We start from the raw sequence: 57,671 nt of genomic DNA, 5'->3' as shown, positions 1-57,671 counted from the left end.
ACCCAGGCGATCGGCGGCGGGCAGGGCCCCGACGTCGGCCTGTCCTACTCCACCGACATCGTCGGGCAGTTCTGCTCCAGCGGCGCGTGGCTGGACCTCGGCCAGTACCTGACCCGCGACAAGGTGTCCCTGGACGGCTTCCCGGCGACCGTCAAGGAGTACACGCAGTACCGGAACAAGCGCTGCGCGATGCCGGTGCTCGCCGACGCGTACGGGCTGTACTACAACAAGAAGCTCTTCACCGAGGCCGGGATCGCCGGGCCGCCGAAGACCCTCGAGGAGTTCGCCGACGCGGCGAAGAAGCTCACCAAGCGCTCCGCCGACGGCACCATCCAGGTCGCCGGGTTCCTGCCGCTGTGGGGCTTCTACGAGAACGCGCCGTCGCACCTCGGGCCGATGGTCGGCGGGCAGTGGCTCACCGGCGACGGGAAGTCCGCGATCGGCGGCGACCCCGCCTGGCAGACCCTGCTGAAGTGGCAGAAGGACCTCGTCGACTGGTACGGCTACGACAAGCTCGAGGCCTTCCGCGCCTCCCTCGGCGACGAGTACTCCGACGCGAACGCCTTCCAGAAGGGCCAGGTCGCGATGAACTTCGACGGCGAGTACCGCATCGCGTTCGCCAAGGACCAGGCCCCGGACCTGCGGTTCGGGGTCGCCCCGATGCCGACGTCCAGCCCTGAGCGCTACGGATCCGGCTACGTCACCGGCAACGTCATCGGCATCTCCCGCACCGCGAAGAACCCCGAGGCGGCGTGGGAGCTCATCAAGTACCTGACGACCGACACGAAGGCGATCGTCAAGCTCGCCAACAGCCTCAAGAACATCCCGTCCACGAAGGAGGCCCTGGCGTCGCCGGACCTGCACCTGGACGCGGAGTTCAAGACGTTCGTGGACATCTTCAACCACCCGAAGACCACCACCACGCCGCCGTCGTCGGCCGGACCCGCGTACCAGGAGACGTTCCAGACGTTCTGCGACTCCTGGCAGAGCGGCGCCGCCACCGACCTGGGCAAGGGACTGTCCGATGTGGACAAGCAGGTCAACTCGCTGCTGCAGCTGGGCGGGTAGCGTGCACCACAAGCTCCGCCACACGCTGACCGTCGCCTCGTTCATGGCGCCGGCGACGGTCGGCATCGTGGTCTTCTTCCTGTATCCGCTGAGCTCCGCGGTCTACTTCTCGTTCACGAAGTTCGACCTGCTCAGCACCCCGCAATGGGTCGGGCTGCGCAACTACCGGCACCTGTTCGACGACCCGTTCCTGACCCGCGCCGCGGTCAACACGCTGTGGCTGTGCGCGATCATGGTCCCGGCCCGGATGCTCGGCGGCCTCGCCACCGCGTGGCTGCTCACCACCGTCAAACGGGGCGGCGGGCTGGTCCGCACGATCTTCTACCTGCCGGCGCTCGCCCCGCCGGTCGCCGCCACCCTCGCGTTCGTGTACCTGCTCAAACCCGGCGTCGGCCCGGTCAACACGGCCCTGGCGCAGGTCGGCGTCGACGGGCCGCTGTGGTTCAACTCCCCCGACTGGTCCAAGCCGTCGCTGGTCCTGCTCGGCCTGTGGGGCGTCGGCGACGTCATGGTGCTGTACCTGGCGGCGCTGCTCGACGTGCCGCAGGCGCAGCTCGAGGCGGCCCAGATCGACGGGGCGAACGCCTGGCAGCGCTTCCGGAACGTGACGCTGCCGCACATCTCGCCGGTCGTGGTGTTCACCGCCGTCGTCGGGGTCATCGGCACCCTGCAGTACTTCACCCAGGCGGCGGTCGCGGCGTCGGCGGCCAGCGGGCAGGCGACGACCGGCGCCGGGATCTCCTCCACCTTCGGCTACCCGGAAGGGTCCACGTTCACCTATCCGCTGTGGCTGTACGTCGTCGGCTTCCGCTACGGCGCCCTCGGCTACGCCAACGCGATGGCGGTCGTGCTGTTCCTCGTCGCGTTCGCGATCTCGCTGCTGCTCCTGCGCCGATCCTTGAAGGTGACATGAACCGCTGGTTGTTGTGGACGGCCCGGCACAGCATCACCATCGCGCTGTGCGTCATGTTCGTCGCACCCGTGCTCTTCCTGCTGCTGACCTCGCTGATGACCGACTCGCAGGCGCTGACGTCGTCCTACTGGCCGCGGGAGTGGCGCTTCGCCAACTACGCCGACGTGTTCAGCAAGACGCCGCTGCCGCGGTACCTGCTCAACACGGTGATCTATGCGGTGGCGGCGACCGCGTTCATGCTCCTGGCCAGCGTGCCCGCCGCCTACGCGCTGGCGAAGCTGCGCTGGCGGGGACAGGGGATCTACCTCGTCGTCATCGTCTGCATGATGATGATCCCGCCGCAGGTCACGACGGTGCCGCTGTACCTCATGTGGGCGAACTACGGGCTCACCGGCACGCTGTGGCCGCTGGTGCTGCCGATGCTGCTGGGCGACGCGTTCTCCATCTTCCTGCTGCGGCAGTTCCTGCTCACCATCCCCACCGAATACCTCGACGCGGCGCGGGTCGACGGGTGCGGCGAGTGGCGGACCCTGCTGAAGATCGTGCTGCCGATGGCCCGGCCCGGGATCGCCGCGGCGGCACTGTTCCAGTTCTTCTGCGCCTGGAACGACTACTACGGGCCACTGCTGTACACCAGCGAGAACGAACGCAACTGGACCCTCTCTTTGGGCCTCGCGTCCTTCAGGACCCTGCATCATGTGCAGTGGAACCTCGTCAGCGCCGCCACCATCCTCACGATGGTGCCCGTCGTGGTGCTGTTCTTCTTCGCCCAGCGCGCCTTCGTGCAAGGTGTCACGTTGACAGGAGTCAAAGGTTGAAAATCGCCGTCGTCGGGGGTGGCTCCACCTACACCCCGGAGCTCATCGACGGGTTCGCGCGGCTCGCACCGTTCGCCTCGGAGATCGTCCTGCTCGACCCGCACCGGGAGCGCCTCGACGTCGTCGGGGCGTTCGCCCGGCGCCTGATGGCCGCCCACGGGCACCCGGGGACGCTGCGGTGGACGTCCGACGTCGACGACGCCCTCGCCGGCGCGTCGACGGTGGTCATCCAGCTGCGGGTCGGCGGGCAGGCGGCCCGGATCAGCGACGAGACGTTCCCCCTGGCCTGCGACTGCGTCGGGCAGGAGACGACCGGCGCCGGCGGCCTCGCCAAGGCGCTGCGCACGGTGCCGGTGGTCCTGGACATCGCCCGGCGGGCGGACCCCGGCGCGTGGATCGTCAACTTCACCAACCCGGTCGGGATCGTGACGCGGGCCCTGCTCGACCACGGGCACAAGGCGGCGGGCCTGTGCAACGTGGCGATCGGCTTCCAGCGGCGGTTCGCCGCGACACTCGGCGTTTCGCCGTCCGCGGTGGTACTGGACCACGTCGGGCTCAACCACCTGACGTGGGAGCGCGCGGCATACGTCGACGGCGTGGACCGGCTGCCCTCGCTCCTCACCGATCACCTCGACGACATCTCGGCCGAGGTGCAGATCCCGGCTCCGGTGCTGGCCTCGCTGGGCAACGTGCCGTCGTACTACCTGCGGTACTTCTACTGCCACGACGAGGTCGTGTCGGAGGAGCGGGGGAAGCCGACGCGGGGCGCGAAGGTGGCCGAGATCGAGTCCGAGCTGCTGCGCATGTACGCCGACCCCGCCCTGACCGAGAAGCCCGCGTTGCTCGGGCAGCGCGGCGGTGCGTTCTACTCCGAGGCGGCGGTCGGGCTGATCGCCTCACTGCAGCACGACGACGGCGGCATCCACGCCGTCAACGTGCGCAACGGCGGCACCATGCCGTTCCTGCCCGACGACGCCGTCATCGAGGTCACCTGCCGCGTCGGCGCGACCGGCGCGACCCCGCTGCCGGCCCCTCCCCTGGCCGCGCACCTGCGCGGTCTCGTCGGCGCGGTCAGCGCCTACGAGGAGCTCGCCGTCGACGCCGCCGTGCGGGGCGGACGGGACCGGGTGTATCAGGCGCTGCTCGCGCACCCGCTCGTCGGCCAGCACGAGCAGGCGACCCGTCTCACCGACGACCTGCTCGCCGCGAACCGCGACCACCTCGCGTGGCTGTCGTGACCGCACGGCTCTACGCCGCGGTCGACGGCGGCAACTCCAAGACCGACGTCGTGCTCGGCGACTCCGACGGCCGGATCCTCGCCCGCATCCACGGACCCACCGTGTCCCCGCACGTCATCGGGCTGCCCGGCTGCCTCGACACGCTCGGCGACCTGGTCCGGCAGGCCCGGGCCGCCGCCGCCCTGCCGGAAGGGCTGCCGTTGAGCCGGCTTTCGGCGTACCTCGCCGGCGCCGACCTGCCCGTCGAGGTCGACCGGCTCAACGAGGGCGTGGCGGCGCTCGGCCTGGCCGACACGGTCACCGTCGACAACGACCTGTTCGCACTGCTCCGCGCCGGCACCGCGGACCCCGACGCGGTCGGCGTCGTCTGCGGCGCCGGGATCAACGCCGCCGGGCGCCGCCGCGACGGGCGGACGTCGCGCTTCCCCGCGCTGGGCCAGCTGTCCGGCGACTGGGGCGGCGGGCAGGCGCTCGCCGCGCTCGCCCTCTACTACGCGGTCCGCGGTGAGGACGGCCGCGGCCGGCCCACCGCCCTGACCGGCGCTGTCACCGACCTGTTCGGGCTGCCCAGCGCCGAGGCGGTCAGCGTCGCCCTGCACCTGGGCGACCTGCCGCCGGGCCGCCTCGACGAGCTGTGCGAGGTCCTGTTCACCGTCGCCGCGGCCGGCGACACCGTCGCGTCGCGGGTCGTCGCCCGGCTCGCCGACGAGATCGAGGCCCTGGTCCGGGTCGCCGCGGACCGGCTGGAGCTGCTGGACGCCGCGTACACGGTCGTGCTCGGCGGGGGCGTGCTCACCGCCCGGCACCCGCAGCTGCACGGCGACATCCTGGCGCGGCTCGCGGCGCTGTCACCGCGGGCGTCGGTGACGGTGCTGTCGTCGCCGCCGGTCGCGGGTGCGGCGCTGCTCGCCCTCGACGCCCTGCACGGCGGCCCCGTCCCCGGCACCGTGGAGGCCGCCGTCCGGGCGGGCCTGGCGGGCCTGTAGGCATCCGGATCCACCGCTATCGTCGATGTCCGACGGACGGGGGATCCGGATGGCTCGGCGGAGCATGGTGTGGCTGGGTGTGGTGGCGTGCGCGGTCGCGGCCGCCATCGCGGTGGTGTGGGTGACGCGCCCGGATCTGACCCGCGTGCCGATCGACTACGTCGAGGTGGCACGGGACACCGACGGGCGCACGCTCCACGTGCACCTGACGTTCTCGAGCTGTCAGGAGTTCGACCGGATAGGCAGCGTCGAAGGCGTCCGGAGCGTGGCGCTCGCCGCCTACGTGCACGACCTGCCCTCGTGCGGCACCGCGCCGACGACGTCGCGGGTCGTGCCGTGGCGGCTGGAGCTGCCGCTGCTGGGCAGGCCGATCGTGGACACCGCGGGCAGTCCGCTCACCGTCGCGAGCTGACACCGGACTGCTCAAACCCGGCGGTCGCCCGCCGATGGAGTTGTGAGGTCGGGCACAGAACTGGCCGATCGGTCAGGTTCTGACCGATCGGTCAGGCATGCTGACCGTCGGAGGTGACCCGCCATGGCCCGCAGCAGGACCCGCGACGAGATCCTCGCCGCCGCCAGCCGCCAGTTCGCCGAGTCCGGCTACAAGGGCACGTCGCTGCAGGACATCGCGGCCGAGGTCGGCTGCTCCAAGGCCACCCTGCTGTATCACTTCGACGGCAAGGACGCGATCCTCCGCGAGCTGTGCGCGCCCGCCATCGCCGAGCTCAAGGACCTCCTCGACGAGGTCGGCGCCGCCCCCGGCCCCGCCGCCGCGCGCAAGATCGCCGTCGAGGGGTTCGTCGAGCTGGCGATGCGCCACCGCCGCGAGATCCAGGTCATCTACGGGGACCTGCCCGCCCTCCTCCTGCAGCCGGCCCTCCGGCCGGTACACCAGCTGACGGAACAGCTGCATGCGACCCTCGCCGGCACGTCCGGCACCGCACAGTCGCGGCTGTCCGCGAAGTTCGTCCTCGCCGGGCTGCCCGCGGTGATCTTCGCCTGCACCGAGTTCGACGACGCGACCCTGCGGGCGGCGCTCATCGCCACCGCCGGCCGGGCCCTGGAGTCCCTCTGAATCCCTCTGAGTCCCTCTCCGACGACCCCAAGGACGACCGACATGGCAACCGTGCTCTACCGGCTCGGGCGAGCATCCTTCCGGCACCGCTGGCTCGTGCTGATCATCTGGGTGGTGATCCTCGGCGGGCTCGGCGGCTCGGCGCTCGCGTTCCGCGGCGCGACCTCCAGCGACTTCACGATGCCCGGCACCGAGTCGCAGCGGGCGATCGACGCGCTGAAGTCGCAGTTCCCGGAGGCCAGCGGCGCGACCGGCACGATCGTCGTCGCCGCCCCGGAAGGCCAGCAGCTGCAGGCGTCGAAGAGCACCGTGGACGGCCTCGTCGCCGAGGCGTCGAAGCTGCCCGGTGTCCTCGGCGCGCTCAGCCCGTTCCAGACCGGCGCCGTGTCGCAGGACGGGCGGTACGCGCTGATCACCGTGCAGTTCGCCGACCGGTCCGACAAGGTCACCGACGAGCAGCGCACCGCCTATGAGGCCAGCGGCGCCGCCGCCGAACAGGCCGGCCTGCGGGTCGAGCACGGCGGCGAGGTCATGAACAGCGAACCCGAGGTCGGCGGCACCGAAGGCATCGGCGTGCTCATCGCCCTCGTCGTGCTCGTCGTGACGTTCGGCGCGCTGGTCGCGGCCGGGATGACGATGCTCAACGCGCTCATCGGCGTCGGCGCCGGCATGGCGGGGCTGTTCGCGCTCAGCGGTGCCGTCCAGCTCACCAGCACCGCACCGGTCCTCGCGCTCATGCTGGGCCTCGCCGTCGGCATCGACTACTCGCTGTTCATCACGTCCCGGCACCGGCAGAACCTCGTCGACGGGATCGAGCCCGAGGAGGCCGCCGGGCGCGCCGTCGGCACCGCCGGCTCCGCGGTCGTCTTCGCCGGCGCCACCGTCGTCATCGCCCTCGCCGGGCTGGCCGTCGTCAACATCCCGTTCCTGACCGTGATGGGTCTCGCCGCCGCCGGAACCGTCGCGGTCGCCGTCCTCGTCGCGATCACCCTGCAGCCCGCGCTGCTCGGCTTCGCCGGCCTGCGCATCCTCCCGCGGCGCCTGCGCAAGACCGTCGACACCGTCCCCACCCACGCCGAAGGGTTCGGCTTCCGCTGGGCGCGGGCGATCACCCGCTTCCGCATCCCCGTGCTGCTCATCGGGGTCATCGGCCTCGGCGCCCTCGCGATCCCCGCCGCGGACATGCGCATCGCGCTGCCCGGCGCCAGCGCCGGGCCCACCGACTCCCCCGCCCGCAAGGCCGCCGACCTCATCGAGCAGGGCTTCGGCCCCGGGTTCAACGGCCGGCTCGCGCTCGTCGTGTCCACCGGCTCGCCGGACACGACGAAGGCGAAGGCGCAGGAGGCGCTCGGCGTCCTGCAGGGCACCACGAACCTGCTCGCCGCGACCCCGCCGAACTTCAGCCGCGACGGCCGGACCGCCCTGCTCGCCATCATCCCGACGACCGGGCCGACCGACGAGGCGACCGAGACCCTCGTCCACGACGTCCGCGCCAAGGTCAGGCAGATCCAGGGCGCCGACATCGCGCTCACCGGCCAGACCGCCGTCGGCATCGACGTGTCGGAGAAGCTGTCCGACGCGATGCCGCGATACCTGCTGCTCGTCGTCGGCCTGTCGGTGCTGCTGCTGATGCTGGTGTTCCGCTCGATCCTGGTGCCGCTCAAGGCCGCCGCCGGCTTCCTGCTCACCGTCGGCGCCACCTTCGGCATCACCGTCCTGGTGTTCCAGAAGGGGCACCTGGCATCGCTCGTCGGGCTCGACACGCCCGGCCCGCTGGTCAGCTTCCTGCCGATCCTGCTCATCGGCATCCTGTTCGGCCTCGCCATGGACTACGAGGTGTTCCTCGTGTCCCGGATGCGGGAGGACTACGTGCACGGCGCAGGCCCGCAGGAGGCCACGATCAGCGGCATGGGCCACGGCGCCCGGGTCGTCACCGCGGCGGCGCTCATCATGACGTCGGTGTTCGCCGGCTTCATCCTGCTCGACGACCCCGTCATCAAGTCGATGGGCTTCGCCCTCGCGATCGGCGTCGCCATCGACGCGTTCGTGGTCCGCATGACGATCGTCCCGGCGGTCGTGTCGCTGCTCGGCCGGTCCGCGTGGTGGCTGCCGGGCTGGCTGTCGAAGATCCTGCCGAACGTCGACATCGAGGGCGAGAAGCTCCGCGAGCACCTCGCCGCCGAGCCCGCGCCGGAGCCCGTCCGGGTCTGACGGTCCCGCTGGGGCCGGGCGGCGGGCCGAATCCCGCTCGCCGCCCGGCCCCGGCATCGGCACACTGACGCGATGACGCGGATCCTGGTGACCGACGACGACGCGTTGCTGGACGGCGCGGCCGCCGTCTGGGCCTCGGCGACCGCCACCCGCGACGGCGGGCCTGTCGCACCGCTGCACCTGGCACGGCCGCTGCTGTCAGGGCTGACGGTCGTCGTGGCCCTCGACCCGGCCGGCGCCGTGGCGGGGTTCGCCGCGGTCGAGGGCGCCGTCATCCGCTACGTCGGGGTGCGGCCCACCGACTGGGGCACCGGCGTCGGCCGGCAGCTGATGCTGTTCCTGCCGGGCCTGCTCGCGGCGGCCGGACACACGCACGGAACGCTCGCCGTCTACGCGGACAACCTGCCTGCCGTGCGGCTGTACACCGGGCTCGGCTGGGTCCCGGACGGCCCGCCCACCCCGCATCCGCGCAGCGGGCGGCAAGAGCAGCGCTACCGGCTCGTGCTGCCGGCCACGTGACCACCCGAAGCCTACCGGCGGCCTCCGGATCGGGCGAACGGGTCCGGGGCGGCGAGGCCGTCGCCGGCGGTTCTGGCGAGGGGTAGCGGTCACGCCACTCGACACGCCCTTTACAAGAACAGTAAGGAAACTTAATAATGGCGAGCACCGTCGATGGAGGTCCACCCCCATGAAGCGCATCGCGCTCATCCTCGGCGCCGCGATCCTGCTGGTGACCGGTCTGCTCGTCACTACGAACGCCTATGCCGCCAACCTGTTGACCAACCCCGGCTTCGAGAGCGGGAACCTGTCCGGCTGGTCGTGCACCGGCACCGGGTCCGGGGCGGTGACCAGCCCCGTGCACGGCGGGTCGTACGCCCTCAACGGCAACGCCACCGCTTCCGACACCGCGCAGTGCACGCAGACGGTGACGGTCCAGCCGAGCACCGCCTACACGCTCACCGGCTGGGTCCGCGGCTCCTACGTGTACCTCGGGATCACCGGCGGCGCGTCCACCTGGACCAGCGGGACCGCCTACAGCAAGCTGACCGTGCCGTTCACCACCGCCGCCGGCCAGACGTCGGTGCAGGTGTTCATCCACGGCTGGTACGGCACCGGCGCGTACCAGGCCGACGACATCTCCCTCGACGGCCCCGGTGGACAGCCGACCACGTCGCCGACCACCAGCAAGAGCCCGAGCAGCAGCCCGAGCCCGAGCAAGAGCCCCAGCGCGAGCCCCAGCAAGAGCCCGAGCACCAGCCCCAGCACCAGCCAGCCGCCGGTCACCGGGCTGCCGAAGCACGCGCTCATCGGCTACCTGCACGCCAGCTTCGCCAACGGCTCCGGCTACGTCCGGGTCGCCGACATCCCCGCCGCGTGGGACATCATCAACCTGTCGTTCGGTGAGCCGACGTCGGTGACATCCGGTGACATCCGGTTCAACCGCTGCCCGGTCGCCGAGTGTCCGAACGTCGAGTCCGACGCCGAGTTCCTCGCCGCGATCAAGGCCAAGCAGGCGCAGGGCAAGAAGATCCTGATCTCCATCGGCGGGCAGAACGGGCAGGTGCAGCTCACCACCACCGCCGCGCGGGACGCGTTCGTCAACTCGGTCAGCGCGATCATCGACCGGTGGGGCCTCGACGGGCTCGACATCGACTTCGAGGGTCACTCGCTCTACCTCAACGCCGGGGACGCCGACTTCCGCAACCCGACAACGCCGGTGGTCGTGAACCTGATCGCCGCGCTCAAGACGCTGAAGGCCAAGTACGGCACCAAGTTCGTGCTGACCATGGCGCCGGAGACGTTCTTCGTGCAGCTCGGCTACCAGTTCTACGGCGGCACCTCGCAGGGCGACAACCGGGCCGGCTCCTACCTGCCGGTCATCCACGCGGTCCGGGACTTCCTCACCGTGCTGCACGTCCAGGACTACAACTCGGGTCCGATCACCGGGCTGGACAACCAGTACCACACGATGGGCGGCGCGGACTTCCACATCGCGATGACCGACATGATGAAGGCCGGCTTCCCGGTCGCGAACACCGGTCAGACGTTCCCGGGCCTGCGCGCGGACCAGATCGCGTTCGGCGTCCCGGCGGCGGTCAGCGCGGGCAACGGCTATGTCGCTCCGTCGGTCGTCCAGGCCGCCGTCAACTGCCTCGTCAAGGGGACGGGCTGCGGCTCGTACACCTTGCGCGGCGGCACCTCGCCCAGCTTCCGGGGCCTGATGACCTGGTCCATCAACTGGGACCGGTACTACTCCTGGGAGTTCATGAACACCCAGGAACCGTTCCTCAACGCCCTGCCGTAGTCCCGGGGGCGGGCTGCCGTAGGTTCGAGAGCGCTCTGCCGTAGGTTCGAGAGCGTGAGCGCTCTTGATCTCGTCAGCACCTGGCCAGTCACCACCGCATCGGTCGCGGTCGTGGGTCCCGAAGGGATCCGCGACCGCACCGGTCCGGACGACCCCCTGCCGTGGGCGTCCGTGACGAAACTGCTGACGGCCCTGACGGTGCTCGTCGCCGTCGACAAGGGCGACGTGACGCTCGACGAACCCGCCGGCGCAGAGGCCCCCGAGGGCGCCACGGTCCGGCACCTGCTCGCGCACACCTCCGGGGTCGCGTTCGACGACGACACGCAGGTCGCGCAGCCCGGCCGGAAGCGGATCTACTCCAACCGCGGGTTCGAGCTGCTCGCCGACTTCGTGCTGACCCGCACCGGCGGCACGTTCGCGGAGCTGCTGACCGACTCGGTGCTGCGCCCGCTCGGCATGGGCGGCACCACGCTGCAGGGCTCCCCCGCCGCCGGCGCCATCGGCCCGCTGTCGGACCTGGCCCTGCTCGGCCAGGAGCTGCTCGACCCGTCGCTGGTCCCGGACCTGATGCCGGAAGCGACGACCGTCCAGTTTCCGGGGGTTTCCGGTGTACTGCCGGGGTTCGGCCGTCAGGATCCGAACGACTGGGGGCTGGGCCTCGAGATCCGTGACGGGAAGTCCCCGCACTGGACGGGCTCGCGCAACTCACCCGCCACGTTCGGCCACTTCGGCCGCTCGGGCACCTTCCTGTGGGTCGACCCGGTCGCCGGCCTGGCCTGCGCGTGCCTGACCGACCGCGACTTCGGCGAGTGGTCGGCGGAGGTCTGGCCCGTCCTGTCCGACGCTGTCCTCGGCTCCGGCTGAGCATCGCTGTCAGTCGTCGTCGGCGATGTGGACCCGGGGGTCGGCGCCGGCGGGTGCGGCGGCCTGGTCGTGCAGGGTGGGCTGGAGCGTGAGCTTCACGGTGTGCACCTGGGACCTGGTGTGGTCGACGCCGCCGCCCGCGGTGACCACACTCCAGATCGCCAGCCTGCCCTCGGCCTTGCGGACCGTGGAGACGGTCATCTGCAGCTGCACCTCGACCGCGTCGACGGCGAACGTGAGCCGCTCGCCGTCGGCGTCTTCGATCGCTGCCAGCAGCTGGCTGCGCAGGCTCTCCATGGCCTCGGGGATGCTCAACGGTTCGTTCGCGGAGATGGGTTGCACGGCTGGTCCTTCCGGTTGCGGTCGGTCAGAAGTCGCGGATGCCCGCGTCCTCGGCGATGAGCAGGTCGTCGTGCACGTACCGGCGGACCTCGTCATGGGTGATGTCGTTGACCCGCATGATCGTCCGGGCGGCACCGGACGCCGGGTGCCGCACGAGCGCGAGGGCCAGGGCGGCGGGCGGGATCGGGCGGAGCCCGAACTCACGGCTGAGCCGGCCGAGCCAGACGAGGGCCCGCTCGAGCGTGGCGGTCATCGGCACGCCGGCCCACTCCTGCCACCCGAGGTCGTCGCCGTCGAGGTCGGCGGCCTCGACGAGCCTGGAGGACTCCGGGTCGAAGGGCCAGACGCGCTCCCAGTTGCCGTAGGCGTCGGCCTGGATCAGGGCGCCGAGCACCCGGCCGGTGCCGAGCAGTCCGCCGTCGGGCACGTCGCGGGCGGCCGCGTCGAGGGCCGTCCGGGCCTTCTCGGAGTACCGGGCGGGCGCCGGGACGAGCCCGTCGTCCGCGGCCGGCGCCGCGGTGGCGACCTCCGCCGGTGCCGGTCGTAGCCGCCGCAGCAGCGCCGTCCGCAGGAACGTGACCGGGCGGGCGGCCGGCCGCGCCGGCCAGTCGTCGTAGAAGCCCTCGGCCTCCTGCCGCACGGCGGCCCCGGTACCGGCGGCCTCGGCGCCAGTCGCCTCGGTACCGGCGGCCTCGGTGCCCGCGGTCTCCCAGGCGCGGATGGCGGCCCGCAGCGTCCGCACCGTGCGCAGCGGCGACGACGCGGCCATGGCCTGCTGCGACAGCAACCGCGCGGCCGCCACCGCGGCGGTGGCGTCGCCCAGGGCGGCCGCCGCCCGCCAGCGGGTCAGTGCCGCCGCGTGCTCCCCCTCGCCGGCCAGGCGGTCACCCTCGGCCCTCAGCCATCCGCCGCCCTCCCCGGCCGGGGCCCGCAGCCGCTCGGGCCAGAGCCGCTGCACCAGGCCCGGGTCCCGGAACGCGTAGCCACCACGCTCCGCCACGAGTATCCCGGCGGCCACGGCGTCGTCGAGGAACCGGTGGATCCGCCACGGCGCCCGCCGCGTCAGCGCCAGCACGGCCCGCAGGACCTGGAAACGCAGCCACGGCATGCCGGCCGGCCGCCGCACGCCGGCGAACAGGAGATAGGCGGCGAGCCCGGCGCCGCCCACCCACAGGTATCCGGGCGTCGCGGCGGTCACCGTCGTGCCGGCCCCCGCCGCCAGCCGCCGGTACGTGGGCAGCAGCACGTCGACGAACAGCCACACCACCGCGCCGATGCCGAGCGCCTGCCCGGCCAGGACGGCGGCGCGGTGCCCTGCCGCCCGGCGGTGCTGGGCCAGGGTCCCGCGGGACGTGGCCGCCGGCGGGACCGCCTGCCAGCCGAACAGCTCCTCCACCGTGACACCGACCGCCGGCACGAGGGACACCACGGCGATCGCGGCCGCGGTACCGCCGACGAGGTCCGTGAACCTGCCGACCTGCTCGCCGAGCCAGCCCTGGATCGCCTCGTAGTACCGCAGCTGCGAGCCGTCGACCAACGTACGGTTCGCCCACCGCGTGAAGGGCGGCGCGCCGAACCACAGCCCGGTCACCAGCGCGGCCAGCAGGATCCACATGACCGGGAACATGCCGGCCGCCTCACCCGGCCCCACCGGGGTGCGCCGGAGCCAGACCGCCGCCGGGGCCTGCCCGGGACCGCCGCCCTCCGACGGCAGACCCGGCCTGCTGCCCACCGCCTCCCACCAGCGCCAGCGGTGCCGGCCGTGCCGTGCCAGGCCGGTCGCGATGTGCCGCAGCCACCGCTCGGCGCGGGCCGCGGGCCACCGGGACGGCAGGGCCGCGACCGCGTCGGCGACGTCGTCGGGTGCGCGCATGCCGCCCATCGTGCCGGTCCCGGCGGCGCCTTGGCAGTAGCACGAAGGCCGTGGATTCGACGACGGTCAGGACATCGATACACCGCGAGTGGGTTGCCGTCGGTGAGTAACGGCTGGCACAGTGTGTGCGTTCGGTGGACTCGCCGGTCTACACCGCGGCCCGCCGTCCTGCCTACGATCGCCGCGTGTCCGATCGGGAGGTTCTGCTCGCCGCCGCGGCGGTGGCCCTCGCCCTGCTGATATGGGCGTGTGTGTCGCTGTCCCGGCTGGCCAGGTCTGCCGGGCAGACCAACCGGGAGCTGCAGCACGCCGCGCGTCAGCTCGCGCTCATGAGCCGCGCGGTCAGCAGCTCGGCGCTGACCGCGCAGGAGGACCGGCTGGCCCGGCAGGCGCGGCGGCTGGCGCTGACGGTGGTCCAGCAGTACAGCGGCGAACCCGCGGCGAACCTGCCCGGTGCCGTCGTCGTGCGCGTCCACAACGCCAGCGACGACTTCGCCTACGACCTGCTGGTCATGTATTCGCCGCCGGAGGGCGAGCCCCAGTTCGACGCCAGGGCGCTGCTCCCGCCGCATCACACGTACGACGCGACATTCGCGTTGCACGGCCCGCCGGTGAAGGTCGAACAGCTGCTGCTGCGGTACGTCGACAGCCGCGGCGCGCCCTGGGCGCAACGGGCCGGTTCGCCGGTCGCCGTGCGCCTCGATCCCGATCCGTCCTCCGACCAGAACGCCGCACGGGAGGTCGCGTGATCCCACGCCCGGAGCAGCTCGTCGAGATCCTCCGCGAGCCGGGCCGGCACGGATCGGGGGTCATCGTCGCCCCCGGTCTCGTGCTCACCGCCCGGCACGTCGTGGACGGCTGGGACGGCGACCCGGCCAAGGTCCGCGTCCGCCGGGCCACCGCCACAGGTGCCGCGCCCGCCTGGACCGTGGCGACGGAGATCCATGTGGCCACCGACCCGGCGATCGACGTCGCCCTCATTGTGCTCGCGGTCTCGGACCGGACCGATCAGACGCTGACGATCGGCGTCATCGACGTCACCGACGGGCTGCCGTTCGCCGCGACGGGCTTTCCCGCCGCGCAGGCGTACGGCCCGGGACGCAACCCGGAGACGGTCCGCGGGGTGACCAGCGAACTGTCCGGCCCACCGGACGTGCTGTCACTGGACGTCGAGTCGGCCGTGGCCGTCCGGGCCGCCGACGGCAACCGGCCCGACCGGCCGGGCTGGTCCGGACTGTCCGGCGCGGCGGTGTTCACCGTCGGCGGCCACCTGCTCGGTGTCGTGACCGACGACCAGCGGGCATTCGGCGGGCGCCGGCTCGAAGCGGTGACCGCGCAGCGGCTGGCCGACGATCCCGGGCTGCGCCCGTGGCTGCCGCCGCAGTGGGAGGTGACCGGCCGGCATCAGCTCAGCCACCTGCTGGCATTCGACGTCGGTGGGGAGCTGCGGGTCAGGGTCGCCTCGCCGCGACCACCGGCGAACGACGACGTCCGGCGGCTGCTGCGGCGGTCGTGGCTGGCGCCCCTGAAGGCCAAGTACCAGGTGGTGCCGTTCACCGGGCGGACGGCTGTGCTGAGCTCGCTCACGGACTGGCTCGAGCAGCCGGAGCCGGCGATCAGCTACGCGGTGGTGTCCGGGCCGGGCGGCAGCGGCAAGAGCCGGCTCGCCGGCGAGCTCTGCCAGCTCGCCCTCGATCGCGGCTGGATCGCCGGGCTCGCCTCGATCGAGCCGGGCACCGGCCGCCCGACGCTCGGCACGGTCCGCCGGCCGATCCTGCTCGTGCTCGACTACATGGACAACAACGCCGCCGTGGCCGCCGACCTGATCAGCGGGCTGCGAGGGGTGGACCGGTCCGAGCCGGTGCGGATCGTGTTCCTCGCCCGCTCGGCGGCGGTGTTCCTGCGGCGGCTGCGGACCGCGTTCGACATGGACTACGAGTCCCCGGCGGTCCAGGTCGACCTGCAGGACGAGGAGGACCCGGCGGACGAGCGGGTCACGCAGTACCTCGCCGCCCGGGAGGCGTACGCGGCGCTGCACTCCATCGCCCCCGGAGAGGCACCGGCGAGAGCCGCGATCGAGGAACGTCTCGTGGTGTTCACCACGCCGTTGCTGGTGCACGCCCGCGCCCTGCTGGACGTCCTGGACGGCAACACCACCACCGACGTTCCGGCCACCGCGGAGGACGCCGCCGGCGAACTGCTCGACCTGCTCCTCGACCGCGAGGACAACAAGTTCTGGGCACCGGTCATCGGTGAGCTGGCCTCGAGCCCGTCCGTGCGCAGACAGGTGATGGCCGTGGCGAGCTTCGTGGACGCGGTCGACGCCGACGACGCGGGCGAGCTGCTCACCGTCGTGGAGACGCTCCGGCACGAGGCCGGGCGCGCGGCGACGATCGCGGCGCAGCTGCACGATCTGTACAGCGACGGCGCGTACCTGCCCGCGGTCCAACCGGACCTGCTCGGCGAGCGGCTCATCGTGCGGCACCTGTTCGACCGGGACCGGGCCAGGCGGCTCTTCGCCGTCGCCGGCACCGCCGCGCAGCGGTCCCGGATGCTGGAGGTGCTGCTGCGCATGTGCGGGTCGCCGTACACGTCGACGGCCGGCGCGGCGCTCACCGTGCTGACCGGCGCGCTCGCCCAGCACCTGCCGGAGCTCGTCGCGCAGGCGATCGGCACCGCCACGCACACCGACCCGCACTCGGACGCGATCGTCCTGCCGGACCGGGTCGCGTCGGCGCTGGCGCTGGTCACGCTCCCGGAGGCGGCGGCCGACGCCGCGGAGCAGACCTTCCCGGCGGACTCGCGGCTGCAGCACCTGTCCGCGGTCGTCTACGAGCAGGCGGTCCAGCACTGGCAGGCGCTCGGTGACGTGGAGCGGGCGGTGGACCTGCTGCAGAAGACCACCCAGGCGTATCTGAACGCCGGCCGGCTCGAGTCGGCGCTGCCGTCCTCGACCGAGGCCATGACCTACGTGTCGCGGTTCCCCGCGATGAGCCGCAACCCGCGGCTGGGCAAGGTCCTCGCGTCGCACGCCATGGTCCGGGCCACCACCGGCAACACCGCCGCCGCCGTCGGCAACGCCGAGCGGGCCGTGCGGATCGCCGTGGACGCCGCCGCGGGTGATCCCAGCCGCTACGCCGCGCAGCTCGCGGAGGCGCGTTCGAGCCTGTGGACCGCGTACGTCGCCGACTACGACATGCCGGCGGCGCGGCGGGTGGCCAAGGAGGCCGCCAACGTCGCGGACACGCTCCCCGCGCTGCTGGCGGCGCAGGCCCTGGCGCAGCACGGCTTCACGCTGATGGTCGCCGGTGAGGTGGCGGAGGCGATGCTGGAGATCGAGCGCGCCCGCGGTCACCTGACCACGTCGTCACCGCAGAGCTGCATGTACACCGGGTACCTGGCGACGCTGCGGGAGGCCAACGGCGAGCTGGAGGAGGCGCTGTGGCTGGCCTCGCAGAGCGTCGCGGAGGCCGACGGGCTGCCCGATCCGCACAGCGAGACCTCCCGCGCGGCCCGCGCACAGACCCGGATGAGCGCGGCCGTCGTCTACACCGACCATCACGACGAGGAGGCGCTGCGCCTCGTCGAGGAGGCTCGCGGCATCTACCGCGGGCTCTACGAGGACGCGCCGGCGCTGTTCGGCATGCAGTACGCCACGGCGTGGCTGTACCTCGCGGAGCTGCTGTCCGTCCTGGGCCAGCAGGACCGCGGCGTGCGGGAGGCCGCGCTGGCGTACGCGCTCGTCGAGGAGCTCTACCAGCAGCGGCCGAGGCTGAACTACGGCCTGCTGGTCCCGGCCGCGCTGGCGCGGGTGACGACGCTCGCCGCGGCCGAACGGTACCCGCAGGCGCTGGAGGCGTTCGACGCGACGATCGCGACGCTCCGCCGGCTCGATGCGCCCGCGAGCGCGGCGCTGACGGAGACCCTGCTGGTCATGCGGGCACTGCTGCTGCTGGACCACATCGAAGACCCGGCCGGGGCGCTCGCCTCGGCGCGGGAGGCGACCAGCACGGCACGGATACTGGCCGAGCGGGCGCCGGAGACCGGCCTGGCCGAACTCGTCGGCTGCCTCATCCTGACGATGCGGGCCGCGATCGACGCCGAGCTTCCCGACGACGCGCTCGCCGCGGGCGACGAGGCGGTGCGTCAGGCCCAGCGGCGGGTCGAGGTCGTGCCGAGCGACACCAGCCGCCGCCAGCACGCGCTGGTCCTCGCGCTGCGCGGCGAGCTGTACCAGCTGCTGGACCGGCCCTCGGACGCCATCCGTGACTTCCGGCTCGCCCGCAACCTCCTGAACGTCGTCACGGTGATGCCGGGCGACCACGACGACATCGTCTTCCTGGAGGCCCGCACGGCGGAGTGCGCCGCGGAGCTGACCGGTGCCGACACCGGCGGTGCTCAGCGGCGCGCGGCCGTCCTGCCCTCCGCCGGCGGCGACGCGGACACCCTGACGGCCCTCGTGGTCGGCGAGCCCACCGAGCACGACCCGGCACCGTTCCTGCACCGGGTCGTGCTCGGCACCTACCGGCAGGAGCGCATCGCCGCGGAGCAGTTCCGCCCGGTGCTGGTCCTCGGCCCGCAGCGCAGCCGCAAGACGACCAGCCTCGTCACGCCGACCCTGCTGGAGTGGCACGGCCCGGCGCTGGTCACGTCGGTGCGGACCGACGTGCTCAGCGCCACCGTCCGCAAGCGGCGCGGTGTCGGTGAGGTGTCGGTGTTCGAACCGGCGGCGAGAATGGTGCACGGCAGTGCGGTGAAACCGTGGAACCCCCTCGACGACTGCCACACGTGGGAAGGCGCGATCGTCACGGCCCGGTCGCTGACCGAGTCGAGCCGGGTGGCCGGCATGAGCGGCGTGACGGACTCGCAGTACTGGTACACGGCCGCGACGCAGTTGCTGCAGTCGCTGCTGTTCGCCGCGGCCCGCACCGGTCAGAGCATGGTCGAGGTCGTCCGGTGGGTGCACTCGATGGAGAACGCGGAGGTCCGGGCCCGGCTGAACGTGACCCGCGAGCTCGACGCGATCGCCGGCTTCAACGGGATTCAGGCCCTCGCCGACAACACCCGCTCCAGTGTCTACGGTGTCGCGGCGACGCTGCTGTCGGCGTACGACTCCAGTGCCGTGCAACGCAACTCGGTGTCCGGTTTCGACGTGGCGGGGTTCTTCGACGGGGAGCCGAACACCCTGTACCTGTGCGCGCCGCCGGAGGACCAGGAGCTGCTGGCACCGATCTTCACCGCCCTCATCCGGCGGGTGATCGCGGAGGCGTACCGGCGGCAGGCGCTGGGCGAGACGCTGCTGCCGCTGCTGTTGCTGCTCGACGAGGCCGGCAACATCGCCACGATCGAGAGCCTCGACACGCTCGCCACCACCTCCGCCGGCACCAACATCCAGCTGGTCACGGTGTTCCACGACATCGCGCAGATCAAGGGCCTGTACAAGGAGTCACGCGCGTACAGCATCGCCAACAACCATTCCGCGTTGCTGCTGCTGCCCAACAACCGGGACCCGGAGACCAGCCGGTTCCTGCGGGAGATCCTGATCGACGATCGGACGGGGACCGCGCCCCGGTCGTTGCGGCGGATGCCGGCCGGCACCGCGATGTGCATCTACGACAACCTGGCGGCGGACACGATCGTGCTGCGGTCCTCCACGCACGACGAGGATCTGATCCGCGACGCCGGACCGCCGATCGAGGGCGACCCGGAGTTCGACGGTTTCCTCGAGTTCGGGCGGCAGCCGCTCTGACACCCGCGCCGCAACGCAGGCGGGGCGCCCTCGCGAACCGAGGGCGCCCCGTGGTGCGATGAATCTACGACCAGCTGGACGTCGCCCAGGCGTCGGCGGACCAGTAGTGGCCGCTCCAGTAGTGGCCGGACCAGTAGTGGCCGGTCCAGTACTGCTCCGACCACTCCGGGTCGCTCCACGAGCCGGTGCCGGTCCACGGCGAGCCCTGCCACGAGGCGGCGGCCCAGGTCCGCGACGCCGACGGCGGGACCCAGCGCTGGTTGTCCTGGTCCTGGCAGTCCCAGATCTGCAGCTGGGCGCCGTTGGCGGAGTTCCACTCGCTCACGTCGAGGCACTTGCTCGACCCGGCGTTCACCAGCTGGCGGGCGGTGTTGACCCGCCACTGCTGGGCCTGCGTGCCGTTGCAGTCCCAGAGCTGGACCTTGGTGCCGTTGGCGGTGCCCGCGGCGGTGACGTCCATGCACTTGCCGAGGGCCTGCGCGGTGCCGTCCGCGGCGAGCACCCAGTACTGCGCCGGGGTGTTGTTGCAGTCGTACAGCTGGATCTGGGTGCCGTTGATGTTCTGCCGGTTCTGCACGTCGACGCACTTGCCCGCGTAACCGGTGACCTGTCCCGTGCCGCCGGTGCCGCCGGCGCCGGTCCAGGTGTCGCCGGCCATGCGGTACCCCATCCACATGCCGCCGTTCCAGCTGGTCTTCTGCGCGGCGAGGCTGGCCCACGCGGTGCCGTTGAACGGGCCGAAGATGGACTGCTCGCCCTTGAGGTCGACGTTGTTGAACGACAGGTGGTTGCCGCCGCGGGTGGTCTCCAGCGAGCCGGTGCCGTTGCCCTTGGTGAGGGTCTGCGTCGCGGCCGGGGTGGCCGCGGCGACGGCGGCGGAGACGTTGAGCTCCTTGAGGCCCTGCGCCTTCGCCGCGCCCGTAGTGAGCGCCGTCGCGCTGCTGGTCAGCAGCTTCTTGACCTGGTCGGGGGTGAGCGACGGACGCTGCTGCAGCAGCAGCGCCACCGCGGAGGCGGTGACGGCCGCGGCCTGCGACGTGCCGCTGCCCTTGAAGCCGGTGTCGCCGACGCGGGCGCTCGGGTACTGCTGGTCGACGTTGGAACCCGGGTCGCGCAGCGAAACGATCGACGTGCCGGGCGCCAGGATGTCGACCTTGCGGGCCTGGTTGGAGTTGTTGGTGTAGGAGGCGAGGTCGTCGTCGGTCGTGGCGATGGTGTTGTTCGTCGTCGACGCGCCGACCGCCAGGACGAACGGGTCCATCGCGGGGTTGGTGAGCGCGGTGGTCGCGCTGCCGTCGTTCCCGGCGGCGACGACGACCACGATCCCGGCCAGCCACGCCTGCTCGACGGCGTACATCAGCGGGTCGACGGTCGAGGCGGACATACCGCTGGTGCCGTAGGACAGGTTGAGCACCCGGATCGGGCTCGACGGGTCGTGGTTGCGGTTCTGCACCACCCAGTCGATCGCCGCGATCATCTGCGACACGTCGTTGGCGCCGGTGGCGGTGCCGACCTTGACGGACGTCACCTTCGCCTTCGGCGCCAGGCCGATCGTGCCGGACGCCGGGTCCTGCCCGACCATGATGCCGGCCATGTGCGTGCCGTGGCCGAAGGTGTCCAGGTACCGCAGCTGCCCGGACTGCGACTCGAACGAGAGGTCCGGGCCGTTGACGACCTGCGCGGCGGGCAGCCCGGCCACGGGGGCGACCCCCGTGTCGATCAGCGCGATGCCGACCCCCTGACCGGTCAGCGACGCCGCGGCGCCGCTGTCGGCCTTCACGATCGAGCGCACGCTCTTGAGCGTGGTGCCGGCGCCGGCCGGCCACTCGTCGGCGGACCAGCCGCCACCCAGGCGGCTGCCACCGCCCGGCTCCGGGCTGGTCGCGGCGGCGGCGGGACCGCCGAGCCCGAGCAGCCCCAACGACGTCGCGACGGCAACCAGACCCGACGCGCCTGCGCGCAGTCGACGGCGGCCCGTCATCGGCTTCCTCATCCGCATCCCCCATCCATGGAGCACGAGCGCACTCACTCAGTGCGTTCGAATCACCACGATGCGGTGCCGTGCACCGAAAGTCACGAGCCGGTGACCACAATGCGCCGAACGCCCGACAGGCTTTCTGACCTGCTGTCATACCCCCGGTGCCCGGCCACCTCGAACGCCTGACGCCGCCCGCTGGCATACTGCCCCCGTGGTGCTGTCCCGGCGGTGGTCGTTGCTGTTGATCGTGGTCGCGTTGTGGAGCTGGCTGATCTGGCCGCGGTTCCTCCTCGCGATCTGGGACGACGAGCGGTCGTGGACGTCCGCGCACGGCTCGGCGTTCTTCTGGATCCACGTCCTGCTCATCACCGTGTCGCTCCTGTTCGGCACCGCCGTCGGCGTGCTGGGCGTCCGTGGCATCCGCGGCATCCGTTCCCGCTCTGTGAGCGCATCGGACGACGACGCGCCCTAGGGTTGGCACCATGGCGGAAACCGTGGACGTTGTGGTGGTCGGTCTGGGTGTCGGCGGCGAGGAGGTCGCCGGGCGGCTCGCCGAGGCGGGTCTGCGCGTGGTCGGCGTCGAGGGACGGCTGGTCGGCGGGGAGTGCCCCTACTGGGGCTGCGTGCCGAGCAAGATGATGATCCGCGCCGGCAACGCGCTCGCCGAGGCGCGCCGGGTGCCTGAGCTCGCCGGCACGGCCGACGTCACGGCCGACTGGGCGCCGGTCGCGCGACGCGTCCGCGACGAGGCCACCGACTCGTGGGACGACAAGGTCGCCGTCGACCGCCTGGTCGGCAAGGGCGTCACGTTCGTCCGCGGCTGGGCCCGCGTCACCGGCCGGTCCGAGGTCACGGTCGGCGACCGGGTGTTCCACGCGACCCGCGGGATCGTGATCGGCACCGGCACCGAGCCGGCGGTCCCGCCGATCGACGGCCTCGCCGACACCCCGCTGTGGACCAACCGCGAGGCGATCGAGGTCGCCACGCTGCCCGGCGCGCTGATCGTGCTGGGCGGCGGCGCGATCGGCGTCGAGCTCGCACAGGTCTTCGCCCGCTTCGGCGTGGCCGTCACCGTCGTGGAGGCCGCCGACCGGCTCGTCGCCCTCGAGGAGCCGGAGTCCTCCGACGTCGCCCAGGCCGCGCTCGTCCGGGACGGCGTCACCGTGCACGCCGGTGTTTCCGCGACGTCGGTGCGCCATGACGCCGGCCGGTTCACGGTGGCCCTCGCCGACGGGCGGTCGGTCACCGCGGAGCAGCTGCTGGTCGCCACCGGCCGGAAGGTCGACCTGTCGAAGCTCGGGGTCGAGCACCTCGGTCTCGACGCCTCGGCGCGCAGCATCGCCGTCGACGACCGGATGCGCGCCGCCGACCGCGTCTGGGCCGTCGGCGACGTCACCGGGCACGGCGCGTTCACGCACATGGCGATGTACCAGGCGGGCATCGCGATCCGGGACATCCTCGGACAGGACGGCCCGCCCGCCGACTACCGGGCGACGCCGCGGGTCACGTTCACCGACCCGGAGATCGGCGCGGTCGGCCTCACCGAGGCCCAGGCCCGCGAGGCGGGCATGTCCGTCAGGGTCGGCACCGCCCAGGTCTCGTCGTCGTCGCGTGGCTGGATCCACAAGGCCGGCAACGAGGGCTTCATCAAACTCGTCGAGGACACCTCCCGCGGTGTCCTGGTCGGCGCCACGTCCGCCGGCCCGGCCGGCGGCGAGGTCCTGTCCGCCCTGACCGTCGCGGTGCACGCGGCCGTCCCGGTGGAGACGCTCAGGCACATGATCTACGCATACCCCACCTTCCACCGCGGCATCGAGGACGCCCTGCGCGACCTGCGCGCTTGAGATCTGTCGACGGGTGTCCGTGAAGATGGGCGGCGGCAAGGAGCACGCGAGCGGCCTGCGGCTCATCGCCTCGGACGCGCCCGTCGACAGCGGCACCGGTCCGCAGGTCCGCGGATCCGCCGTCGCCCTCCTGCTCGCGGTCTCCGGCCGCCCGCTGGAGACCGGCGAGATCACCGGCCCGGGGACCCCGACGCTGACACAGCGCACCACCGCCGGGTGAGCGTCACCGCCAGCGGACCGACGCGACGCTGCTAACGTCGCGGCAGGCGGCGGCATCTTCTCAAGGGAGCACGGCGGCGGCCGATAAGAGGCTCACGACGAGGATGCTGGAGGGGGCAGGTGGGCTTGCGCCGCGACCGGCTCTGGCCGGCGTTCCTGGCACTCGGCGTCGTCTGCTCGGCCCTGTACGCGGCGAACGTGGCCGCCGGCCTCGCCTCCGGGGTCATCGGCGGGGCGTGCGTCATCGCGTGGGCCTTCGGGCCCAGGCTGCACAACGTGCGTCCCCGGCGGCCGTGGCGGCTCATGACGGCCGCCGGGGTGTTCTTCCTGACCGGGATGATCATCAGGCCGATGCTCGTCGAGCAGCCGGCGCCGGTCGCGCAGCTCGGCGACATGTGCACCGTGTGCGGGTTCGGATTCTTCATCGCGGGGCTCGTCACGTTCCTGAACCGGTGGGGCATGGACCGCAGAGCCCTGCTCGACGGGCTCATCGTGTGCATCGGCGCGGCGCTGACCTCGACGCTGCTGTTCGTGCTGCCCGCCGCGGCCATCCCCGGGCGGCCGCTGATCGTGACGCTGATCGCCGGGCTGTACCCGCTGCTGGACACCGTCACCGTGCTGCTGGTGGCGAACCTGGCGTTCACCACCGCGGTCCGGCAGCCGGCGTTCATGCTGCTCGGCGCGATGATGGTGCTGCTGCTCCTCGGCGACCTCGGGTACGCGATCATCGGGCGCGAGGGCGACGTGACCGGACCACCGATCATGGCGCTGCCGTTCCTGCTGGCGTTCACGGTCGGCGGGGCCGCGGCGCTGCACCCGACCGCGAGCGCCCTCGCGCGGGCGACGCCGCTGCCGATCCAGGCGTGGTCGCTGCCGCGGATGCTGGTGATCGGGCCGGCGGTCGCCGCGCCGTTCGTGCTCACCGTCACCCTCGGCGCGGAGACCACCGCGAAACGTCTCGCGCTCGGGCTCGGCGGCGCGGCGATCGTCGTGCTGCTGCTGGTGCGGGCGTCCGACGCGGTGCAGAGCCACGTCGCCGCGCAGCGGCGCTTCGAGCATCAGGCGACCCACGACCCGCTGACCGGCCTGCCCAACCGGCGGATGCTGAGCATCATGGTCGAGCGGCTGCTGACGGAGGACAAGCCGGTCAGCGCCGCGAACGTGTGGATGTTCTACCTCGACCTCGACGGGTTCAAGCTGGTCAACGACTCCTGGGGGCACCCGGCCGGGGACCAGCTGATCATCGACGTCGGCGCCCGGCTGCGGCAGGCGCTGCCGGCGACCGCGACGGTCGCGCGGGTCGGCGGGGACGAGTTCGTCGTCGTGCAGCGGTGCACCGAGCCGGAGGCGATGGCCAACGCACGACGGATCATGGAGTGCGTGGAGCGGCCCCTCGTGGTGGTCACGGCCGAGGGCAGCACCGCCGACGTCGTCATCGGCGCGTCGATGGGCATCGTGCAGTCGGCCAAGGGTGCCGTACAGGCGGAAACCCTCATGCGCGACGCGGACACCGCCATGTACCGGGCGAAGGAGTCCGGACGCAACCGCTGGACCGTGTTCGACGCCTCGATGCGCGACGCGGTCCGCGAGCGGGTCGAGATCGAGGTCGCGCTGCGCGCCGCCGTCGCCCAGGAGCAGCTCAGCATCGCCTACCAGCCGATCGTCGCGATGAGCACCGGCCGGCCCGCCGGGGCGGAGTCGCTGTGCCGGTGGCAGCATCCGGTCCGCGGCTGGATCGGGCCGAACATGTTCATCGCCGTCGCCGAGGACTCCAACCTCATCTCCGCGCTCGGCGCGTGGGTGCTGCGCGAATCCATCCGGCAGCTCGCCGTGTGGCGCGCCGAAGGGGTCGTCGACGACGACTTCTGGATGTCCGTGAACGTCTCGCCGCGGCAGCTCGGCGACCCGGCGTTCGCGGAGCGGCTCGGCACCACCCTCCGCCGGGCGGGCGTGCCACCGGCCAACGTCGTCCTGGAGATCACCGAATCGGTCATGGTCGAGGGCAGCGACCTGACCGAACGCGTGCTCCTGGAGCTCCGGGCGCTCGGTGTACGGATATCCGTCGACGACTTCGGCACGGGGTTCTCCGCGCTGGGGTACCTGCGCCGCCACCCCGTCACCGGGGTGAAGATCGACCGGTCGTTCGTCAACGGTCTCGGCTCCAGCGCCGAGGACGAGGAGATCGTGCGGGCCGTCGTCGCGATGAGCAGCGCCCTGCACCTCGCCGTCGTCGCCGAGGGCGTCGAGACCACTGCGCAGCGTGACGTCCTGCAGTCGCTGGGTGTACTCCTCGCGCAGGGCTGGCTGTGGGGGAAGGCGGTCGACCCGGCCACATATGCCGCCACTTGGGCGATCCGCGTGGCAACCCCGGCCGCGGTTCGGTCAGACTGATCCGATGACCGAGACGATCACCGCTGAGGACGCCCACCTCTGGCTCGAGGAGGTCGACGGCGCCGACGCGATGGCCTGGGTCCGGGACCGCAACGCCGAGACCGTCGCCGAGCTCACCGGCACGGCACGCTTCGCGGAGCTGCGCGACGAGATCCGCACCGTCCTGGACGCCGACGACCGCATCCCGATGATCGCCTGGCACGGCGGCCACGTGTACAACCTGTGGAAGGACGCCGACCACCCCCGCGGCCTGTGGCGGCGCACCGCCCTCGACGACTACCGCGCGGACGAGCCGTCCTGGCAGACCGTCCTGGACCTCGACGCGCTCGCCGCCGACGAGGACGAGAACTGGGTCTGGCAGGGCGTCACGTACCTGCGCCGCGGCCCTCTCGCCGGGGACCACCGGGCCCTCGTCTCGCTCTCGCGGGGCGGCGCCGACGCGTCGGTCGTCCGCGAGTTCGACCTGGACGCCAAGGAGTTCGTCGACGGGGGCTTCACCCTGCCGGAGGCGAAGAGCGACGTCAGCTGGATCACGATCGACGAGATCTTCGTCGGCACCGACACCGGCCCCGGCTCGATGACAACCTCGGGCTATCCGAGGCAGGTCCGCCGCTGGCGGCGCGGCACGCCCTTCGCCGAGGCGCCGCTGGTCTTCGAGGGCGCCGCCGAGGACGTGGCGGTGCGCGCGTCCAGCGACCCGTCGGCCGACGGTGAGCGCGCCCTGATCCGCCGCTCGATCGACTTCTTCCACGCCGAGCGGCACCTCCTCGTCGACGGCACCCTGACCAGGCTCGACGTGCCCGACGACGCGGGCATCGACCTGCACCGCGACTGGCTGCTCATCCGCGTGCGCACCGACTGGGAGACCGGCGGCGCCACCCACCCGGCCGGGTCGCTGCTCATCGTCGACCTCGCCGCGTTCCTCGCCGGCAGCCGCGACCTGACGACGCTGTTCACGCCCGACCCGCACACGTCGCTGTCGTACAGCGACTGGACCCGCGAAGGGCTGCTCCTGGTCCTCCTCTCCGACGTGCAGAGCCGCCTCGAGATCGCCCGGCACGTCGACGGCGGATGGCAGCGGACCGTCCTCGGCGGCGCCGAACTCGGCCAGACCGACGTGTGGGACACCAACGCCGACGCCGACGAGCAGTACCTGCTGCTGTCCAGCGGCTTCGCCCTCCCGCCGACGCTGCGCCACGGCGTGCTCGGCGGCGACCCGCCGACCGTCCTCAAGCAGGGCCCGTCCTACTTCCCCGCCGACGGCATCACCACCCGGCAGTTCTTCGCCACGTCCGCCGACGGCACGCAGGTCCCGTACTTCGTCGTCGGCGACCCCTCCTGCGGCCCCGCGCCGACGCTGCTCAGCGGCTACGGCGGCTTCGAGGTGTCCCGCGTCCCGTCCTACAGCCCGATCATCGGCCGCGGCTGGCTCGCCCGCGGCGGCACATACGTGGTGGCGAACATCCGCGGCGGCGGCGAGTACGGGCCGCAGTGGCACCGCTCCGCACTGCGGGAGAAGCGGCCCCGCGCGTACGAGGACTTCTCCGCCGTCGCCGCCGACCTGGTCGAGCGGGGCATCACGACCCGCGCCCAGCTCGGCATCGAGGGCGGCTCCAACGGCGGCCTCCTCATGGGCGTCATGCTGACCCGCTACCCGGACCTGTTCGGCGCCATCGTGTGCGCGGTCCCGCTGCTGGACATGCGCCGCTACCACCTGCTCCTCGCCGGCGCGTCGTGGATGGCGGAGTACGGCGACCCGGACGCCGCCGACGACTGGGCGTACCTGCGGCTGTTCTCCCCGTACCAGAACGTGCGGCAGGGCGTCCCGTACCCGCCGACCCTGATCACAACCTCCACCCGTGACGACCGCGTCCACCCCGGCCACGCCCGGAAGATGGTCGCCCGCCTGACCGAAAACGGTCACGACGTCACCTACTACGAGAACATCGAAGGCGGCCACGGCGGCGCCGCCGACAACTCCCAGCTCGCCTTCAAATGGGCCCTGGCCTTCGAGTTCCTCTGGCGGACCCTGGCCCCGTAGCCCCCGCCCTGTTTCCGGCGCTGCGGTCCGCGGGTATCAGCGGGCATGGATCGTCACTTCGTGAAGGCGTTGCTCTTCGCCTGGGACCGGCCCGAGTTCCGGGCCGGTCTGCGGCACCTCATCGACCTCGACGAGGTGCCCGGCCTGCTCGCCGCGCTCTGCGTCGACGAGCAGGACCACGAGGTCGAGCGGCGCGCGATGGACCTGCTCCGCTCGGGGCTGGACACGGCCGAGATCCGGCACGCGACGCTGCTGCTCGTCGAGGACGCCGACATCCGGGACAACCTCACCGCCGGTATCGCCGGCGGCCTCGCCGACCGCCCGGACCTGGCCCGCTCGATCCGCTCCGCACTGGACGACCCGGACACCCGCGCCGACCTGCGCGACGCGCTCGAGTCGGCGTCGCTGCGCGCGACGATCTGGAGGGTGGCCGAGCACCAGTCCCGGGGACGCCGCTGGGCCCTGGTCCGCGAGGCACTGATCCTCATGCTCCGGCACCGCCACGCCCGCCGCCTGGCCTGGTCCCTGAAACGCCACGGCGTGATCCGCGAACTGCGCCGCCGACCGGCGGACACGTGAGCTCCGGTCACCGGAGCGTCACGCCGCAGGTCGGCCCCGGCCGGCACCCGCTGCCTGGTCGGAGGTCGTCGCCGCGGCCCTACCCGGTCGCGGGCAGGGACTCGCCGCGGCGCATGGCGGCCAGGTGTTCCGGGGGCATGATGCGGCGGGTGGTGCGCCGGTAGCGCCAGACCTGGGCCGCGCCGAACGCCCAGAGCACGTACTGGACGGCGAACGCCCACTTGAACGCGCCGAGCGACGGGTGGGCGGCGCCGGCCGGGGTCTGCAGGTCGAGGATCACGCCGATGCCGATGATGACGAGGATCGACGCGACGAAGCCGCCGACGTTGACGATGCCGGTCGCGCCGCCGATGCGGCCGGCCGGGTTGAACGACCGGGCGTAGTCGAAGCCGATCATCGAGCCGGGGCCGTTCACGGCCAGGACGAGCACGAGGCCGGTCAGGACGGTGACGGGAGCGCGGCCGGGCCACAGCAGGACGACGGCCCACGCGACGGCCGAGCTTGCCACGATGCCCAGGACGAGGGTCGATCGGTGGTACGGGAGCCGGCCGCAGAAATGGCCGACGAGCGGGCCGAGGACGATGCCGCCGACGGTCAGCAGGGACAGGAGCAGGGCCGCGGTCGCGGGGGCGAGGCCCTCGCCCTGGGTCAGGAACGGGAAGCCCCACAGCAGCGCGAACACGCTGCCGGAGAACTGGGCCACGAAATGCGTCCACAGGCCGAGCCGCGTCCCGGGATGCTCCCAGGACAGCTTGAGTGCCCGGGGCGCCGCCGCCGTCGTCGTGGCGACAGGGGCGTCCTTCAGGGTCACCGCGACCAGGGCGACGGCGGCGGCGCCGAGGACGGCCGAGCCGAGGAACGTCGCCGTCCAGCCGACGTCGCGGAGCAGCACGACGAGGGGCACCGCCGACGACAGGGCGCCGAGCTGGCCGACCATGCCGGTGAGCTGGACCATCAGGGGGTTGCGGCGCGGTGGATACCACATGGCGACGACCCGCAGCACGCTGATGAAGGTCATCGCGTCGCCGACGCCGATGAGGACGCGCGCCGCGATCGCCGGGCCGATGTCGGCGGCGTACGCGAACAGGAGCTGCCCGGCGACCATGAGCAGCCCGCCGGCGACCAGCATCCTGCGGGACCCGAACCGGTCCAGCAGCACCCCGACCGGGATCTGCATGCCCGCGTACACGGCGAGCTGCGCCACCGACAGCAAGGCCAGCAGCGACGTGCCGACCCCGAACCTGTCGGTGGCCTCGACCCCGGCGACCCCGAGCGACGAGCGGTGGAAGACGGCGATGATGTACGCGGTGAGCCCGATCGCCCACATGACATGACGGCGCATAACGCCATGGACGCTAGTCCCGGTGGCCCCGGATCGGGGCCAGGTGTGACGGCTCTCGCGTGTGGGGTTGCGGACACCCCATACGCTGTCCAGGTCCACTTTGCCCTCCTGTTTGAGGACATGCGCCATGAGCGACCTGATCGCCACTCCCATCCGGTGGGAGCACTCGGGTGACGGCGAGTTCCCGTATCACGCCGAGGTGGACGGGCGCGCCCTCACCGTGCGGGTCAACGATTTTCCGGCGGAGCCGCTGTACACGCTGATCGTCGACGGATCCGAGATGGTCGACCTGGACGACTGGCCCACGGTGTGGCGGCGCCCGCCGGCACCCGCGCACCTGCTGGACCTGGTCGCCCGGCCGATCACCACCGACCTGCTGTGGACCTGGGCGCGGCGGATCTGTGGCGTCACCACCGAGCACCCGGCGGAGGTCGCGGCGCTGCTCGGCCTGCCGGCGCCGACGCAGGACGACTTCGGGCGCCTGTTCGTGCAGCCGAGCCCGCCCGGCACCGCCCGCCTGGAGCTGTCGGTGAACGACATGGCGGGGCTGTCCGCCGTCGTCATCCACTTCGTCGAGCCCGTGCTGACCCGGGCCGAGCTGGACGCGTGTTTCGGGCCGAGCCGGGACCTGCCGCGCATCCACTGGGACTCCGCGCACGTGACCGCGCACCGGATCACCGCCCCGGAGGCGCCGCTGTCGTGCACGCTGCTGGCGTCGTTCAGCACGGAGCCGGCGCCGCCGGCCCGCACGTTCCAGATCACGCTGCGCCGCGACCACCACTGAGCGCCGCCGCCCCGCACCTTCCGGACCACGGAGGGCGCGGCGGGCCGGAACCCTTTCGCCGGCGGGCCGGTCAGCACCGGGCGCCGCCGGCCCGCACGTTCCGGGATCACGCCGGGACGGGATCGCCGCCAGGGCCCGCCGCCTCGTCGGCGGCGGCGATCGCGGCGTCGACGCGGGCGTTGGTGAGGCGGAACACGGCGAAGCCGCCGGCGGCCAGGGTGAGCAGGCCCGCGACGAGGATCGGGGTGCGCAGGTCCCCGGCTTCGGCGAGGACGCCGCCGGCGATCGCGCCGAGGGGCATGACGCCCCAGGCGACGACCCGGTAGATGCCGATGGTGCGGCCGAGCAGCGCGTCCGGGGTGAGCCGCTGCCGCAGTGAGCCGTAGACGACGTTCCAGACCAGGATCGCCCAGCCGGTCAGCGCCCACGCGGCCGCCGCCAGGTACACACTGTCGGTCGCCGAAGCGAGCAGCAGCCCGAGGCCGGTGACGATCGCGGCCAGGGCCATCGCGCGGCCCCGGCCGGTCCACGCGGCGAGGCGGGCCGCGGTCTGGCTGCCCAGGAGCCCGCCGACGGCGGCGGCGAGGAGGAACACGCCGAACGCGGCCTCCGGCACGTCTAGGGTCTCGCGGGCCCACAGGGCGACGAGCGCGGTGGCCATCGCGTTGGCGAACCCGAGGACGATCACCACGGACAGCATCGCGCGGTGGACGCGGTGGCCGCGCACGAACCGGACCGCCTCGCCGATCGCCCGTCCGATCGGCGCTGTGTGCTCTGTCCCCGCCGCGCGGTACGTGCCGGGCAGCGCGAGCATGAGCAGCGCCGCGATCGCGTAGCAGGCGACGTTGATCCCGAACACGCCGCCCGCGGCGACCGCGAACACGGCGCTGGCCAGGGGCGGGCCGACGAAGTTCTGCGCGAGTATGTCGGCGCCCTGGAACCGGCCGTTGACCGTCTCCAGGCGTTCCCGGTCGGCGACGACGGCCGGCACCATGGAGATGACCGCTGTGTCGTACACCGTTTCGCCCGCGCCGAGGACGAGGACCACGCCGTACAGCAACCACAGCGAAACCGTGCCGGTGGCGACCGCGACGAGGAGCGCCGCGAGGACGCCGGTGCGGACGGCGCCGACGAGGAGCGCCAGGCGGCGGCGGTCGTAGCGGTCGACGAGGGCGCCGGCGGGCAGGCCGAGGACCAGCCACGGCACGAACCCGAGCGCCGTCAGCGCCGAGAACGCGACCGGGTCGCTGGTCAGGCGGGCGGCGAGCAGCACGATCGCGACCCGGTAGACGCCGTCGCCGAGGTTGCCCGCAGTGGCCGCCGCCCACAGCCGGCGCTCCTTGCTCACCGCCACCGCAGCACGCCGTCCCCGACGGGACGGATCGCGGCGGCGGTCACCGGCGCGTTCCGTCCCGGCCATGCATCGATCCGCTGCCATGACGCCACGGCGTCACCCTAGAGGGCCGCGACCTCGCGCACCGCCCCGGCGACGGCGTGGAAGTCCTTGCGCAGGATGGCGCCGTGGTTGCTCGGGACCTTCGCGCTGATCCGGATGTGCGGGTTGCGGGCGGTCACCGCGTCGAGGCCTGAGCGGATGCGTTCCTGCTCGTCGCCGCGGCTGCCGAACGAGGTCCCGGAGGCGATCACGTACCGGGTCGGGACGGTGATCGCGTCCAGCACCGGGCCGAGCACGTCCACCCGGGACAGCTTGCCGATCTCGATGTTGCTGTCGGCCTGCTGGCCGGCGGTCATCCGCGGGGCGAGACCGGTCGGGCGCAGCAGCGGCAGGAACCAGCCCATCCGCCGGAACAGCTTGCGGATCCGCTGCTCCATCGCCTCGTCCAGCCAGTCGTACGGTTGCGCGCCGTCGACCAGCACCGCGCCGATGGTGCGGCCGGGGTTCGCACTGGCCCAGTGCGCGGCGATGTTCGCGCCGTAGGACCAGCCGACGAGCACCGCCCGGTCGATGCCCCTGGCTTCCAGGACCGCGTCGACGTCGCGGACGGCGACCTGGAACGAGTAGTCGCTGGACCGTTTCGACCTGCCGCGGGCCCGCTCGTCGTAGGTGATGTGCCGCCAGGCCGGGCCCAGGTCGGCGATGACCCGCCGCCAGTAGCCCTGGGTGGCGAACTGGCCGTTGAGGTACACGACCGGGATCCCGGTGCCGCCGGTGTCTGTGACGGCCAGGGCGGTGTCGTCGACCGGCATCATGCCGGTCCAGGGGGCGGTGGTCATGTCAGCTCCTTCGCGCTTTTCGGGGTTTGCTCATGTACTGGGCCGCTGTGCGCTGCTAGAGGCTGCGGGCGTCGATGTCGCCGTGGTCGGTGGTGGCCTTGATGCTCAGCTCGGTGGCGCCGGTGTTCCTCAGGGCGCTGGTGACCCGGCCGTGGCCGGTGCCGGCGTCCAGCGAGGCGGACACCCCGGCGGCGGCGTGCACGGTCACGTCACCCATCCGGGTGCGGAGGACGACCGCGCCGCGGACGGCCTCGCCGATGGTGATGTCGCCCTTCATGGTGCTGATCTCCGCGGGGCCGGTGAGACGGCCGACGGTGACGGCGCTGTCGTGGGCGGTCACACGCACGCCCACCGCCTCGTCGATCTTGACCGCGCCGTGCAGGCCCTCGCCGGTGATGTCGCCGAACCGCCCGACGGCCCGGAACTCGACGGCCGCGGCCTTGACCTCGACGCTGGAGCCGGCGGGCAGCTGGACCGTCACCTCCACCGAGCCGGACGGGCCGAGGATCTGGTGCTGCGCGGCCGGGCCGGCGACCCGCAGGACGCCGCCGGCGTATTCGGCCCTGGTCTGCTCAGCGGCCCGCACGTCGCGGCTCTTGCCGGCGTCGGCGGGCCGGACCTCGACGGTCGTGTCGGCCCGGTCGGCGGCGATGACCTGGATCCGCCCGGCGGGGATGTCCAGGACGGCGGTGACGGCGGCGGGCGTCTCGAAGTGCTGCATCGTCTGCTCCTCGTTGTCTTCCTTGTTTCCGATGTGCGAAACGCTACTTTGCGTTCGTACTTCCGGCAACGCTACTGTTGCAACGTGATCGCGTTATTGCAGCTCAGATGCCAGATATCGTTGCAACGGACGTGGAGCTAACGCAATGCAGCTCCTGCACGTCGTTGCATTGACCTGACGGCGAACGCTACGATGGCACCGACAGGAAGGGAGACCCGCCGTGCCGGGAGGCAGACTCACCCAGCAGGAGCGTCAGCAGATCGCGCTGGGGCTGGCCGACGACCTCGCGTATGCGGAGATCGCCCGGCGTCTCGACCGCCCCACCTCGACGATCACGCGCGAGGTGCTGCGCAACGGCGGCCCCACCGCATACCGCGCCGACCTGGCCCACCGCGCCACCGAACGCCGCGCCCACCGCCGCAGGAGCACCCCACCACGCGCGCCCGCTCCCGGGCACGGCCGCGACGACGAGGCCGTGCGTGAATACGAGGAGACGTTCACCACCCTGCTGATGCAACAGGGCCTGCCGAAGATGGTGTCCCGCGTGCTGACCTGCCTCTTCACCGCCGACGCGGGCAGCCTCACCGCTGCGGAGCTCGTCCAGCGCCTCCAGGTCAGCCCGGCCTCGGTCTCCAAGGCCGTCGCGTTCCTGGAGGAGCAGGGGCTCGTCCGCCGCGTCCGCGACGACCGCCGGCGCGAGCGCTACTTCGTCGACGACGACGTCTGGTATCAGTCGACGATCGCCAGCGCCCACGGCATCGCCCAGGTCGCCGCCACTGCCCGCCAGGGGGTCACCGTCCTCGGCCCCGGCAGCCCGGCCGCCGCCCGCCTCGAGAACATCGCCCGCTTCAGCGACTTCATCAGCGAGAGCATCCTCCGCGCCGCTGAGCAGGTCCGCGAGATCCTCCACACCAGACCGGACTGATCCGGCGGCCGGCGTGCCACTGCCTGCGGAGTAGGGTCTCCGGGTGAACGTCGTGCACGGGGTCATCACCGACGGCGGCCGGCTGGCCTGCTGGGCCGAAGCACCCCCAGGGCCCGCCTCAGGCCTGCGCCGCCGCCCACGGCGAGCGATCCCGCACCCGTTCGCGATCCTCCCCCCGATCCCGGGCGACATCGGCACCGCGGACCTCGCCCTGCCGACGACCGCCGCCCGCCCCCTGCCCTCCCCCACCCTGCTCGGCGCCGCGGCGCCCACCGACCGCTCCCCGGACCCCGTGGCGAGGATGCTGTGGACCGTCCCGGCCGTGTACGTCCCCGCCGGCACCGACCTCGAGGCCGCCCTGGCCGCCGCCGACGCCGACGACCCGTCCGACGCCCAGGCTCCCGCCGGCCTCGGAGCTGACCCGGCGCCGGTGGACGGGCGCACCAGGACGGCAGGCCCTTCGATCGGCGCCCTGACAGACCTGGTCACCTTCGCCATCGACCTGGTGCAACGGGGCCGCGTCCTCCCCGACCTCCTCGACCACCCCCTCGAAGCCCGCTGGCAGCCGGTCCTCTGGTCCGACGACGCCGCCACCTTCGAGGCCCTGTGGCGGGCGATGCCAGGTGTCGCCTACGCCGCCGGCGACTGGACCGCCGAGGAAGCCGTCCGCGCCGCCCTGTCCCACCAGGTCGACGCCCTCGTCCGCGCCGCACTGGGCGACCGCCCGATCGTCGCGGGCTCCCAGGTCCGCCAGGACACCACCGTCCGCGCCTGGCTCGCCGCCCTGACCGGCCCCGACCCGGCCCTCCGCGAACGCCCGGTCCAGGACCAGCCGCAGGACCAGCCACAGGACCAGCCACAGGACCAGCCGCGGGAGCTCGGGCGGGTCGTGCGGGAGAGCACCGACGTGCGGCGGGTGCGAGACGAGATCCGGCGGTGGGTGGCAAGCGGCCGGCCGGCGGCAGTGCGGTTGTGCTTCAGGCTGACGTTCGTCGAGGAGTTCGACGAAGACGACGGCGTCGACGACCGGCATCCGGGCGCGGCAGCAGCGACGACAGCAAGAGCAATGGCAACGGCCGCAAACGCAACGACGACGGCAACGACGGCAGCGGCCGCAACGACGGCAGCGGTGACTGCAACGGCAGCGGCCGCAAAAGCAACGACGGCGACGACGGCCGGGGTCGGCGGTGACGACGGGCGGGACGCGTCAGGGTGGCTGGTCGAGTTCATGATGCAGCCGGTCGCGGAGCCCGGGTTGCTCGTGCCGGCCGGGGACGTGTGGCGGGACGCGTCGTCGCCGCTGTTCAGATGGGTCGACTACCCGCAGGACGTGCTGCTGGCGGACCTCGGCAGGGCGAGCCGGCTCTGGCCCGAGCTCGACGAGGCGCTGCACCAGGCGCGGCCCGAGAGTCTGCGGCTCGACACGATCGGCGCCTACGACTTCCTGCGGCACGCGGGGGTGCTGCACGACGCGGGTTTCGGGGTCCTGCTGCCGGCGCAGTGGCAGCGGCGGCAGGACCTGGGGCTGACGCTGACGACGCACACGGCGCAGCCGGCCAGTCCGGTGCTGCGGGACACGACGGCGAACCGGGCCGCGATCGTCGCCTACCGGTGGGGGCTCGCGATCGGCGACGAATTCCTCAGCGAGGCGGATCTGCGGGAGCTCGCCCGGGCGAAGGTGCCCCTGGTCAGGCTGCGCGGCCGGTGGGTGCACCTGGACCGGGAGAAGCTGCGGGCCGGGCTCGCGTTCCTCGCACGCGGCGGGCAGGGGCACATGTCCGTCGGAGAGGCGATGCGGCTCGTCAGGCTCATCCCCGAGACCGATCTGCCGCTGCCCGTCACCGGCGTCGACGGCACCGGGTGGCTCGCGGACCTGCTGACCGGGCGGGCCGTGGAGCGCCTCGAGCTCCTGGACCCGCCCGCGTCGCTGGCCACGACGCTGCGGCCCTATCAGCGCAAGGGACTGTCGTGGCTGGCGTTCCTCGACGGGCTCGGGGTCGGGGCGCTGCTCGCCGACGACATGGGGCTCGGCAAGACCGTGCAGGTCCTCGCCCTCGAGGCGCTGCTGCGCGAACGCGGGAAGCGGCCGCCGACGCTGATCGTGTGCCCGCTGTCGGTGCTCGGCAACTGGCGGCGCGAGATCGGACGCTTCACGCCCGGCCTGCGGGTCGCCGTGCACCACGGCACCGAGCGGAAGCTCGACGACGACACCGACCTGGTGCTCACCACCTACCAGGTCGCGACCCGGGACGTGGAGCGGCTGGCGTCGAGGGCCTGGGACCGGATCGTGCTCGACGAGGCGCAGCACGTGAAGAACAGCACCAGCGCCGCCGCGCGGGCGGTGCGGGAGATCCCGGCGCGGCACCGGGTCGCGCTGACGGGGACGCCGGTGGAGAACCGGCTCACCGAGCTGTGGTCGATCGCGGACTTCCTCAACCCCGGGCTGCTCGGCCCGGCGAGCATCTTCCGGGCCCGCTACTCGGTGCCCGTCGAGCGTTACGCCGACGCGGACGCGGCGGCCAGGCTGCGGCGGGTCACCCGGCCCTTCCTGCTGCGGCGGGTGAAGACGGACCGGGCCGTCATCGCCGACCTGCCGGACAAGCTCGAACGCCGCCAGTGGTGCAACCTGACCCTCGAACAGGCGACCCTCTACAAGGCGGTGGTGAACGAGCTCTTCGTCAAGCTGCGCGAGGGGCGGGCCGGCGACCAGCGCAAGGGCCTGGTGCTGTCGGCGATGACGAAGCTCAAGCAGGTGTGCAACCACCCGGCGCACCTGATGGGCGACGGCACGCCGCTGGCGGGCCGGTCGGGGAAGCTGGCCCGCCTCGAGGAGATCCTCGCGACGGCCCTGGACACCGGGGACCGGGCGCTGGTCTTCACGCAGTTCGCCAAGTTCGGCCACATGCTGGCCCCCTACCTCGCCGGGCGGCTCGGCACCGGGGTCGAATTCCTGCACGGCGGCACCGCGAAGGGTGCCAGAGACGCGATGGTGCAACGCTTCCAGGCAGGTGCCGGGCCGGGGGTGCTGCTGCTGTCGCTGAAGGCGGGCGGGACCGGGCTCAACCTGACCGCCGCCAACCACGTCGTGCACGTGGACCGCTGGTGGAACCCGGCGACCGAGCAGCAGGCCACGGACCGGGCCTTCCGCATCGGGCAGCGCCGCGACGTGCAGGTGCACACCTTCGTCTGTGTCGGCACGATCGAGGAGCGCGTCGACACGGTCATGGCCGAGAAGCGGACCCTCGCCGGGGTGGCCGTCGGCAGCGGCGAGGGCTGGCTGACCGGCCTGTCCACCGACGACCTCCTGGACCTGATGACGCTGCGGCCGGAGGCGACGGATGCCTAGCCGGAGGTGGTCCCACCAGTTCATCGCCATGCTCGAATCCTTGCGCATGGGTACGACATTTTCCGTCGGCCGCCGGTACGCCAGAGCCGGCAACGTCCGCTCGCTGACCATCTCCAGCAGCGTCGTGACCGCGCTCGTGCTCGACGAGGACGGCGAGACCTACCGGCCGCGGATCGCCACCAGAGCGTTCTCCGCCGCCGACTGGGCGAGGATCGAGCGGGCCCTGTCCACCGAGGCGCGGTACGCGGCCAGACTGCTTGCCGGCGATCTTCCCGAGGACCTCGACACCACTCTGGGCAGGTTCGGGCTGTCGCTGTTCCCGCAGAGCCTCGCCGACCTCGTCATGGACTGCGACTGCCCCGGCTGGCAGAAGCCGTGCCGGCACCTGACCGCCGCCTGCTACGTCCTGGCCGAGGAGTTCGACAACGACCCGTTCAACATCCTCGCCTGGCGCGGCAAGGGCCGCGACGAGCTCCTCGAACAGCTCCGCGGCCATCGGGTCTCGCAGACCGGGCACATCGCCCCGGCGGACGCACCGCCACAGACCCGGGCGGGCTTCTGGACCGCCGGTCCCAGGCTGCCGAAGCCCGCGGAACCGTTGCCCGGCACCGTCAGGCGCAGCGACGCCCTCCTGGACCAGCTCGACCAGCTGCACCTCACCGCCGGCCGCTTCGAGGTCACCGACTTGCTCCGTGCTGTCTACCGCACATTGGGTTGCGAAGCCAAAGCAGGCGACGGTACCGTCGAAACCAATCGCGGCTGAGATGCCGCGGTCACGGCCGAGAGGCGCTGCGACGGGCCCATGACGGGTTCGCCACGCTCGGCCGCTGACTACCCTTGACCCAAGGGCGCCTCCTGTCACCGGGAGGTGACCTCAGGCTATGCACAAGTTCCTGCAGACGCGCAACGGGATCGAATTCGCCGTTGCCGATCTCTCTCTCGCGGCCTCCGGCCGCACGCAGATCCGGCTCGCCGAGCACGAGATGCCGGGTCTCATGGCGACGCGTCGCGAGTTCGCCGGCGCGCAGCCGTTGCGCGGCGCCCGGATCGCCGGCTCCCTGCACATGACCGTGCAGACCGCGGTGCTCATCGAGACCCTCGTCGCCCTCGGCGCGCAGGTCCGCTGGGTGTCCTGCAACATCTTCTCCACCCAGGACGAGGCGGCCGCCGCGGTCGTCGTCGGCCCCGGCGGCACCGAGGAGGCGCCGACCGGCACCCCGGTGTTCGCGTGGAAGGGTGAGACCCTCGCCGAGTACTGGTGGTGCACCGACCAGCTGTTCGACTTCGGCGACGGCCTCGGCCCGAACATGATCGTCGACGACGGCGGCGACGCCACGCTGCTCGTGCACAAGGGCGTCGAGTTCGAGGCCGCGGGCCAGGTCCCGCAGCCGACGGCCGACGACTCGGAGGAGTTCGCGCTGGTCCTGGGTACCCTCGCCGACAGCCTCGCCAAGGACGGCCGCCGCTTCACCAAGCTGGCCGCCGGCATCCGCGGGGTCACCGAGGAGACCACCAACGGCGTCAAGCGGCTCTACAAGCTCGCCGAGGCCGGTGAGCTGCTGTTCCCCGCGATCAACGTCAACGACTCCGTCACCAAGTCGAAGTTCGACAACACGTACGGCATCCGGCACTCGCTCCTGGACGGCATCAACCGCGCCACGGACGTGATGCTGGCCGGGAAGCTCGCCGTCGTCTGCGGCTACGGCGACGTCGGCAAGGGCGCCGCGGAGGCGCTGCGCGGCATGGGCGCCCGGGTCGTCGTCACCGAGATCGACCCGATCTGCGCGCTGCAGGCGGCCATGCACGGCCTGCCCGTGGTCCGGCTCGAGGACGTGGTCGCGACCGGTGACCTGTTCATCACCACCACCGGCAACAAGGACATCATCATGGCCGCCGACCTGGCCGCGATGAAGCACAACGCGATCGTCGGCAACGTCGGCCACTTCGACAACGAGATCGACATGGCGGGACTGCAGAAGGTTCCCGGCATCGTGAAGAACGAGATCAAGCCGCAGGTCCACGAGTGGACGTTCCCCGACGGCCACGCGATCATCGTGCTGTCGGAGGGCCGGCTGCTCAACCTCGGCAACGCGACCGGTCACCCGAGCTTCGTCATGTCCAACAGCTTCACCAACCAGACGATCGCGCAGATCGAGCTGTTCACGAAGCCGGACGCGTACGAGCGTCAGGTGTACCGCCTGCCGAAGCGCCTCGACGAGAAGGTCGCCGCGCTGCACCTCGAGGCGCTCGGCGTCCGGCTCACCGAGCTGTCCAAGGAGCAGGCGGAGTACATCGGCGTGGACGTCGCCGGCCCGTACAAGCCGGAGCACTACCGCTACTGACCGATGACCGGCTGAGTTCGGGTGCTGCCCGAACTCAGTCGCTCTCCTCGCAGTACCGCTTGAACCCCTTGAGATCCATGCGCAGCCGGGCGTGCAACGTCGCGTCCGGCTGCGCGTCATGCGGCCGCACCAGGCGCTCGTCCAGCTGCGCGACCGCGACCACGTTGGTCGCGCCGTCGGCGAGCGGCTCCAGCCAGAACGCCTCGATGAGCTGCGCGCTGTCCCAGCGCACGTAGCGCCCCTCCTCGGTGTCGCCGAGGACCGCGTCGAGCTCGACCCGCCGCCCGCCGATGTCGAGCGCCAGGTGCGCCGCACGGTCGCCGGACGGGGTCAGCCCGAGGATCCCGGACATGAACCTCGGATATTCGGTGAAGTGCACCAGATGCCCGTAGGCGGACATCGGCGGCACCGCCACTCGCATCTGTTCCTGGGTGACGATCATGTGCTCTCACCCCCTGCGCTCAACCGTACAACCGTGGCAGCCGCGAAGGGTCGGACAGGATGTCGATCGAGGCGATCCGGCCGCCCGCGACGGTGAAGCTCATGACCGAGACGACCTGCCCGTCGACGGTGTTGACCAGCCCGGCGGCGCCGTTGACGAGCACGGCGCCGGTGACGCAGCGCGTCGCCATCCGCTGGAACGTGGCGGCCTGCCCGGACACGGCCGCGCGACCGCGGAGGACCTTCAGGCCGGCGCCGGTGTCGGCGCGGAGCACGACGTCGGGGTCCAGGACGCTCAGCAGCGCGGCGAAGTCACCACCGCGGGCGGCGGCCAGGAACGCGTCGACCACGCGGCGCTGACCGGCGATGTCGGGGTCCGGGCCGGGGGCCGCACCGCGGACCCGCTGTCGTGCCCGGCTGGCCAGTTTCTTGGCGGCCACCGGTGTACGGTCCACGATCGGCGCGATCTGCTCGAACGGCAGCCCGAACAGGTCGTGCAGGACGAACGCGAGCCGCTCCGCCGGGGTCAGCGACTCCAGCACCACCAGCAGCGCCAGCCCCACCGACTCCGCCAGCAACGCCTCCCCCTCGGGATCCGCCACGTCGGCCGCCGTGACCACGACATCCGGCAGGCGGTCCTCGCGGCGGGAAGCGCGGGCGCGCAGCATGTCGAGGCACACCCGGCCCACGACGGTGGTCAGCCAGCCGCCGAGGTTGCCGATGTCGCCGGCACCGGCGCGGGCCAGCCGCAGCCACGCCTCCTGCACCGCGTCGTCGGCGTCGGTCAGGGAGCCGAGCATGCGGTACGCGACCGCCTTCAGCCGGACGCGGTGGTCCTCGAACTGCACGGCCAGCAGGTCCTCGGCGGTCACGGTCACGATCCTCTCGAAGGTGATGTCGCAGCGGTGACGGATCGCGCCGGGAAAAGGTGACCGGTCACCTTCCCGCCGCGCGATCCGTCACACCGGCATGACAGACATGACCAGCGACGCCGTCCAGTCCCGGCTCCCCGACCCGTCCCGGCTCGTCCCCGAACTGCTGGAGATCGGCGCGGCCCTGTTCCGGGCCACCGGGAACGGCTCGGTGCCCCGGGCCACCATCGGGCTCGTACACCTGCGGGCGGGGCAGATCGTCGGCAACACCTATCTGACCGTCATGCACACCGGGATCCTGCGCAAGGCCGGCGAGACGGAGGACCGGATCACCGCGGTCGCCTCCTGGCGCGACGCGAGCTGCTTCACCGGGGCGGAGCGGGCCGCGCTCGCCCTGGTCGAGGCGGTCCTGACGGCGAACCCGTCCGGCGAGCGGGTCCCCGACGCGTTGTACGACGAGGCCAGCCGCCACTACGACGACACGGCCCTCGCCGCGCTCACCATGGCGATCGGCCAGGTCGGCTTCTACATCCCCCTCGCCCTCATCGGCAGGCCGCTGCCGGGCGTGTCACCGAAGGAGCAGTGGCGCGACTAACCTGCAACGGTGACGCACATCCGCCGGTTCCGATGGCCCGACTACGACGCCGTCGTCGCGATCTGGGAGTCCGCCGGCAGCGAGGTCGTGCCGCGGGCCGAGCTGGCGGCGAAGCTCGACCGCGACCCGGAGCTGTTCCTGGTCGCCCAGGTGGACGAGGCGGTCGCGGCGGTGGTCCTGGGCACGTATGACGGGCGGCGGGGCTGGATCCTGCGGCTCGCCGTCGACCCGGCCCACCGCCGGCGGGGCCTCGCGACGGCGCTGGTCGGGGAGCTGGAGCGCCGCCTCGCCGCGCTGGGCTGCCCGCGGGCGAACCTCATGGTCCTGCCGGACAACGCCGCCGGGCTCCGGTTCTGGCAGGCCATGGGATATCTGCCGGTCCCCGACGTGCTGTGCACCAAACCGTTGGCCGCGGCGGGGCCATAGGATCATGGGATGCGACTCGGTGTGCTGCTGCTCCCCACCGACCCGTGGGCGCGGACCGTTGAGCGGGCCCGGCACCTCGAAGCGCTCGGCTACGCGCATCTGTGGACCTACGACCACCTGTCCTGGCGCCGGTACCGGGAGGAGCCGTGGCACGCCGCGATCCCGTGGCTGACCGGGCTCGCCGGGGTGACGAGCCGGGTGCGGCTCGGCACGATGGTCACGTCGCCGACGTTCCGGCATCCCGTCGCGCTGGCGAAGGAGGCGATGACCCTCGACCACGTCAGCGGCGGGCGGCTCACCCTCGGCATCGGCGCGGGCGGCACCGGCTTCGACGCCACGGTCCTCGGTGAGCCGGTCCGCACGCCCCGGCAGCGGGCGGCCCGGCTCGCCGAGTTCGCCGAGGTGCTCGACGGGCTGCTGCGGGAGCCCGTGTACTCGCACCGGGGCGAGCACTACACCGTCGATGACGCGCGGATGGTCCCCGGCTGCGTCCAGCGGCCCCGGCTACCCCTCGCGGTCGCGGCCGCCGGGCCGAAGACCCTGGCGCTCACCGCACGGCTCGCCGACGCGTGGATCACCTTCGGCGAGCCCGACGCGGCCGACCAGTCCCCTGCCGCGATCGAGGCCGCGGTACGCCGGCAGGCGGCCGTCCTCGAGGACCGCTGCGCCGAGCTCGGCCGGGACCCGGCGTCGATCGAGCGCATCTACCTCGTCGGGAACACCGCAGAGCGGCCCCTCGCGAGCGTGGCGGCGTTCGAGGACTTCGCCGGCCGCTACGAGGCGCTCGGCTTCACCGACATCGTCTTCCACGACCCTCGCCCCGGCGACCCGGTGTGGATCGAGGACCCCGAGATCGCCGACGCGATCGCCGAGCGTCTGCTCTGACGCCTCCTCCGACGCCTTGTCGCGGTCAGTGCCGGCGGGTCGCGAAGTGGCGGGCGGCGCAGGCGAGCAGGTCCGTGTCGAAGGGCAGCCGGTCGCAGCAGCCGACCGCCGCGGTGAGGTGCTCGGCGGTGAGGCGGCGGGCCTCGGCGAGGCCGCAGGTGCGCACGATGTTGGCCTTGGCGGTGTCGTTGCCGGCGTCCTTGCCGAGCAGCCCGGTCGACGAGGTCGCGTCCAGGACGTCGTCGTGCAGCTGGAACACCACGCCGGCGTGGAAGGCGAACCGTTTGAGCTCCTCGACCTGCTCCGGCGGCCGGTCCAGCAGCATCAGCAGCGGCACCAGGGACGCCTCGATCGCCGTGGAGGTCTTGAGGCCGTACATCTCGATGATCGCCGCCGGTGCGCTGGTGGTGTTGAGCCGCAGGTCGAGGTGCTGGCCGCGGCACAGGCCCGCCGGGCCGAGGACCGAGCCCACGTAGTCGATGACCCTGGTGACCCGGCTCGCCGGGAAGCTGCGGTCCAGCTGGGCCACCAGGCCGAAGGCGGACGAGATCATCGACAGGGCCGCGAGCTGGGCGCTCGCTTCGCCGTACACCATGTGCAGCGCGGGCCGTCCGCGGCGCAGCGTCGCGCCGTCCTGCGCCGGCAGGTCGTCGAAGATGAGGCTCGCGGTGTGGAACAGCTCGCCGGCGACGAGGACCGGCTCGATGGACTCCGGATCCACGCCGAGGCCCTCGGCGAGCATGAGCCCGAGCGCCGGCCGGAGGCGTTTCGCCGACCCCGCGAGGGCGTATCCGACGACGGCGTCGAGATCGTCGCCGGTGCTCGCCGGCCAGCGCCGGTCGAGCAGGCTGTTGACGTACGGCACCCGATCGGCGATGAACGTGCGGCAGTCGACGGCGGTCGGCGCCCTTCTCGACAACACCCGCCCGGCCCGCTCCCGCAGCCGCTGCTCCGCCACGTCCGCGCGGGCGGGTCTCCCGGTCGCCGCGTCCAGGAACCGCTGGACCGCGCCGCTGCCGGTGTGGTGCGCGCGCAGGTCTTCGGCACGGCTCAGCCGGGTGGTGGTGTAGTACGCGAGCGCGTCCGCGGCCACCGGGTCACCGCCGTAGACCTCTTCCGCGACGTACGCCTGATATGCGAACAGGTCGTCCAGCCGGGTGGCCGTCCGGCGGCCCGCCCGCTCGTCCTCGGCGGCGTCGACGATGTCGTCGCGGAGCTGGCTGATGAAGATCGTGTTGATGCACCGGCCGTAGAACCCGTCGTCGACCTGGCGGCGCGCGAGGAGGTTCGCGATGACCCGGCTCATGCCCGCCTTGACGAACATGTCCGGGTACATCGCCTCCGGCCCGGCCGCCGTCCGTCCGGCGTCGCGGTGCTGGGCGAGGTACATGGCTTCGGCCGCGTGGTACAGGTGCCGGTAGGCGTCGAACGGATAGTCCTCGAGCAGCCACCCGTGCACGGCGTGCAGCTCCTCGGCCAGGGGGTGCTCCGGCACCTCGGCGAGGTCTGCCGGCTCCCCCGTCGCGAGCCCCTTCATGATCAGCTCGTGCAGCCGCTCCCGCTCCTGCTGCCGCAGATACCGGCCCGGCCCGTCGTGCAGCGTGTCGTCGACGATCGCGTAGGCCGCGCCGAGCCCGTACGCGCCGCGGACGACATCCGCGAGGTCCGCCCTGCCGCTGTGGGCCGCGATGAGCAGCACGCCGGTGGCCGCCCGCACCACCTTCCCCATGCCGCCGGCCCGCACCACCGCGTCGGGCAGGATGCGGTGCAGGTGCTCCAGCCGATCGGCGAGCCACCCGGCCCCGGCGGTGCCCCGCAGCGCCGGCAGGTGCCGCTCCAGCGCCGCGACGACCCCGGCCGCGCCGCGCCGCTCGTCGATGTCGCCGAGGATCTCCCGCACGCTCGGCAGCCGCGTCGTCGTGATCGCTGCCACGCTTTCCGGCGACGGCACCTCGGCGAGGTTGAAGACGCTGAAGTGCACCAGCTCCCGGCGCTGCCGGACCCGCGCCTGCGCCCGCCGCCGCCACGCGGGCCGGTTGGCTTCCCGCAACTGCTCGGTGCACCGGTCGACATGCTGCTCGACCAGCCCCGGATTGGCCCCGGCCCAGGCACGGAAGTCGGCCAGCGTGTGCCCGACCCCCACCAGCAACCTGCCCTCCGCCAGGTCCTCCTGACAGAACGCGAACGGCCCACTGGCCTCGGCTGGGTCACTCATCGGGCTGCGGCACTCCTCTCTCCCGGTCTCCCGGCGCGTCTCTCCCGGTCTCCCGGCGCGTGCGACGCTGGTGCCCGATGGTAGGTGGCGCACGCTCGCCGGCGCCTGACGGCAGGCCGTGAGGACCCTTCACCGGCACCGCCAGGGTGTCCGGCTCCGGGACCTGGTGCGTCATGTCAGCCGCTCTGCTCGGTGATCAGCGGCAGCCGGGCCTGCACGACGAAGCCTTCCCCGGTGCGGAGACCGGCGGTGCACCGGCCTCCGGCGGACTCGGCCCGCTCGCGCATGCCGATCAGTCCGTTGCCGGTCCCGGGACCGTGCCGCCCGGGCGCCGCCTGGTTGGTGACGGTGATCGTGAGCGCCTGGCGGGTGTAGGCCAGCTGCAGGTCCGCCTCCGGCCGGGTGCCGTGTTTGGCGGCGTTGGTCAGGGCCTCCTGCACGATGCGGTAGGCGGCGAGGTCCGCCGGGCCGGGAAGCGGCCGGGCCGCACCCTGCTGGGCGAGCCGGACGTGGAGGCCGGCTCCGCGAAACGACGCCAGCAGCGCGCCGAGGTCCGCGAAGGACGGTGCGGGCTGCAGCGCCTCGGGCTCGTCGTCGGTGCGGAGCAGGCCGACGGTGGCGCGCAGGTCGTCGAGGGCGGCTCGGCTCGTGTCCTTGATGCCGGCCAGGGCCTGGTGGGCCCGTTCGGGGTCGGTGCGCAGCAGGTGGTGCGCGACCGCGGCCTGGGCGTTGACCAGGGTGATGTGATGGGCGACGACGTCGTGCAGGTCACGGGCGATGCGGACGCGTTCCTCGCGGACCTGCCGGCGGGCCTCGGACTCGCGGGTCTGCTCGGCTTCCGCGGCCCGGCGCCGTTCCTGGCGCAGCAGCGCGCGCTGGTTGCGGACCGAGTCGCCGACCGCGACGGCGGCGGCGACGTAGTTGATCGGCAGAACGTTGCTGATGTCGAAGAGGTGGTTGGGCAGCCAGATGATCGACGAGGCCGTGAGGAGCGCGGCCGCCACCGCGCCGAGGACCGCGGCGGTCCGCCGGTCGGTCGCCTCGGCCACCGTGTAGAGCGCGACGACGGTGGCGGCGTCCAGGACCACCTCGTGCGGGGCGATGATCGGCAGGGCGGCACCGCACAGGACGGTGATGACGGCGACGGTCCGGGGGTGCCGGCGGCGCAGTAGCAGCGCTCCCGCGCCGGCGAGGATCAGGGCGACCTGCGGGATGCTCGGCTTGTGCAGGCCTGGACCGGAGCCGTAGGCGATCTCCGCCATGCCGATCAGCACGACCGTCAGCGACAGCCCGGCCGCCCGCAGACCGCGCACGTCAGCGCCGACCCGGCGTGACGAGACCGGTCTCGTAGGCGAAGACGACGAGCTGGGCGCGGTCCCGGGCGCCGATCTTCGCCATGGCCCGGTTGATGTGGGTCTTGGCGGTGGCGGCGCTGATCGACAGCCGGCGCCCGATCTCCTCGTTCGACAACCCGCTGCCGGCCAGCGCGGTGAGCTCCTGCTCGCGTGCGGTGAGCTCGTCCAGCCTGCTCCCGGCGGCGACGACCGGGTCGGGAGTCGTGAGGAACCGTTCGATCAGCGCGGTGGTCGCCGCGGGTGACAGCAGGGAGTCCCCGGCGGCGACCGTGCGGATCGCCTGGAGCAGCTCGGCGGGTTCGACGCCCTTGCCGAGGAAGCCGCTGGCCCCGGCGCGCAGCGCGGCCAGGACGTGCTCGTCGGTCTCGAACGTGGTCAGGATGAGCACCCGGGTGCCCGCCAGGCCCGGCGCGGCGGCGATCCGGCGGGTGGCGCCGATCCCGTCGCTGCCCGGCATCCGGATGTCCATCACCACCACGTCGGGGCGTGTCCGCAGCGCGTTGGTGACCGCCTCGTCCCCGGTCGACGCCTCCCCCACCACCTCGATCTCCGGATCGGCGTCGAGCAGCAGCCGGAACGTGGCTCGCAGCAACGCCTGGTCATCGGCGAGCAGAACACGAACGGTCACGACATCATCCTTCAGCGGTAGCACGGTCCGCCCCCATCATCCGTCGGCCGGCCCGGGCCCGGGCGGTGACCTGCCCGGGGCCCAGTACTTGTCCGTGCCGCGACCGCCCGGTTCAGCGGGCCGCGACGCCAACGGGTTCAGCGGGAGCCGCGGCGTCGTGTGCCACCGGGTCGGCGACGCCTTCGACGGCCAGGTGCGGGGTGAGCTTCCCGGCCCAGCGGGGGTAGTACCAGTTGGCGTTGCCGAGCAGGTTCATCAGCGCGGGAATCAGCGTCAGACGGACCACGAACGCGTCGATGAGCACCGCCACGGCCAGGCCGATGCCGATGGCCGACACGATGCGTTCGCCGCCGAAGGCGAAGGAGGCGAACACCCCGAGCATGATCAGGGCGGCGGTGGCGATGACCCGGCCGGTCTCGGCGACGCCGACCCGGACGGCCCGCCGGTTGTCCTTCGACCTGGCCCATTCCTCATGGATGCGGCTGACCAGGAAGACCTGGTAGTCCATCGACAGGCCGAACACGATGCCGACGATCATCACCGGGACGATGTACATGACCGGCGCGCCGGTGCCGACCCCCAGCAGCTCGCTGCCCCAGCCGAACTGGAACATCGCGGTGATCGCGCCGAGCCCGACGAGGATGCTGGTGACGTTGCTCAGGGCGCCGACCAGCGGCACGAGCAGGCTGCGGAACGCCACGGCCAGCAGCAGGAAGCCGAGCACGGCGATGATGCCGAGATACAGAGGCAACCGGCCCAGCAGCGCCTCGGACAGGTCCTGGCTGGTGGCCGCCTTGCCGCCGACGTAGACCCGCAGGCTCGTCCCGGACGCCGCGGCCGGAACGACCTCGCCCCGCAGCCGCTCGACGAGATCGGCGGTGGCCTCGGCCTGGGCGCTGGTCCTCGGGGTGATCGTGACCGTCCGGACGGTGCCGTCCGCCGACATGCGGTCGGGTGACACGGCCGCGACGCCGGTCACGGACGCCAAGCGGCCGGTCAGGGCGGTGAACGCCTGCCGGGACTGCTGGTCCGGGGTGTTCGCCGCGAGGATCAGCGGGTTGTCGAACCCGGCGCCGAACGCGGCCGAGGTCATGGCGGAGTACCGGTGCGTCTGGGACGCCACCGGGTCGCTGCTGGCGTCGGCCTCACCGACACGGATCTGCGTGACCGGGGCGGCCAGGACGGCGACCACCGCGAGCGCGAGGGGAGCCATCAGCCAGGGAGCCGTCTGCAGGACCCGGGCCCAGGCGGCTGCGACACCGCGGGGGCGGGCCGGGCCGGCCGCGTCGTCGATGATGCCCTGCGCGAGCCGGGCGCGCTGCCGCTTCGACAGGACCTTGAGCCCGAAACCGCCCAACAGCGCCGGCAGCAGCGTCAGCGCCGCGACGACGGTGACCGCAACCGTGACCGCGGCGGCCTCACCCATCCCGGTGAGCACGCCCATGCCGACCACGCGGATCCCGAGCAGCGCGATGATCACCGTCAGACCGGCGAAGATGACCGCCCGGCCGGACGTGTCGATGGCGCGGGCCACCGCGTCCGGGACCGGCAGCCCGGCCAGCAGACCCTTCCGGGTGCGGTTGACGACGAACAGCGCGTAGTCGATCCCGACGGCCAGGCCCATCATCGACGCCATGGTGATCGACGTCGCGTCCAACGTCACGAGGTGCGAGCCGGCCACGACCAGCAGCAGCGACACGACCACGCCGGCCACGCCGGTGATCAGCGGCAGCAGCGACGCCCGCCACGACCGGAACATCAGCATCAGCAGCACCAGCGCGACGATCAGGCCGATCGCCTCCGGGCCGTGGGTCGGCTGCGGCTGCGTCTCGAACGCGGTGCCGCCGTAGGTGAGCTCGACCCCGGCGAGGCGGGCGTCGGCGACGACCCGCTCGACCGGGCCGGTGTCGGCGTCGCGGGTCAGCACCACCTGCGCGTAGGCGGTGCCGGCCTCCGGTGCCACCTGCTGCGCCCCGGCCTCGGTGTAGGGACTCTGCACCGACACGACACCTGGCAGGTCCGCGATCCGGTTCAGCAGGCCGGTGACCCCGTCGCGCACCGTGTCCGAGCCGACCGGCGCGGACGTCGCATGCCAGACGACCTTGCCGGCCGTGTTCGCCTCAGCACCGCCCGGCATCCGGGCCAGCAGCGCGTACGCCTTGGACGACTCGCTGTCGGGGATGTCGGCGGACGTCTTGAACGCGGAGCCGCCCAGCACGACCGCGGCGAGCAGACCCACCGCCAGCAGCAGCCAGCCGGCGAAAACCATTCTGCGGTGCGTGACGCACCAGCGAGCAAGAGCGGACATCGAAGAGGGCCTTTCGTCGCGACCACGGAGCGGAACGGACTCCACTCTCGCGTCGCGACCCCGCCCGGGTCGTCGGCCCGGCGCGGGCATCACGCCTACCTCAATCGCTGCTGACAACGCCGGTGTACCGCACCTGCGGTAGGTCCGGCGCCGGCTACCACGGACCAGGCACGCCTCAGACGGTGATGACGACGTTGCCGACCTTCCGTCCGCTGTCGACGTACCGGTGTGCCTCGACGATCTCCGAAAGCGGATAGGAACGGTCGATGACGACCCGGATCCGCTGCTGAGCGATCAGGTCGTGGAGCTGGGCCAGGGCCTCGTGTTTCCGCACCGACATACCGGTCCGGACGCGGGGCCCGCCGGTGACCGCGGTCCGCAGCGCGTGGACGTTGTTGACCAGGCCGGTCGTCGGCAGGTAGCAGCCGCGCGGGGCGAGGACCGGCCTGCACCGCGCGAACGTGCTGCGGGTGACGGTGTCGAAGATGACGTCGTAGCGTTCGCCGCTGGCGGTGAAGTCCGACACGGTGTGGTCGTGGACGCGGGTCGCGCCGAGGGACTCGACGAGTTCCGCGTTGCGGCCGCTGCACACGCCGTGGACCTCGGCGCCGGCCAGGGCCGCGATCTGCACGGCGTACGTGCCGATGCTCCCGGACGCGCCGATGACGAGGACCTTCTGTCCGGCCCGGACCCGGGCGAGCGTGTGCAGGAAATACCACGCGGTGGTGAACCCGTCGACGGCCGCGGCCGCTTCCGGATAACCGACGCCGTCCGGCATGGTGGTGAAGGACGCCTTCTCCGGCAGGCACTTGTACTCGGCGTTCGCGCCGACGGCGAAGCCGGTGAACCCGAACACCCGGTCGCCGACCCGGTGCCGGCGCACGAGCGGGCCGACGGCGTCGACCCGACCGGCGAACTCGAGGCCGAGGACGCGGATGCCTCTGCGGGGGCGGCGCAGCCCGAGGATGACCCGCCCCCACCGGGGTTCGCCGCGCCGCATCCCGCATTCGGCGGACGTGACGGTGGTGGCGTGCACCCGGACGAGGACCTGGTCGTCCTTCGGCACCGGCGCCGGCAGTTCCGCCTGGGTGAGGACCTCGGGCGGGCCGTACGCCCGGAACATGACCGCTCGCATGCGGGCCATCATGCGGCGGCGATGCTGTCAACGCGCTGAGTGCGGCTCAGTCCTCCCACACGTCGACGCGGGCGAGTCCCCGCGCGTCGCGGGCCGCGTCGACCATCCGCTGGATGAGCGCCGTCTTCTCGCGGGTGTACGTGTCGCCGTCGTGCCCGGCAGCGGCGAGCGCCCGTTTCAGGCGGCCGTATTCGTCGCGGTCCCCGGGATGCCGGAGGAGATGGTCGCGCAGCAGCCGTTCGTTGCGCGTGTCCCAGGTGTCGGCGGTGACGACGTGCAGGTGGTAGGCGGGTCCGCCGTCGCGCCGGTAGAACAGCCGCCCCCGCATGCCGGTCTCCAGCCGCCGGTAGCCCAGCGTCGCGAGGACGTCGTCGGCGGAGGTGCCGAGGTCCTCGACGGCCGCCATCAGGTCGATGACGGGCTTCGCCGCCAGCCCCGGCACGGCGGTGCTGCCAATGTGCTCGATGACGCCGAACGTGCCGGGCAGCGCCGACCGCAGTTCGCCGACCGCCTGCCGGGCCAGCCCGGCCCATGCCGGGTCGTGGTCGCGGATCTCGATCGTCACGCCAGGACCCTACCGATCGTGGCGTGGAGACGTTCGCCGCCGGTGACCTGCGTGCTGGACCACGCGCCGGCCGCCACGTGACCCGGATCGTCCACCGGTACGCCCGGGCGACGGGGAAACCGGGCCCGCGGCTGTTTCCGCTCGCGCCGTGGGAGGAGCTCGTCGCAACGTACGACGACACCGGCCTGCTGCGCCTCGCGTCCCAGCCCAGCGGCGAGGTGCGATACGAGCGCCCGCCGTCCGGCTTCACGATCGACGCCGCCTGCGCGCTCGTGCGACGCTCGCTGGTCACCCAGATCCCGGCCGTCGTCGCCGACCTGCCCGTGGACGGACCCGCGTGCTGCGTGTCGCTGACGTACTCGTCGTCGCACCCGCTCGACGTGATGCTGCGCGTCGTGTCCGCCGAGGAGCGGAAGTCCCTCATCGCCGAGTACACCGGCAACCGGACCATCGTCGACGGCAGGCCCTGGATCGGCGACTTCTGGACGTTCGGCGACGAACCGGGCGAGGAACCCGTCGACCTGAGCACGGTTGCCGACACCGTCAGACTGCTCACCCAGGAGCTGTCACTCGCCGCCGATGACCGCGGCCGGCGCCTGCTCTGCGCGGTCGCCGCCGAACTCAACACCCACGACTGGTCCCGGGTGCTCCCGATCACCGACGACTTCGTCGTCTACGCGGTGGACCTGGAAATGGCCGACCTCGAACGGAACCTGCCCGCCTGCCTCCGGCACGGGCCGCCCTGCTGCGCGACCGGGGCCTGCTGTGACCGCTCCCCTCATCCTGCGACCCGCGGCGCATGGTGATCAGTTCCCCGGCGTCCAGAAGCCTCGCAACCGATCGAGTGCCTCGTCCCTCGTCATCTCCGCCACCGCGCGCTCGTCGATCCCCACCCGGGTGATCAACAGGTGCACGAGGTCGGCGGGCAGCGACGTCTTCGGTGGGCTCGGCTCGCCTCGGTCCGGCCGCGTGCCGTCACGGACGCAGGCCCAGAACTCCTCCTCGGGCACCTGCAGCTGATCGCGCAGGATGTGCGCCCAGAGGCCGGGTCCGTATCCGGTGCGATCCGGCGGGTGTGAGATCCGGATCCGCAGTGTCCGCCCATCCTTCAGCGTCAGTTCGTAGGTCACATGATGGGTTCCCGAGCGTCCATGTGCGCCCCGGACCCGGACCCACCCTTCGACCTGGCAGAACCGGTCGTGGTCCTGCCGGGTGGGCGCCGGATGTCTCATCGACCCGGTCCGACCAGCCAGTCCCGGAGCTGCTCGTCGGAGCTGAGTCCGACAAGTTGCACGAGCCCCCAGTTTCCCGCATGGTTCGGCGCGTCCAGGAGCCGGTCCTGCCAGTCCACCGCGTACTCGCGCAGCGCGTCGACCATCTCGTCGACTGCGACGTCGAACGTGGCCCCGTCGGCGGCGATCGGCAGCCCGGGAATGAAGACGGACCACCCGCCGCCCTCGGCCACCGTCTCGGCCTTGGCAGGCACCAGCGAGCTCAGGAGATCCCTGAGGCGGTCCCGGTCGACGATCGCGGCGCCGCGATGCTCCCGCTGCACCGTCACCACCCGCCCGCGCTCGGCGTCGTCGAGGAGATCCTTGAAGTGCGCCCTAGCCTCGGAATAGCTGTTGTAGTGCACACGGTTCACGATCGACCCTCCACCCGCGTACGTCAAGTACGTGACGTACGCAGGTTACCCGAGAGCGGCCATATGGCCACACTCAGTTCAGGGCCACCGCCGCATGGCACGGCAACCCGCGCACCCGCCCCGAGATCGCCGTCACCGCCTGTCGTCAGGCGACGGTTCGATGACCAGGCGGGCGATCAGATCGCCGCGCAGGGTGAAGCGGTACTGCAGGTCGACGGTGCCGCCGGGGAAGTTGCCCTCCAGGTGGTGCAGGGCCACGTAGCGGGTGTCGTCGGTGCGGGTGGCGGCGGTCAGGGTGGCGGTGTAGTCGTATTCTGCGGCCGCGTCGCGGATCCAGGCCTGGATCTCGGCCCGCCCGCGGTAGGTGTGGCCGTCGTCGTCGACGACCGCGTCGTCGGTACAGGCTGACGATGCGGCAACTGCGTCGCGGGACCGGTGCGCGGTCAGATACGCGAGGATCACGGCCGGCAGGTCCGCCGGGTCGATCGGGGTCGTGGTGGTCATGTCCTGACCTTGGGGTCTCTCCCGGGGAGAGGGTCAAGCAGACTTGGGGGCATGCGCGAGGGGCTGACGATCGGGGAGTTCGCCACGCTGACCCACCTGAGCGTGCGGACGCTGCGCCGCTACCACGAGGCCGGGCTGCTCGCACCGGCGCAGGTCGACCCAGCCACCGGCTACCGCTACTACTCGACCGCGCAGATCCCGCCCGCGCAGGTCATCCACCGGCTCCGCCAGCTCGACGTGCCGCTCGCCGAGGTCCGGGCGATCCTCGCCACCGACGACCCGCAGCGGCGCGCCGACCTCGTCGCCGGGCACGTCAAGCGGCTCGAGGACGAGTTGGAGCGCACCCGGGCCGCAGTCGTGTCGCTGCGGCGGCTGCTGCGCCCCGAGCCGGTCGACCTCGAGATCGAGCTGCGCTCGGTGACGGCGAGGGTCGTGGCCGCCGTCAGCGGCAAGGTCACGATCGGCGAGGTCCGCGGCTGGTACGACGCGGCGATGGCCGAGCTCGACGCGGCCTTCCCTGCGGCCGAACGGACCGGGCCGCCCGGCGGCCGGTACGACAACGAGCTGTTCACCGGCGGCGCCGGGGTTGTGACGGTGTTCCGGCCGGTCCGCGAACCTCGCGTGCGGGGCCGGGTCGAGGTTGTCGAGCTGCCGGCGACGGACCTGGCGGTCGCGGTGCACGAAGGCCCGCACGACGACATCGACGTCACGTACGGGCGGCTCGGCGCGTGGGTCGTCGGGCACGCCCTGGCCGTCGACGGCCCGGTCCACGAGACCTACCCGGTCGGCCCGCGCGACACCGGGGTCGCCGCCGACTGGCGCACCGAGATCGGCTGGCCGGTGTTCCGGCTGGCGCCCGGCTGAAGCACCTCGAAGATGCCGGCGATCGTCCCGCGCGGGACGACCGCCGGCGCCGTCACGTCCGTGTGGCGGCGGGAGCCAGGAGCGGATGCGGGCGGACGGTCCATCCCGGCAACGGGCGGCCGCCGGCTTCCAGCGGGTCGGGCAGCAGCGTCGCCGGGAACCCGCCGAGCGCGAGGTCCCCGAGCCGGACCAGCGTCGCGCGGGCCTCACCGCAGCTGCCAGTGCTCCATCCAGACGGTCATGTCCACGAGCACATTGTCCGGCCCCGCCCCAGCACCACGCCGTTGCCACGGTGCAGCCCCCCGAGGCTCGGCCGCGCCGGACGGATCGCCTCGGACACCGCGACCACCCCGATACCGCTACCCTCCAACGCCAGCCGGACACGGACGGTCTGAGCTGCATGCACCCGTCCGCCTGGCGGAACTGATCGGACTCCATCAGCGGCGCCTCCCTCCGGCCGTACCGGCTCCCATGGTGCCATCGCGGCTCGCTCCGACGTCAGCGGTCGGCCGAGGGCGTGTGGCGTCACGGGCCGGCCTTCAGGGACTTCGTCAAGCGGTTGTCGGGGCGGGTCAGGATGTAGCAGCGGGCGGTGCGGTCGCCCAGGCGCCACCGGTCCGGGATGCCGCCCGTCATGACGACGCGCAGGTCGGTGCGGTTCTGGAACTTCGATGGTGACTCGCCCAGGAACGTCGCTGCCTTGGTGTTGCAGACCTGCGTCACCTCGCGGGCCAGTTTGGTCATGCCCGGGTGCGGGACGTCCGGTCCGGTGTGCAGGCCGATGTACTCGCCGTTGTGAGGCTGGGCGCAGTCGGTCGCGACCAGGTGGTCGATGGTCTTGTACCAGCCCTGTCCGTCCGGAGTGGCGCGGACTTCCACGCAGGTCAGTGCCAGCGGGCGGGTGCCTCGTAGGCCGTCCTTCAGGCTGCCCGTCCGCAGCCGGGAGGAGTGTCCGTCGGCGAAGAACTCGAACAGGGCGCAGCGGTACTCGCGGACGCCGTCGATCCACTCCTGCGTCGACGGGACGATGATCGCCAGGCCCAGACGGCCCTCGTGCCAGTCGCCGCCGACGTACTCGCGGGCGGCCGTGTCGCAGTCGGTGAAGACTTCGCGGGTCTTGTTCTCCGGCGGTGTCGTAAGACGGCCGACGCGGATGATCTCAGCCTGATGCTCGGCGGCGCAGTCGACCGCGTTCAGAGTGACGGGGCGGTAGTCGTACACGCCCAGCGACTGGCCCGCGTGGCACATGCCGGCGGCCGGTAGGGCGATCGCGGACGGGGAAGCCGCCACCGCGCTGGCGGTCGCCTCGCCCACGGGCTCCGGCCCGTCGCATCCGGCGGCCAGACTCAGCAGAACTCCAGCCGCAATGATCTTCCAGCGCATCCGAACATGATCGTGGAACGTGGGCGGCGAGCGGATCGGACGTTCGGCCGTTCACCGACCCGGTCCGGCACTGGGCAGATCACCATCTCCACCTGCACGGTCATGCAGCCGATCGAGCGCAGCGCTCGCCGTGACGGTGTCGCTCCGTGCGCGGGTCCGGTCTACTCGATTCGCGGAAAGACACCAGTAGACAAGAAGCCGATGAGCGGCTGCCGGAGACGGCAGCCGCAGGCTGGCTACGTGGACCCTGATTCGGCCGCCCGTGTTCCGCGCGTCATCGACTGTCGTCCGCGGGCAGGTCAAGAAACTCGCGTAGCCGAAGGCAGAGGTTCTTGATAGCGATCTGGTGTGCCTCATCAGTCACGGGAGACCGCTCGCCGTCTCCGTCGTCGAAGGTCTCCCGCAGGATCAGCCAGGGCCATGCGACGGGAGAGCCGCCGTGACGTTCGGCCATCCATGCCTGGAACCTGCCCAGGTCGCCGAGTCCGTGGGCGAGGTCGAACCCTGTCAGTAGCGAATACGCCCGATCGTACCGCGGAAGTCCGACGTACATCCCAAGGCGGCGTTCGGTGTGCCACAGTACCTCGTCCCAGTCCACGGACTTATCCTGCCCGAAGAGCGCGCTCAGCCCGGCCCGGGGGCGTGGCGCGTTGGGTGCCGACGTGCCGCGTCCCACAGTCCAGGGCAATACGCAGCGACCGGCGGAGGAGCGCTGCGGGATTACCTCCAGATCGCCGACGCGCCATACCGGTTCGGGCTCGGCGGAGACCTCAAGGACCGGCCACATTGCGACGCGCCACGACGATGTCAGCGCTTGCCGGCCGAGGCAGCCTGCGTCATCGGGCCATCGGTTCGGGTCAACCCAGCATCCGGTCATGTCTTCGACCGTGCGCGGCCGCCGGCGCAACCATCACAGCGCATAGCGAGGCGCCAGCTTCCGTTGCCGCTGTGCGTCCGGATTCGATGAGCGTGCGCCAACCGGCGTGGGGATGGCGGAAACCGGGTGGTGTGTTGTGCGGCGGGGCTGCTATCAAGGTCCGGTGAGTGCCGTTGAGCCGTAGCCTGCACACCGACCCGTACCCGATGCGCGCCACCCGCCGGGCTGGCGCACCCGTGCCTGTACGGGTCTGCCCGCCGCGACCCGGGTTCGTGCATCCGGCCGGCCCGGCCGATGTCGTTCGGGTCCTGACCTTCTTCGGGCCGGCCGCGGCGTACGGCCTGCGCGGTATCGAGCTGCGGCAGCGCCCGGCGGCCGGCACCGGTCCAGCCGTCGCGGCGCTGCGCGTGCCCGGGGTCGTGCTGCTGTTCGAGCAGCCCGCGCCGCCGTGGGTACTGTCCGGCCGGCTCACCGACGCGGCCGCGGCACGCCTGGAGCGCGCGGGCGCCCGGGTCGCGGCCGGCCAGGCCGGCACCCGGGTCGACTGGCCCGGCGGCACGTTGCGCGACTTCATGCTCTTCGACGGCCTCATGCACGAGATCGGCCACCACATGATCCAGCACGCCGCGCGCAAGCAGCGCACCCGCGCGATGCGCACCGCTGACCACGAGCGCCGCGCGGACGCGTACTGAGGTTCCCCCCGGGGAGTGGACACCGAGTTAGCAGGACTGTGGTTCTGCTGGGAGGATGTCCGTCGTGCCTGCTGGTAAGCGTCGGTCGTATA

50 protein-coding genes and 1 pseudogene (1 of these 51 running past the window's edge) are annotated in these 57,671 nt (G+C 72.4%); 31 read left to right on the top strand and 20 right to left on the bottom strand.

Features of this window, described 5'->3' with window-relative positions; translation table 11 throughout:
* From ABZS58_RS42380 to ABZS58_RS42330, 11 genes are all read left to right on the top strand, one after another.
* Positions 1-1,068 carry the 3' portion of an ABC transporter substrate-binding protein gene (locus ABZS58_RS42380; RefSeq protein WP_354789612.1) on the top strand. The gene continues 234 nt to the left of window position 1, outside the view, so only the last 1,068 of its 1,302 coding nucleotides appear in the window; its start codon lies off the left edge, out of view; its stop codon occupies positions 1,066-1,068.
* A gap of 1 nt (position 1,069) precedes the next feature.
* A complete protein-coding gene (locus ABZS58_RS42375; protein ID WP_354789611.1) occupies positions 1,070-1,981 on the top strand; it encodes a sugar ABC transporter permease in 912 nt (303 codons plus the stop codon).
* Positions 1,978-2,799, top strand: a complete 822-nt coding sequence (locus ABZS58_RS42370) for a carbohydrate ABC transporter permease (protein WP_354789609.1) — start codon at positions 1,978-1,980, stop codon at positions 2,797-2,799. The genes ABZS58_RS42375 and ABZS58_RS42370 overlap by 4 nt, the downstream gene beginning before the upstream one ends.
* Positions 2,796-4,037 carry a 6-phospho-beta-glucosidase gene (locus tag ABZS58_RS42365; protein ID WP_354789608.1) on the top strand — a complete coding sequence of 414 codons (1,242 nt, stop codon included), beginning with the start codon at positions 2,796-2,798 and terminating at the stop codon, positions 4,035-4,037. The genes ABZS58_RS42370 and ABZS58_RS42365 overlap by 4 nt, the downstream gene beginning before the upstream one ends.
* A complete protein-coding gene (locus ABZS58_RS42360; RefSeq protein WP_354789606.1) occupies positions 4,034-5,023 on the top strand; it encodes a BadF/BadG/BcrA/BcrD ATPase family protein in 990 nt (329 codons plus the stop codon). Before ABZS58_RS42365 ends, ABZS58_RS42360 begins: the two co-directional genes overlap by 4 nt.
* Before the next feature lie 49 nt (positions 5,024-5,072).
* Positions 5,073-5,435: a hypothetical protein gene (locus ABZS58_RS42355; protein ID WP_354789605.1), complete on the top strand. Its 363-nt coding sequence runs from the start codon at positions 5,073-5,075 to the stop codon at positions 5,433-5,435.
* Positions 5,436-5,558: 123 nt separating this feature from the next.
* Positions 5,559-6,098, top strand: a complete 540-nt coding sequence (locus ABZS58_RS42350; protein WP_354789603.1) for a helix-turn-helix domain-containing protein — start codon at positions 5,559-5,561, stop codon at positions 6,096-6,098.
* A 42-nt stretch (positions 6,099-6,140) separates the two neighbouring features.
* A complete protein-coding gene (locus ABZS58_RS42345) occupies positions 6,141-8,309 on the top strand; it encodes an MMPL family transporter (protein ID WP_354789601.1) in 2,169 nt (722 codons plus the stop codon).
* A gap of 72 nt (positions 8,310-8,381) precedes the next feature.
* Entirely contained in the window at positions 8,382-8,828 is a 447-nt protein-coding gene (locus tag ABZS58_RS42340; protein ID WP_354789599.1) for a GNAT family N-acetyltransferase, read from the top strand.
* Between the two features lie 169 nt (positions 8,829-8,997).
* Complete coding sequence (locus ABZS58_RS42335; RefSeq protein ID WP_354789597.1) at positions 8,998-10,614, top strand: glycosyl hydrolase family 18 protein; 1,617 nt, start codon at positions 8,998-9,000, stop codon at positions 10,612-10,614.
* Between the two features lie 54 nt (positions 10,615-10,668).
* Positions 10,669-11,478, top strand: a complete 810-nt coding sequence (locus ABZS58_RS42330; RefSeq protein ID WP_354789595.1) for a serine hydrolase domain-containing protein — start codon at positions 10,669-10,671, stop codon at positions 11,476-11,478.
* 9 nt (positions 11,479-11,487) lie between these two features.
* On the opposite strand, the gene ABZS58_RS42325 is transcribed toward ABZS58_RS42330, so the two are convergent.
* Both ABZS58_RS42325 and ABZS58_RS42320 read right to left on the bottom strand, forming a co-directional pair.
* Complete coding sequence (locus tag ABZS58_RS42325) at positions 11,488-11,820, bottom strand: trypco2 family protein (RefSeq protein WP_354789593.1); 333 nt, start codon at positions 11,818-11,820, stop codon at positions 11,488-11,490.
* A gap of 25 nt (positions 11,821-11,845) precedes the next feature.
* A complete protein-coding gene (locus ABZS58_RS42320; protein ID WP_354789592.1) occupies positions 11,846-13,693 on the bottom strand; it encodes a hypothetical protein in 1,848 nt (615 codons plus the stop codon).
* A 185-nt stretch (positions 13,694-13,878) separates the two neighbouring features.
* Here ABZS58_RS42320 and ABZS58_RS42315 point away from each other — a divergent pair, with 185 nt between their 5' ends.
* Positions 13,879-14,442 (top strand): hypothetical protein, encoded by a 564-nt coding sequence (locus ABZS58_RS42315; protein ID WP_354789590.1) that lies wholly within the window; start codon positions 13,879-13,881, stop codon positions 14,440-14,442.
* Positions 14,439-19,442 (top strand): type IV secretory system conjugative DNA transfer family protein, encoded by a 5,004-nt coding sequence (locus ABZS58_RS42310; RefSeq protein ID WP_354789589.1) that lies wholly within the window; start codon positions 14,439-14,441, stop codon positions 19,440-19,442. Before ABZS58_RS42315 ends, ABZS58_RS42310 begins: the two co-directional genes overlap by 4 nt.
* A gap of 64 nt (positions 19,443-19,506) precedes the next feature.
* Here the strand turns inward: ABZS58_RS42310 and ABZS58_RS42305 are convergent, their stop codons facing one another.
* On the bottom strand, positions 19,507-21,441 hold the full coding sequence (locus ABZS58_RS42305) for a S8 family serine peptidase (RefSeq protein ID WP_354789587.1): 1,935 nt from the start codon (positions 21,439-21,441) through the stop codon (positions 19,507-19,509).
* Positions 21,442-21,631: 190 nt separating this feature from the next.
* Between ABZS58_RS42305 and ABZS58_RS42300 the strand changes: the two genes are divergently transcribed.
* The 6 genes from ABZS58_RS42300 (at position 21,632) to ABZS58_RS42275 (ending at position 28,494) form a co-directional block, all read left to right on the top strand.
* The gene (locus tag ABZS58_RS42300) at positions 21,632-21,892 is read left to right on the top strand and encodes a hypothetical protein (RefSeq protein WP_354789585.1); all 261 of its coding nucleotides are present in this window, start codon (positions 21,632-21,634) and stop codon (positions 21,890-21,892) included.
* Positions 21,893-21,902: 10 nt separating this feature from the next.
* Positions 21,903-23,264: an NAD(P)/FAD-dependent oxidoreductase gene (locus ABZS58_RS42295; RefSeq protein WP_354789583.1), complete on the top strand. Its 1,362-nt coding sequence runs from the start codon at positions 21,903-21,905 to the stop codon at positions 23,262-23,264.
* A 13-nt stretch (positions 23,265-23,277) separates the two neighbouring features.
* Positions 23,278-23,484, top strand: a complete 207-nt coding sequence (locus ABZS58_RS42290) for a hypothetical protein (RefSeq protein WP_354789582.1) — start codon at positions 23,278-23,280, stop codon at positions 23,482-23,484.
* A 119-nt stretch (positions 23,485-23,603) separates the two neighbouring features.
* Positions 23,604-25,874, top strand: a complete 2,271-nt coding sequence (locus ABZS58_RS42285) for an EAL domain-containing protein (RefSeq protein ID WP_354789581.1) — start codon at positions 23,604-23,606, stop codon at positions 25,872-25,874.
* 4 nt (positions 25,875-25,878) lie between these two features.
* Positions 25,879-27,915: a prolyl oligopeptidase family serine peptidase gene (locus ABZS58_RS42280; RefSeq protein ID WP_354789580.1), complete on the top strand. Its 2,037-nt coding sequence runs from the start codon at positions 25,879-25,881 to the stop codon at positions 27,913-27,915.
* 60 nt (positions 27,916-27,975) lie between these two features.
* Positions 27,976-28,494, top strand: a complete 519-nt coding sequence (locus tag ABZS58_RS42275; RefSeq protein WP_354789578.1) for a hypothetical protein — start codon at positions 27,976-27,978, stop codon at positions 28,492-28,494.
* A 79-nt stretch (positions 28,495-28,573) separates the two neighbouring features.
* Here the strand turns inward: ABZS58_RS42275 and ABZS58_RS42270 are convergent, their stop codons facing one another.
* Positions 28,574-29,836 carry an MFS transporter gene (locus tag ABZS58_RS42270; RefSeq protein ID WP_354789577.1) on the bottom strand — a complete coding sequence of 421 codons (1,263 nt, stop codon included), beginning with the start codon at positions 29,834-29,836 and terminating at the stop codon, positions 28,574-28,576.
* Positions 29,837-29,963: 127 nt separating this feature from the next.
* Between ABZS58_RS42270 and ABZS58_RS42265 the strand changes: the two genes are divergently transcribed.
* Positions 29,964-30,620, top strand: coding sequence for a hypothetical protein (locus ABZS58_RS42265; protein WP_354789575.1), 657 nt, complete (start codon positions 29,964-29,966; stop codon positions 30,618-30,620).
* Between the two features lie 106 nt (positions 30,621-30,726).
* On the opposite strand, the gene ABZS58_RS42260 is transcribed toward ABZS58_RS42265, so the two are convergent.
* From ABZS58_RS42260 to ABZS58_RS42250, 3 genes are all read right to left on the bottom strand, one after another.
* Positions 30,727-31,974 carry an MFS transporter gene (locus ABZS58_RS42260; protein WP_354789573.1) on the bottom strand — a complete coding sequence of 416 codons (1,248 nt, stop codon included), beginning with the start codon at positions 31,972-31,974 and terminating at the stop codon, positions 30,727-30,729.
* Between the two features lie 101 nt (positions 31,975-32,075).
* Positions 32,076-32,855 carry an alpha/beta hydrolase gene (locus tag ABZS58_RS42255; protein ID WP_354789571.1) on the bottom strand — a complete coding sequence of 260 codons (780 nt, stop codon included), beginning with the start codon at positions 32,853-32,855 and terminating at the stop codon, positions 32,076-32,078.
* 55 nt (positions 32,856-32,910) lie between these two features.
* Positions 32,911-33,576, bottom strand: coding sequence for a DUF4097 family beta strand repeat-containing protein (locus ABZS58_RS42250; RefSeq protein ID WP_354789570.1), 666 nt, complete (start codon positions 33,574-33,576; stop codon positions 32,911-32,913).
* Positions 33,577-33,796: 220 nt separating this feature from the next.
* On the opposite strand from ABZS58_RS42250, the pseudogene ABZS58_RS42245 reads away from it, so the two are divergent.
* The 5 genes and pseudogenes from ABZS58_RS42245 to ahcY all read left to right on the top strand — a co-directional run.
* Positions 33,797-33,994, top strand: a pseudogene (locus ABZS58_RS42245) (helix-turn-helix domain-containing protein); the annotation flags it as partial.
* A gap of 93 nt (positions 33,995-34,087) precedes the next feature.
* Positions 34,088-34,501 (top strand): helix-turn-helix domain-containing protein, encoded by a 414-nt coding sequence (locus ABZS58_RS42240; RefSeq protein ID WP_354789614.1) that lies wholly within the window; start codon positions 34,088-34,090, stop codon positions 34,499-34,501.
* A 43-nt stretch (positions 34,502-34,544) separates the two neighbouring features.
* The gene (locus ABZS58_RS42235) at positions 34,545-37,847 is read left to right on the top strand and encodes a DEAD/DEAH box helicase (protein ID WP_354789568.1); all 3,303 of its coding nucleotides are present in this window, start codon (positions 34,545-34,547) and stop codon (positions 37,845-37,847) included.
* 46 nt (positions 37,848-37,893) lie between these two features.
* On the top strand, positions 37,894-38,610 hold the full coding sequence (locus ABZS58_RS42230; protein ID WP_354789567.1) for a hypothetical protein: 717 nt from the start codon (positions 37,894-37,896) through the stop codon (positions 38,608-38,610).
* A 118-nt stretch (positions 38,611-38,728) separates the two neighbouring features.
* Positions 38,729-40,189 carry an adenosylhomocysteinase gene (gene ahcY, locus ABZS58_RS42225; RefSeq protein WP_354789565.1) on the top strand — a complete coding sequence of 487 codons (1,461 nt, stop codon included), beginning with the start codon at positions 38,729-38,731 and terminating at the stop codon, positions 40,187-40,189.
* Between the two features lie 34 nt (positions 40,190-40,223).
* On the opposite strand, the gene ABZS58_RS42220 is transcribed toward ahcY, so the two are convergent.
* Together ABZS58_RS42220 and ABZS58_RS42215 are read right to left on the bottom strand one after the other, a co-directional pair.
* The gene (locus ABZS58_RS42220; RefSeq protein ID WP_354789564.1) at positions 40,224-40,631 is read right to left on the bottom strand and encodes a hypothetical protein; all 408 of its coding nucleotides are present in this window, start codon (positions 40,629-40,631) and stop codon (positions 40,224-40,226) included.
* A 19-nt stretch (positions 40,632-40,650) separates the two neighbouring features.
* Positions 40,651-41,502 (bottom strand): sigma-70 family RNA polymerase sigma factor, encoded by an 852-nt coding sequence (locus ABZS58_RS42215; RefSeq protein WP_354789562.1) that lies wholly within the window; start codon positions 41,500-41,502, stop codon positions 40,651-40,653.
* A 106-nt stretch (positions 41,503-41,608) separates the two neighbouring features.
* Here ABZS58_RS42215 and ABZS58_RS42210 point away from each other — a divergent pair, with 106 nt between their 5' ends.
* From ABZS58_RS42210 to ABZS58_RS42200, 3 genes are read left to right on the top strand one after another with little or no spacing between them, the layout of a single operon-like run.
* The gene (locus ABZS58_RS42210) at positions 41,609-42,097 is read left to right on the top strand and encodes a carboxymuconolactone decarboxylase family protein (protein ID WP_354789560.1); all 489 of its coding nucleotides are present in this window, start codon (positions 41,609-41,611) and stop codon (positions 42,095-42,097) included.
* A 9-nt stretch (positions 42,098-42,106) separates the two neighbouring features.
* Complete coding sequence (locus ABZS58_RS42205) at positions 42,107-42,523, top strand: GNAT family acetyltransferase (protein ID WP_354789558.1); 417 nt, start codon at positions 42,107-42,109, stop codon at positions 42,521-42,523.
* A gap of 9 nt (positions 42,524-42,532) precedes the next feature.
* Complete coding sequence (locus ABZS58_RS42200) at positions 42,533-43,408, top strand: LLM class flavin-dependent oxidoreductase (protein ID WP_354789557.1); 876 nt, start codon at positions 42,533-42,535, stop codon at positions 43,406-43,408.
* Between the two features lie 25 nt (positions 43,409-43,433).
* On the opposite strand, the gene ABZS58_RS42195 is transcribed toward ABZS58_RS42200, so the two are convergent.
* From ABZS58_RS42195 to ABZS58_RS42170, 6 genes are all read right to left on the bottom strand, one after another.
* Positions 43,434-45,623, bottom strand: a complete 2,190-nt coding sequence (locus ABZS58_RS42195) for a polyprenyl synthetase family protein (RefSeq protein WP_354789555.1) — start codon at positions 45,621-45,623, stop codon at positions 43,434-43,436.
* A 176-nt stretch (positions 45,624-45,799) separates the two neighbouring features.
* Entirely contained in the window at positions 45,800-46,936 is a 1,137-nt protein-coding gene (locus ABZS58_RS42190) for a histidine kinase (protein WP_354789554.1), read from the bottom strand.
* A 1-nt stretch (position 46,937) separates the two neighbouring features.
* Positions 46,938-47,606 (bottom strand): response regulator transcription factor, encoded by a 669-nt coding sequence (locus tag ABZS58_RS42185; protein ID WP_354789553.1) that lies wholly within the window; start codon positions 47,604-47,606, stop codon positions 46,938-46,940.
* Between the two features lie 112 nt (positions 47,607-47,718).
* Positions 47,719-49,914 (bottom strand): MMPL family transporter, encoded by a 2,196-nt coding sequence (locus tag ABZS58_RS42180; protein ID WP_354789551.1) that lies wholly within the window; start codon positions 49,912-49,914, stop codon positions 47,719-47,721.
* A gap of 175 nt (positions 49,915-50,089) precedes the next feature.
* Positions 50,090-51,049, bottom strand: a complete 960-nt coding sequence (locus tag ABZS58_RS42175; protein ID WP_354789549.1) for an NAD(P)-dependent alcohol dehydrogenase — start codon at positions 51,047-51,049, stop codon at positions 50,090-50,092.
* Between the two features lie 46 nt (positions 51,050-51,095).
* Positions 51,096-51,614 (bottom strand): GrpB family protein, encoded by a 519-nt coding sequence (locus ABZS58_RS42170; RefSeq protein ID WP_354789548.1) that lies wholly within the window; start codon positions 51,612-51,614, stop codon positions 51,096-51,098.
* A 23-nt stretch (positions 51,615-51,637) separates the two neighbouring features.
* Between ABZS58_RS42170 and ABZS58_RS42165 the strand changes: the two genes are divergently transcribed.
* The gene (locus tag ABZS58_RS42165; protein WP_354789546.1) at positions 51,638-52,420 is read left to right on the top strand and encodes a hypothetical protein; all 783 of its coding nucleotides are present in this window, start codon (positions 51,638-51,640) and stop codon (positions 52,418-52,420) included.
* Here the strand turns inward: ABZS58_RS42165 and ABZS58_RS42160 are convergent, their stop codons facing one another.
* The 3 genes from ABZS58_RS42160 to ABZS58_RS42150 all read right to left on the bottom strand — a co-directional run bounded on the left by ABZS58_RS42160 (position 52,421) and on the right by ABZS58_RS42150 (position 53,763).
* Positions 52,421-52,744, bottom strand: coding sequence for a hypothetical protein (locus tag ABZS58_RS42160; RefSeq protein WP_354789544.1), 324 nt, complete (start codon positions 52,742-52,744; stop codon positions 52,421-52,423).
* Between the two features lie 98 nt (positions 52,745-52,842).
* On the bottom strand, positions 52,843-53,259 hold the full coding sequence (locus ABZS58_RS42155) for a hypothetical protein (protein WP_354789543.1): 417 nt from the start codon (positions 53,257-53,259) through the stop codon (positions 52,843-52,845).
* 132 nt (positions 53,260-53,391) lie between these two features.
* Positions 53,392-53,763: a nuclear transport factor 2 family protein gene (locus tag ABZS58_RS42150; protein WP_354789541.1), complete on the bottom strand. Its 372-nt coding sequence runs from the start codon at positions 53,761-53,763 to the stop codon at positions 53,392-53,394.
* A 51-nt stretch (positions 53,764-53,814) separates the two neighbouring features.
* On the opposite strand from ABZS58_RS42150, the gene ABZS58_RS42145 reads away from it, so the two are divergent.
* Positions 53,815-54,627, top strand: coding sequence for a MerR family transcriptional regulator (locus ABZS58_RS42145; protein WP_354789540.1), 813 nt, complete (start codon positions 53,815-53,817; stop codon positions 54,625-54,627).
* 525 nt (positions 54,628-55,152) lie between these two features.
* On the opposite strand, the gene ABZS58_RS42140 is transcribed toward ABZS58_RS42145, so the two are convergent.
* Together ABZS58_RS42140 and ABZS58_RS42135 are read right to left on the bottom strand one after the other, a co-directional pair.
* Entirely contained in the window at positions 55,153-56,010 is an 858-nt protein-coding gene (locus ABZS58_RS42140; RefSeq protein ID WP_354789538.1) for a septum formation family protein, read from the bottom strand.
* Between the two features lie 274 nt (positions 56,011-56,284).
* Positions 56,285-56,608, bottom strand: a complete 324-nt coding sequence (locus tag ABZS58_RS42135) for a hypothetical protein (protein WP_354789536.1) — start codon at positions 56,606-56,608, stop codon at positions 56,285-56,287.
* A gap of 446 nt (positions 56,609-57,054) precedes the next feature.
* On the opposite strand from ABZS58_RS42135, the gene ABZS58_RS42130 reads away from it, so the two are divergent.
* The gene (locus tag ABZS58_RS42130; protein ID WP_354789534.1) at positions 57,055-57,579 is read left to right on the top strand and encodes a hypothetical protein; all 525 of its coding nucleotides are present in this window, start codon (positions 57,055-57,057) and stop codon (positions 57,577-57,579) included.
* Positions 57,580-57,671: the final 92 nt, after the last annotated feature.

The organism is Dactylosporangium sp. NPDC005555 (assembly GCF_040605635.1).
GTDB lineage: Bacteria > Actinomycetota > Actinomycetes > Mycobacteriales > Micromonosporaceae > Dactylosporangium.
Note: the sequence above shows the minus strand (reverse complement) of the source record. Positions and strands in the feature narration are given on the sequence as shown.

Coding starts and splice junctions, on each gene's coding strand:
- ABZS58_RS42335 (WP_354789597.1), top strand. CDS start 8,998: ATGAAGCGCATCGCGCTCATCCTCGGCGCCGCGATCCTGCTGGTGACC.
- ABZS58_RS42220 (WP_354789564.1), bottom strand. CDS start 40,631: ATGATCGTCACCCAGGAACAGATGCGAGTGGCGGTGCCGCCGATGTCC.
- ABZS58_RS42350 (WP_354789603.1), top strand. CDS start 5,559: ATGGCCCGCAGCAGGACCCGCGACGAGATCCTCGCCGCCGCCAGCCGC.
- ABZS58_RS42280 (WP_354789580.1), top strand. CDS start 25,879: ATGACCGAGACGATCACCGCTGAGGACGCCCACCTCTGGCTCGAGGAG.
- ABZS58_RS42320 (WP_354789592.1), bottom strand. CDS start 13,693: ATGCGCGCACCCGACGACGTCGCCGACGCGGTCGCGGCCCTGCCGTCC.
- ABZS58_RS42195 (WP_354789555.1), bottom strand. CDS start 45,623: ATGAGTGACCCAGCCGAGGCCAGTGGGCCGTTCGCGTTCTGTCAGGAG.
- ABZS58_RS42145 (WP_354789540.1), top strand. CDS start 53,815: ATGCGCGAGGGGCTGACGATCGGGGAGTTCGCCACGCTGACCCACCTG.
- ABZS58_RS42200 (WP_354789557.1), top strand. CDS start 42,533: ATGCGACTCGGTGTGCTGCTGCTCCCCACCGACCCGTGGGCGCGGACC.
- ABZS58_RS42305 (WP_354789587.1), bottom strand. CDS start 21,441: ATGCGGATGAGGAAGCCGATGACGGGCCGCCGTCGACTGCGCGCAGGC.
- ABZS58_RS42175 (WP_354789549.1), bottom strand. CDS start 51,049: ATGCGAGCGGTCATGTTCCGGGCGTACGGCCCGCCCGAGGTCCTCACC.
- ABZS58_RS42250 (WP_354789570.1), bottom strand. CDS start 33,576: ATGCAGCACTTCGAGACGCCCGCCGCCGTCACCGCCGTCCTGGACATC.
- ABZS58_RS42140 (WP_354789538.1), bottom strand. CDS start 56,010: ATGCGCTGGAAGATCATTGCGGCTGGAGTTCTGCTGAGTCTGGCCGCC.
- ABZS58_RS42270 (WP_354789577.1), bottom strand. CDS start 29,836: ATGCGCCGTCATGTCATGTGGGCGATCGGGCTCACCGCGTACATCATC.
- ABZS58_RS42370 (WP_354789609.1), top strand. CDS start 1,978: ATGAACCGCTGGTTGTTGTGGACGGCCCGGCACAGCATCACCATCGCG.
- ABZS58_RS42150 (WP_354789541.1), bottom strand. CDS start 53,763: ATGACCACCACGACCCCGATCGACCCGGCGGACCTGCCGGCCGTGATC.
- ABZS58_RS42180 (WP_354789551.1), bottom strand. CDS start 49,914: ATGTCCGCTCTTGCTCGCTGGTGCGTCACGCACCGCAGAATGGTTTTC.
- ABZS58_RS42295 (WP_354789583.1), top strand. CDS start 21,903: ATGGCGGAAACCGTGGACGTTGTGGTGGTCGGTCTGGGTGTCGGCGGC.
- ABZS58_RS42345 (WP_354789601.1), top strand. CDS start 6,141: ATGGCAACCGTGCTCTACCGGCTCGGGCGAGCATCCTTCCGGCACCGC.
- ABZS58_RS42265 (WP_354789575.1), top strand. CDS start 29,964: ATGAGCGACCTGATCGCCACTCCCATCCGGTGGGAGCACTCGGGTGAC.
- ABZS58_RS42340 (WP_354789599.1), top strand. CDS start 8,382: ATGACGCGGATCCTGGTGACCGACGACGACGCGTTGCTGGACGGCGCG.
- ahcY (WP_354789565.1), top strand. CDS start 38,729: ATGCACAAGTTCCTGCAGACGCGCAACGGGATCGAATTCGCCGTTGCC.
- ABZS58_RS42355 (WP_354789605.1), top strand. CDS start 5,073: ATGGCTCGGCGGAGCATGGTGTGGCTGGGTGTGGTGGCGTGCGCGGTC.
- ABZS58_RS42255 (WP_354789571.1), bottom strand. CDS start 32,855: ATGACCACCGCCCCCTGGACCGGCATGATGCCGGTCGACGACACCGCC.
- ABZS58_RS42210 (WP_354789560.1), top strand. CDS start 41,609: ATGACCAGCGACGCCGTCCAGTCCCGGCTCCCCGACCCGTCCCGGCTC.
- ABZS58_RS42240 (WP_354789614.1), top strand. CDS start 34,088: ATGCAACAGGGCCTGCCGAAGATGGTGTCCCGCGTGCTGACCTGCCTC.
- ABZS58_RS42230 (WP_354789567.1), top strand. CDS start 37,894: ATGGGTACGACATTTTCCGTCGGCCGCCGGTACGCCAGAGCCGGCAAC.